Below are 57,671 nucleotides of genomic sequence, written 5' to 3'. Positions count from 1 at the left end.
TCTATATGGGTATTTTTTAAGATCGAATGGAAAAGTAGTTTTACCTTTTTCATTCGATTTTTTATTACTCAATGTATAATAGAACAAAAGCGTTTCTTTTAAAGGAGTGATAAGATGGCTCGAAAAATTGCGCCGCTTAATGGAACTACTCATGCAAAGCCTATGAATAATATGGCGATACTTTGCGTGAGGTTTTTAACATTTTAATCGCCTTAAGTATCTAGTCACTTTATTCATGTGTGCTTTGCCCTTCACTTTGCAAGTTAAAAAAGTAAAGGAGCGAAAGTGGATGCGTTACGTAAATGCACATGAAGTTTTACCGGAGGAGCTATTAATGGAAATCCAAAAGTACGTTCAAGGAGATTTGATTTATATTCCAAAGACACAAAAAGAACGTATTCAATGGGGTGCCTTATCTGGTGAAAGACAAAGACTGCAAAAGAGAAATGAGCAAATAAAAAGGCACTATCAAAATGGCGTTACTCTTGGACAGTTAGCGGAGCAATACCATTTGTCTATTGAAACCATTAAAAAGATAATATATAAGAAGTAAAAGAGCTGGTGCAATGCCAGCTTTTTTTAGTGTATAGTTTAATTTTAAAAATACTTGGCAATTGCTGTTTTCCTTTCACTTCTGTACCCTAGAAATTAAGGAGTGGATAAAATGTATTTTATGACACCAGAACAGTTTCAATTTGTTAAAAAACAAGCAAAAAAAATCTTGAACACATATACAACATCAAATGATCAGAAAGTCATCCAAGCTATTCAAGCTCTTGTTCAGGAAGAAATTGACGATAAACTCACTTTCGGCGAAATTGAGCAGCAGATAGTGCTGCAGCCAATTTTTCATATTCAATCAAAAGAACAGCTGGAGTTATTTCTAAAGGACATTAAACAGTATGTCGAACCGTTTCAACAGCCAACAGAAGCAGAGTTGAAAAAGTTATTTCCTAAGGATAAAAAATTAAAGCTTCCAAAACTTGAATTGTTTGATTGGCAAGAAACCTCCTATTTAAGTTGGTTTGATGCGGGGACAAATCGAAAATACATTGTGTATAGAGAAGATGGTGCTTTAAAAGGTGTGCGCGGTACATTTAGCAATTCCGCCAAGGTTGGAATCTGCACCGTATGTAATCAACATGCTAAGGTCGGGATGTTGTTAGTATCAAAAAAAGGATTGGATATGGGGACTTATACAAAAAGAGGAAACTATATTTGTGATGATAGTGGAGCATGTAATGAAGCTTTATCCGATTTAGAAAAGTTCACAAATTTCGTTAATAACTTAAAATAAATAAAAAAAATCGAGGTGCGCTAATTATCGCAGTCTCGATTTTTTGCTTAGTTGTTAAAATAATCATATGTGTTTTTAGCTAGTAAAAGAACTGTCACGACGATAAATAATATACGGACGTAGCCACTGCCGCGTTTAATCGCAAATTTTGAGCCGCATATGGCCCCAATTATTTGGGCGACCCCCATAATAATTCCATAGGCAAAATTAATTTGACCTAAAAATAAGAACATCACTAATGCCCCAATATTACTGGCGAAATTTAAAAACTTCGAATTTCCTGCCGCTTTCAAGAAATCAAAGCCAATCATTAAAAAGGCGAAAATCAGGAACGAACCCGTGCCTGGGCCTAGAAAACCATCATAAAACCCAATAGCGGAAACCAGAAGGATAAATCCAATGTATTTCTTTGTAGTTAGTTTTTTATAGGTTGAAATACTGCCCCAATCTTTTTTAAAGACTGTATAAACGGCTACAGCTGCCAACATCACGAGCATTAATGGTTTTAATAGGTTCGGATCCATTAAATGGACGACCCATGCTCCCAGCATCGATGCAATAAAGACAAAGGGAAAAATTTTAGCAATCGACTTAAAATCGATATTGCCTGAACGGTAAAAAGTAATGGTGCTCGTTAGCGAACCCATTGTCCCTGCAAGTTTATTTGTTGCAACTGCTGCCGAGGGGCTCAAGCCGGTAAACATTAAGGCCGGTAAAGAAATTAACCCGCCTCCCCCAACAACAGAATCAATAAATGCAGCTAAAAATCCAAAAAGAAATAAAATAATAATAAGAGAAGGATCTAAATCGAAAAACATATGTATTAACTACCTTTCATCGAACTTTTAATGATCTATATCATCTGTTTTAAATAATATTAGACTAGGGAAATCCATCTAAAGGCATCGTCCCCCCATGAAAATCTTATAGTATTCAACATGTATAGACTTTTATAGATTTATAATATTGTCATACACATATTAGTCCTAAAATAGATGGTTTACAAGATGTTTGGGAAATTAACCCATGACCTTTGCTTTGAATGAAGTTCAAAGCAAAGGTTTTTTTAAAAGAAAATGAAAATAATTACCAATATTAGTGAACATCTAATACTGTGTGACATATACTGTATTATACACAGTATAGAATTAGGAGGTGACGAATTGAGCAATTTACTGGATTCATTAAGTACTGAACTTAGAAGAGGTACATTGACTTTAGCTGTACTAAGTCAATTACAAACACAACAATATGGTTATTCATTAGTTCAATCGCTGGAAAAATCAGGGATAATAATTGAACAAAGTACGTTATATCCACTTCTTCGCAGACTAGAGAAGCAAGAACTGGTGAAAAGTATTTGGGATACGACAGAATCCAGACCGAGGAAATATTACCTTTTAACTGAATTTGGCCTTGAAGTTTATGAAAAGCTTAAGGAAGAATGGGTCAAAAACTCAAAAGAGCTTTATAAATTATTGGAAGGGGATGATCGGGATGAATTTAATTGAAGTATATATATATGAGGTTACACGAAGGTTACCGGTTAAAAATCGTGAAGATATTGGTCTTGAATTAAAATCGACAATTGAAGATATGCTCCCTGATAAATATACAGAGGAAGACGTGGAAAATGTACTTTTGGAGTTAGGAAATCCGGCGGTTTTGGCAAGTGGCTATAATGAAAGGCCGATGCACCTAATTGGCCCGAAATATTTTGATATCTATATTTCATTATTGAAGATGATTGTTCCTATAGCTGCAGTTATCGCTTTTATTGTTGTTTTAACAGAGTATATTGTGGGGTTTGACAATGGAGATACAGTTCTTAATGTAGGCCTTATGGTATTGGGAGAAGGAATATGGAGTATAATCAATGTGTTTATACAGGTATTCTTTTGGCTGACTTTAACTTTTGCGATTCTTGAACGAGCTGATCACAGTAAAGATGATTACCCACGTACAATGAGCCTTAATAAATGGACACCGGAAGATTTGAAGAATATACCATCCATTCCAAAGGAGAGAGTGGTTTCAAAAGGGTATGTCTTTGGCAGTTTGCTTTGGACGTCCATCTGGGGAACAATATATTTTAATGCAGATCACTTGGCTGGTGTATATGGAAATTTCGGAAATGGACTTGAGTTTATTATGCCGGCATTAAATCAAGATGTCTTGAACTCATTTTGGCCGGTGATTATTCTTGTCCTCGGGTTGGAGGTTTCCTTTGCTTTATTTCTCTTTATAAAAAATCAATGGACAAAGAGAGCGGCAATCCTCAATACGGTTCGTGAAATAGTGGGGATCATAGTATTAGTTTTCCTAATTACTCATTCTAACTTCTTCAACCCGGAATTCCTATTGTATATGAGCACTAACCTTGAATTTACTGCAGAGCAAATTAAGAATTTCATGATTGGAATCACATTGGTTTTGTACCCAGTATCCTCAATTATCAATTGTATTGATGGTTTCCGAAGAGCGAATCGTTAACAAAAGAGGCATCTTAAATGGATGCCTCTTTTGTTAATTGATGCAATTTACCAGATATTTATTAAAATGAATGAGGTATAATTTACCTTTCTGTATGAAATAGATGATTTTCTATATTCCTTTCTTCCTATTTCATCTCTACCTTATTAATAAATTTAACATTAATATTACAAATATTAATTATGCTATTAAAAGTATTTCCTCTGAAAAACATATAACAATATAAATAGTCTAAGGTAAAATCCGCGATAATAAATAATAGGTAATTAGAATATCATTCGGCAACAAAATCAATTATTTGTTAGTGTTTTGGAGAATGTATCCCCCAGAATTAATAGTTCCTTTCAAATAGTTTTAATGAATGAAAACTATTAAGCATTAAAGTTTAATAGTTTTTTAAACTATACTAAAATATTAAATTATCTAAATCTTCCTAGAAAAATGAATTTTTTGTTTATTTCGTAAATATTTTTTGCTATGATGAGAATTGTTACTCCTATTATCAGAAAATAGGGAAAAAACAAAAAGAGGGGGATTTGCATTGAAAAAGCGCAATTTATTTTTGATGCTAATGTTACTAGCTTTAACTCTAGTACTTGCAGCATGTAACTTCGGTGGGGAAGAAGAACCTGCATCTGAAGAAGGATCAACAGAAGGCACAACAGAAGAAACTACTGAAGGTGGTACAAAGGAACTTAATTTAGTTGTTACATCAGAACCACCATCAATGCATCCGCAATTAGCGACTGATAGTACTTCAAGTGCAGTGTTAAAACAAATTTATGAAGGTTTAACATCTTATAAAGATGGTGAAGTAGTTAACGCTGCAGCAGAAAAAGTAGATGTTAGTGAAGATGGTTTAACTTATACATTCACTTTACGTGATGCGAAATGGTCAAATGGAGATGCAGTAACTGCTGAAGACTTCGCATATGCTTGGACTTTTGCACTTACTCCAGAAAACGCATCTGAATATGCTTCAATCCTTTATCCAATTAAAGGGGCACAAGCTTTTAACTTAGGTGAAGGTACAGTAGAAGATTTAGGAATTAAAGTGGTAGACGAAAAAACTTTAGAAGTTACTTTAGAAAACCCAACGCCTTATTTCTTAGAATTAACAGCGTTCAAAACTTATTTCCCTGTTCATAAAGCAACAGCAGAAGCTAACGAAACTTGGTATGCAGAAGCTGGGGAAACATATATCACTAACGGACCATTCACATTATCTGATTGGCAGCATAGCGGTTCTATGACATTAGAGAAAAATGCAAACTACTGGGATGCTGACAATGTAGCAATCGATAAAGTAAATATCGGTATGGTTGAATCTGAAACTACTGCTGCAACAATGTTCGATGCAGGTGAAATCGATTTCTTAGGTGCTCCATTCCAAACGGTAGCTTTAGATGTAATTGATCGCTACAAAGAAGAAGGCATCTTGAATATTTCCGATTACTCAGCTATCTACATGTACAAATTCAACACTACTGATGAAATTATGGGTAATGCCAACATTCGTAAAGCATTAACTCTTGCAATCGACCGTCAAGGTTTAATCGACAATATTACTAAAGGGGAACAATCTCCTGCATTAGGAATGGTTCCAACAGCAGTTAAAGGATTCGAAGAAGATGCTGGTTATATGAAAGACAATGATGTTGAAGAAGCGAAAAAAGCGCTTGAGTTAGGTTTACAAGAACTTGGTTTAAGTGATCCAAGTGAATTAGAGATTAAATTATCATTCAACACAAGTGAAGCACACGCTGCTATCGCTCAATTCATCCAAGAAGGATGGCGTACAAGTTTAGGTATCGAAGTAACTTTAGATAACTCTGAGTGGCAAGTATACCTAGATAAATTAACTAACCTAGATTACCAAGTTGGTCGTTTAGGATGGATTGCTGACTATAATGATGCTTATACGTTCTTGGAACAGTATGATTCTGCAGATAATGGCAACAACGATACTGGTTGGGAAAATGCTGATTACACAGCATTATTAAAGCAATCAAATACTGAAACAGATCCAGAGAAACGTATTGAATTACTAAAACAGGCAGAAGCAATCTTAATGACTGAATACCCTGTTGCACCAATTTACTACTACACAAACCTTTCTGTTAAGAAAGATTATGTAGAAAATATGGAGTTGGATCAACTAGGTAATGTCTACCTTAAATATGTAGATATTAACAAATAAACCATATAGAAAAAATTACTAACTGACTAAGGCTGCTTACGATCGAATAATCGATTTAAGCAGCCTTTTCTAGTGGTTGATGTATGGTTAAAAATCACTCACAAAAAAGGAGGTTTTAAAGTGCTGCGGTACATTTTCAAACGGTTGGTTTATATACTGCTTGCGTTATTTATTATTATAACAGCTACATTCTTTTTAATGAAACTAGCACCCGGTAGTCCATTTGCTAGTGAACGTGATTTTCCACCGCAAATAGAAGAACAATTGAATGCAAAATATGGATTGGACAATCCTTGGTATATTCAATATAAGGATTACTTAGTAGATACAGTTTCCTTTGATTTCGGAGAATCCATGAAATATAAAGGGCGCTCAACGAATGATATTATTTCTGAAAGTTTCCCTATTTCATTAACGCTGGGTATTGAAGCGATGATTTTATCAGTAGGATTGGGGATATTCCTTGGGGTTGTAGCAGCCCTCTATCATAATAAGTTTCCTGATTACCTGGCCTCCACGATAGCCGTACTAGGAATCTCTGTTCCTTCCTTTATCTTGGCGGGCCTAATGCAGTATTTCTTAGCCTTCAAACTAGATCTCTTCCCGGTAAGTGGTTGGAAAGGGTTTAATTATAGTATATTGCCAGCTCTTGCGATTGCTATTACGCATGCAGGTTTTATTGCGAAGCTGACAAGATCGAGTATGCTTGAACAAGCCAATAGTGATTATGTAAAAATGGCCCGTTCCAAGGGACTTGGAAAGTGGACGGTCGTAATACGCCACACTTTAAGAAATGCACTTATGCCCGTTATTACGTATTTAGGTCCTCTTACGGCAGGAGTAGTGACAGGGAGTTTTATTATTGAGCAAATCTTTGCCATTCCAGGGCTGGGAAGACATTTTGTAACCAGTATCACAAACCGTGACTATACAGTAATTATGGGAACAACTGTGTTCTATTCAATTATTCTTTTATTTGCAGTACTCGTAGTTGATATTTTATATAGTGTAATTGATCCGCGAATAAAACTGAAAGGAGCGAAAAAATAATGGCCAAACAAGATTTGCAGTTTGAGAAACTATCGCCTGAGAAGTTTAAAATTGTCGGAGTAAAACAAGATGAATCAGAAAAACTTGCAGATAGATCTTTATCATTTTGGAAAGAAGTATTCCTTCGCTTTTCACAAAATAAACTTGCTATCTTTGGGATAATTGCATTAGTAATTATTACATTATTAGCTATTTTCGTTCCTGTTTTTTCACCTTACAGTTATCGGGAGCAATTAGGTGTCTACAACGCGCCACCATCGGCAAGCCATTGGTTTGGTACGGATGATTTGGGGCGTGACGTTTTCGTTCGTGTTTGGCAAGGGGCACGTATCTCGTTATTTATTGGGATAACTGCCGCTGTTATTGATTTGATAATCGGCGTTTTGTGGGGAAGTATTTCTGGCCTAGCAGGAGGAAGATTGGACAACATCATGATGCGTATTGCCGACGTTTTATCAGCAGTCCCGTATTTACTTGTTGTTATTATTTTACTTGTAGTGCTAGAACCGGGATTACTGCCCATGATTATCGCTTTGTCCATAACGGGATGGATTAATATGGCCCGAATCGTACGAGGAGAAGTGCTGTCGATCAAGAATCAAGAGTACGTGTTGGCGGCTCGTACACTTGGCGCAAGTACGTGGCATTTGATTGAAAGACATTTAGTACCCAATGCTTTAGGTGCAATATTAGTAACAATGACTTTAACAATTCCATCAGCAATTTTCACGGAATCATTTTTAAGTTATTTAGGATTAGGTGTTCCTGCACCAACGGCGAGTTGGGGGACAATGGCCTCTGAGGGAAATAAAGCATTAACTTCTGCGCCGTGGCGTCTTTTCTTCCCTGCATTTTTTATTTCATTAACGATTTTTGCATTTAATGCAGTAGGTGACGGGTTGCGGGATGCATTAGATCCGAAATTACGAAAATAGAGGAAGGTGAAAAAATGAAAAAGAAACTGTTGGAAGTGAACGAATTAAAGATTAATTTTAAAACTTATGCAGGAGTTGTACAAGCGGTAAGAGGTGTTAGTTTCGAATTGTATGAAGGGGAAACCTTGGCGATTGTGGGTGAGTCAGGTTCTGGAAAAAGTGTTACGAGTAATGCAATTATGAAACTGATTCCACAACCGCCTGGACTTTATGCAGGCGGGGAGATTAAATTTGAAGGCCGAGATCTGATACCGTTGACTGAAAAACAGATGTCAAAGGTTCGTGGAAATGATATCGCGATGATTTTCCAAGATCCGATGACCGCTTTAAACCCAACGATGCGTGTAGGTCGTCAAATTACTGAAGTTGTTTTAAAACATCAAAAAATTACTGCTGCCGAAGCAAAAGAACGGGCAATCAAATTGTTGGATCTGGTTGGAATCCCAATGCCGGAAAAGCGTTTTAAACAATTTCCGCACGAATTTAGTGGTGGTATGCGTCAAAGGGTTGTAATTGCGATTGCGCTAGCCGCCGACCCAAAACTATTAATCGCAGATGAACCGACAACTGCACTGGACGTTACCATTCAGGCGCAAATTTTAGAATTAATGAAAGATATACAGAAAAAACGTGGCACATCTATTATTTTCATCACACATGATTTAGGTGTTGTTGCCAATGTAGCAGACCGTGTAGCTGTTATGTATGCAGGGCAGATTGTAGAATACGGCACTGTAAATGATATCTTCTATAATCCGAAGCATCCTTATACATGGGGATTGTTAGGGTCAATGCCTGATTTAAAGAATAACGTCAAGGAAGAATTGCGAACAATTCCAGGATCACCGCCAGATTTAATACATCCACCAAAGGGTGACGCATTTGCACCTCGTAATGAGTATGCGATGGCAATCGATTATGAACAAGAACCGCCATTGTTTCGGATTTCGGAAACACATTTTGCGAAAACGTGGTTATTGCACCCGAATGCCCCCCAAATTCAAATACCCGAATCGATATCTCGCAGAATCGAGGGTTATTTAAAGGAGGCGCAAGGAAATGGCTAATAAATTACTTGAAGTCAAAAATTTAAAACAATACTTTGGGACAGCCAATCATCCGATAAAAGCGGTCGATGGAATTAGCTTCGATATATATGAAGGAGAAACGCTAGGACTAGTTGGTGAATCGGGGTGTGGAAAATCCACTACTGGTCGTTCCATCATACGATTATATGATATTACGGACGGAGAGGTCTTGTTCAAGGGGAAGGATATTCACGCGAGTAAATCCAAAAAAGAATTAAAGGAATTTAATCGTGAAATGCAAATGATTTTTCAAGATCCTTATGCTTCATTAAATCCTCGTATGACAGCTGGTGAAATTATTGGTGAAGGCTTTGATATTCATGGCTTATATAAGAATAAGATGGAAAGACGCGAGAGAATCTCTGAATTATTGGAAGCAGTCGGTTTAAATCGTGAACATGCGAACCGATATGCTCATGAATTTTCGGGTGGCCAGCGTCAACGGATTGGTATAGCGCGTGCTCTAAGCTTGGATCCAAGTTTTATAATCGCTGATGAGCCAATATCGGCACTGGACGTATCGATTCAGGCACAAGTAGTAAACTTATTAAAGAAACTACAAAGAGAACGAAATTTAACCTATTTATTTATTGCCCATGATTTATCGATGGTGAAATATATAAGCGATCGGATCGCTGTTATGTATAGAGGGAAAGTGGTGGAGCTAGGGAAGTCAGATGAAATTTATAATAATCCACTTCACCCTTATACAAAATCTTTGCTTTCTGCAGTACCACTTCCTGACCCACTGACAGAAAGAGTACGAGAGCGAATTCCATATTCGCATGAGGAAACAGACGAATTAGGTAAACTACATGAAGTGTTGCCGGCACATTTTGTTTATGGAACAGAGAGTCAAATAAAAAAATGGATAAATTGATCAGGATGATAATTCATTCCAGTTTCATGGATGAATTATCATCTTTTTTTAGGTAAACTATTATGAGAAAATTGAAGTTGAAATAATGAAGGTGAAAGACAATTAATAATATTTAGAAAATTTAGTAATATGAATATTTCGAGGATTCGTTATATTCAGAAAATAATAATAACTATTGATAGGATAATTTTCAGTAGCATAAAATACAAAAAAATGAAATAAAGCAGAAAAACCAGTGTTTTATTGATAGATTAAATAATTTATTAGAAAAATAAAATTTTTGTTTATTTCGTTAAAACTTTTTGTTAATATAGTAAATGTTAGCTCTGATATTTCTGAAAAATGAATATACCAAGCTGAGTTTTCTGAAAAATGGGAAATATATTACAAAATTTAGATAGGGGGATCCTCATGAAGAAAAATAATTTTCTACTTCTTTCATTGTTATTAGCACTATCAGTAGTGTTAGCAGCTTGTAACTTTGGAGGATCAGAAGAAAAAGATAGCAGTTCATCTGATAATGGGACAGGCGCTAAAGAACTTAACTTGGTTATCGCATCTGAACCACCATCATTACATCCACAATTAGCAACAGATAGTACTTCGAATGCAATTTTACAAAACGTTTTCGAAGGTTTAACAACTGTTAAGGATGGAGAAATCGTAAATGCGGCAGCAGACGATGTAAAAGTTAGTGAAGATTTATTAACTTATACATTTACTTTAAAAGATGCAAAATGGTCAAACGGTGACGCTGTTACTGCTGAAGACTTTGCATATGCTTGGAAATTTGCATTAAATCCAGAAAATGCATCTGAGTATGCTTCAATTCTTTACCCAATCAAAGGCGCTCAAGCTTTTAACTTAGGTGAGGGTACTGAAGAAGATTTAGGAATTAAAGTGGTTGACGAAAAAACTCTAGAAGTTACTTTAGAAAACCCAACACCTTATTTCCTGGAATTAACAGCATTCAAAACTTACTACCCAATTCACAAAGCAACTGCAGAAGCTAACGACACTTGGTATGCAGAAGCTGGTGATACTTATATTACAAACGGTCCTTTCACATTAGCTGATTGGCAGCATTCAGGTTCTATTACTTTAGAGAAAAACGAGTCTTACTGGGATGCAGAAAATGTTGCTTTAAATAAAGTAAACATCTCAATGGTAGAAAACGAAGCAACGGCATCTACAATGTTTGATGCTGGTGAAATCGACTTCTTAGGATCTCCATTCCAAACTGTAGGTTTAGATGTAATTGATCGTTATAAAGAAGAAGGTATTTTAAACATTGCAGATTATGCATCAATTTACATCTATAAATTCAACACAACGGGTGAATTTACTTCAAATGCTAACATCCGTAAAGCGTTAACATTAGCGATTGACCGTCAAGGTTTAATTGATAACGTATTAAAAGGGGAGCAATCTCCAGCTTTAGGTATGGTTCCATCAGCTGTTCCTGGATTTGAAGAAGATCGCGGATACTTCAAAGATAATGATATCGAAGAAGCAAAAGCTGCTTTAGAAGCAGGTATGAAAGAACTTGGCATTTCTGATCCAAGTGAAATTACAGTTGGCCTTTCAATTAATACAAGTGAAGCACACTCAGCAATCGCTCAATTTATTCAAGAAGGATGGCACTCAAACTTAGGTATTGATGTTACGATTGATAATTCTGAATGGCAAGTATATTTAGACAAGCTTACAAACTTGGACTTTGATGTTGCTCGTATGGGTTGGATTGGTGACTATAATGATGCGTATACATTCTTAGAATCATATGATTCAGCCGAAAACGGCAACAATGATACTGGTTGGGAAAACCCACAATATGCAGAGTTATTAAAACAATCTATATCTGAAACTGATGCAGATGCTCGTATTGATATTATGAAGCAAGCTGAAGCAATTGCAATGACGGAATTCCCGATTGCACCAATTTACTATTACACAAATCTATCTGTTAAAAAAGACTATGTTGAAAACATGCAAACAGATGCTTTGGGTAATATCTATCTAAAATATGTAGACATTAACAAATAATATATTTTTTTAAAAAGTTACTATTTACTTTATTTGTAATGGTACTTAGGCTGCTTATTTCGGTTTAGTGAAGTCAAGCAGCCTTTTGTACCGTTATTTTTTTCTAAAAATCTAAAGGAGGGGACAATAATGCTCAAATATATTTTAAAAAGATTAGGTTATATCTTGATTGCACTTTATTTAATCGTAACTGCTACATTTTTCTTGATGCAATTAGCACCAGGGAGTCCTTTCGCAAGTGAACGAGACTTCCCACCACAAATTGAAGCGCAGTTAAATGCAAAATATGGATTAGATAATCCTTGGTATATTCAATATAAGGATTATTTAATCGATACTGTGACATTTGATTTCGGGGAATCCATGAAATACAAAGGTCGCTCAACGAATGATATGATTACGGAGAGTTTCCCTATCTCACTAACATTAGGTATTGAAGCTATGTTATTATCAGTTGGTTTTGGTATTTTATTAGGGGTTATTGCAGCACTATATCACAATAAGTTCCCGGATTACCTTTCGTCTACAATCGCGGTATTAGGTATTTCTGTACCGTCGTTCATATTAGCCGGTTTAATGCAGTATTTCTTGGCATTTAAATTGGACTTATTCCCTGTAAGTGGCTGGAAAGGATTCATTTATAGTATTCTGCCGGCATTTGCAATCGCTATCACACACATGGGATTCATTGCAAAACTAACACGTTCTAGTATGTTAGAACAAAGTAGCAGTGATTATGTTAAAATGGCACGCGCTAAAGGGCTAGGCAAGTGGACAACAGTATTCAAACATACGTTAAGAAACGCTTTACTTCCTGTAGTTACATACTTAGGACCATTAACAGCTGGGGTTGTAACAGGTAGTTTCATTATTGAACAAATCTTTGCGATTCCTGGTTTAGGTAAACACTTCGTGACAAGTATTACAAACCGTGACTACACGGTTATTATGGGTACTACAGTATTCTACTCAATTATCTTACTATTCGCAGTATTAATAGTAGATATCCTATACAGTGTAATTGATCCACGAATTAAATTGAAAGGAGCGAAAAAATAATGTCACAAAACAATTTACAGTTGGATAAGATTTCAAAAGACAAGTTTAAAATTGTTGGTAGTCGTCAAGATGAGAACGAAAAATTGGCTGCAAAATCCGTATCGTTTTGGAAAGAAGTTATTCTTCGCTTCTCTCAAAATAAATTGGCAATATTCGGAGTGATCGCTTTAATTATCGTAACTCTGTTAGCAATATTTGTTCCTGTCTTCAGCCCATATAGCTATCGTGAACAATTGGGTATATACAATGCTGCACCTTCGGCAGCCCACTGGTTTGGTACAGACGATTTAGGTCGCGATATTTTCGTTCGTGTGTGGCAAGGGGCGCGTATTTCATTATTTATCGGGATTACAGCCGCGGTAATTGACTTAATTATCGGAGTTTTCTGGGGAAGTATCTCAGGACTTGCAGGTGGACGGTTAGATAATATTATGATGCGTATTGCGGATATTTTATCAGCTGTTCCTTATCTTTTAGTAGTAATCATTCTACTAGTTGTTTTAGAGCCAGGTTTATTACCTATGATTATTGCGTTATCGATTACAGGTTGGGTTAACATGGCCCGTATCGTACGTGGTGAAGTATTATCCATTAAAAATCAAGAGTACGTATTAGCAGCAAGAACGTTAGGAGCAACTACTGGACATTTAATTATGCGTCACATTGTTCCGAATGCATTAGGGGCTATTTTAGTTACAATGACTTTAACAATTCCGTCAGCTATTTTCACAGAATCGTTCCTAAGTTATTTAGGTTTAGGGGTACCAGCACCAACAGCAAGTTGGGGTACAATGGCTTCAGAAGGAAATAAAGCATTAACCTCGGCGCCATGGCGTTTAATCTTCCCAGCGTTCTTTATTTCTTTAACAATCTTCGCATTTAATGCTGTAGGAGACGGCTTGCGAGATGCACTAGATCCAAAATTACGTAAATAGAAGTAGGTGAGAAAAATGAGTAAAAAATTGCTAGAAGTTAATGACTTAAGAATTAACTTCAAAACATATGCAGGAATTGTCCAAGCCGTTCGTGGAGTTAGCTTTGAGCTATATGAAGGGGAGACGCTAGCAATCGTTGGTGAATCTGGTTCAGGCAAAAGTGTAACGAGTAACTCAATTATGAAATTGATCCCACAACCACCTGGTATTTATGCGGGTGGAGAAATTCTATTTGATGGTCGTGACCTTGTACCTTTAAGTGACAAGGAAATGGCAAAAGTTCGCGGAAATGATATCGCAATGATTTTCCAAGATCCTATGACAGCTTTAAACCCAACAATGCGTGTTGGTCGACAAATCACTGAGGTTATTTTGAAGCATAATAAACAAGTTTCAAAAGCTGAAGCAAAAGAACGTGCGATCAAATTATTAGATCTTGTTGGGATTCCGATGCCAGAAAAACGTTTCCGACAGTTCCCGCATGAATTTAGTGGTGGGATGCGTCAACGTGTAGTAATCGCCATTGCATTAGCGGCAGATCCAAAATTATTAATTGCGGACGAACCAACAACAGCACTTGACGTAACGATTCAAGCACAAATTTTAGAGCTAATGAAAGATATTCAAAAGAAAAGCAATACATCAATTATCTTCATTACACATGATTTAGGTGTAGTAGCAAACGTTGCTGACCGTGTTGCGGTTATGTATGCTGGACAAATAGTAGAGTATGGAACAGTAAATGATATCTTCTATAACCCAAGACATCCGTATACATGGGGACTATTGGGATCAATGCCGGATCTAAAGAATAATGTTAAAGAAGAATTGCGTACGATTCCAGGCTCTCCACCGGATTTAATCCACCCACCAAAGGGAGATGCTTTTGCAGCACGTAACGAATTTGCCATGGCAATCGATTATGAACAAGAACCACCGATGTTCAAAATTTCTGATACTCATTATGCAAAAACGTGGTTATTGCACCCTGATGCACCAGAAGTTCCGATTCCAGATGCAGTTCAACAGAGAATTGATGGTTATTTAAAGGAGGCTGAAGAAAATGGCAAATAAGTTACTTGAAGTAAAAAACTTAAAACAACATTTCGGCTCTTCTTCTAATCCTATTAAAGCAGTAGATGGAATAACTTTTGATGTATACGAAGGGGAAACTCTTGGATTAGTAGGTGAATCTGGTTGTGGAAAATCTACAACGGGTCGTTCGATTATTCGCCTATACGATATCACGGATGGACAGATCATCTTTAAGGGTAAAGATATTCACGCTAGTAAATCACGTCAGGAGTTAAAGGAATTTAATCGTGAAATGCAAATGATTTTCCAGGATCCATATGCATCATTAAATCCTCGTATGACTGCTGGTGAGATTATAGGTGAAGGCTTTGATATCCATGGTCTATACAAGAATAAAAAAGAACGTCGCGATCATATCGGAAACTTGCTTGAAGCAGTTGGTTTAAACCGTGAGCATGCCAATCGTTATGCCCATGAATTTTCAGGTGGTCAACGCCAACGTATCGGGATTGCGCGTGCGTTAAGTCTAAACCCTAGCTTTATCATTGCCGATGAGCCAATTTCAGCACTAGACGTATCAATTCAAGCACAGGTAGTTAACTTATTGAAAAAACTACAAAAAGAACGTAACTTAACGTATTTATTCATCGCCCATGATTTATCGATGGTAAAATACATTAGTGACCGAATTGCGGTTATGTACCGTGGGCGAATTGTTGAACTTGGTGAAGCAAATGAAATTTACAACAACCCAATTCATCCATATACAAAATCATTACTTTCAGCTGTACCACTTCCAGATCCGCTGACTGAAAGAAAACGTACAAGAATTCAGTACAATCATGAAGAAACAACTGAAGAAATCAAAGTACATGAAGTATTACCAAACCATTTTGTTTATGGCTCAGACAGTCAAATCAAAAATTGGACAAAGTAACTTTGTGAGTATGATTTTGGTTAGGCAATTAATCATGAATTATAAGAAAGACATTCTCAAATTGAGGATGTCTTTTTTGTTTTAAAAATTCCCATTAGTTGAGTAAATGAAGGTAAGTATAAAGAAAGAAAAACTTATATAGAACCCGCAGCCTACTGTGTAAGCTGCGTAATAATTCCGGAAAGCTTAGGAGCTGCAACTTTTGTGGCTGGGCCTTACACAAAGCACGCCCACCAAGCTTACACTTTTTTTATTATCTTTATTAGTATCATGTATATAATATAAAATTTTTTCGATTAACAAGCATTTTGACATTTTAGAGTTGTTAGAATATACTGATAGTAATAATGTGAAAAAGAGGTGAAGTATTATGACAAATGTATATGCGATTGTAAACAAGCGATTTGGTTTGTCTTATTTCACTCACCTCAAAGAACGGTATTAACTGCTTTCCTTAATTTATAAAATTAAGGTGTATTTAATTTATCCTTTGAATGTGTTGAAACCTTTGACTGCCAAATCGCGGTTCATAGGTTTTTTATTTTGCAAAAAATTTTAAGGTAACAACACATTTATCGGAGGAATTTAAATTGAATATAAAATTATTAGGATTTACTCGATTTTTTGAGGACCAATTAAGTGTACTTTTGAAAGAGAAAAAATATGAGAACTGTGTACCTGCTCGCGTCAGTCTTGAGCATAAACATGCTTATCGGGTGATTTCTGAACAAGGCGAATGGCTAGCATCTGTATCAGGTCTTTACGCATACGAAGCATTTGACCGTTCGGAATATCCAGCAGTAGGTGACTGGGTGCTTATTGAAAAAATGAATGGTGAAAATCGAGCAATCATTCATAAACTTTTCAATAGGAAATCTCAGTTCTCTCGTAAAATAGCAGGTCGAGAAATTGAAGAACAACTTGTCGCCACAAATGTAGATTTTGTTTTACTCGTAATGAGTTTAAATGCAGATTTCAATATTCGTCGACTAGAGCGTTATTTAGTAGCTGCGTGGGATTCTGGAGCAACGCCTATCGTTGTGTTGACTAAGGCGGATTTGTGTGAGGATATCGATAGATACTTAAAAGAAGCGCAGACAGTTGCAATGGGCGTAGATATTTTTGTAACGAGCTCTTATACCGGAGAGGGAATTGAACAGATTCGTCCACTTTTTAGGGAAGGAGTCACTGGAGCTTTACTTGGTTCGTCGGGTGCGGGCAAGTCGACATTAACTAATGCATTATATGGAGACGACAAGATGGAAGTATCGGAAGTAAGAGAAGATGATGCAAAAGGAAGACATACGACTACTCATCGTGAGCTTGTGTTGTTACCGGGAGGGGGTTGTTTAATCGACACACCTGGAATGAGAGAGCTGCAGCTATGGGATCAAGGGGATAGTCTGTCTTCCAGCTTTCAGGATATTGAGGAATTAGCCTCTACTTGTCGTTACCGTGACTGTACACACAAAAGTGAACCAGGATGTTCCGTTAACTCGGCTATTGATAATGGCGACCTTGAGTACTCGAGATTACAAAGCTATTTTAAACTACAAAAAGAACTGGCATTTATAGAGAGGAAAACAAACACTCAGGCAAAGCTTGCAGAACAACGCAAATGGAAGCAAATTTCAAAAGGACAAAAGAAAAAGTATAAATAATTGCGCTTCTATTAGGAACCTATCTAATAACGATGCAGTCAATATATAGTATAGTAATGTAAGCCAACGATTCGTATCGTTGGCTTGTTTTATGGGAAAAATAGTACTTCTTTTATTTCTGATTTAGATTCTAAGAACACTCACTAAATTAAAAGGATTAGAATTCTGATTAAAACCCTTTAAGTTTTTCGTGAATGATTAAAAGAAAAATTGAATAGGGTGTAATAATAGAGTAGCATTAGACTAGAGAAGCTAAGTGTTAGATTCATCACAATATATATTTATACATAAGGAGAGAATGAATGGAAACCTGGATTACAACGATAATGGAGGATTTTGGATACTTAGGGGTATTTTTATTGATCATGCTAGAAAATTTATTCCCTCCAATCCCTTCAGAAGTGATTTTAACCTTTGGCGGGTTTATGACGACTTCTACAGATTTAACGGTGACAGGTGTTATTATTGCCTCTACGATTGGATCAGTAGCGGGTGCGATAATTCTTTATGGAATTGGTGCAATTGTAGGCATTAAAAGAATTGAGCGCTTTGTTGATAAATGGGGTAAAATTTTAAGATTAACAAGTCGTGATATTCATAAGGCAAATGTATGGTTCGAGAAATATGATGTTTGGACTGTATTCTTTTGTCGCTTTATTCCGTTGATTCGTAGTTTAATTTCGTTGCCGGCTGGTCTTGCCAAAATGAACTTTTGGATTTTTTTAGTCCTAACAACTTTTGGTACGTTGATTTGGAATATGGTACTTGTAAATTTAGGAGCAGCATTAGGGAATTCGTGGGAAACAGTTGTTCATTATATGGACATCTACTCAAACTTCGCCTATGCATCGTTAGTCTTAATCTTTATAGTTGTTGTCATTAAGTTCTATAGAAAAAAGATGAGAAGTTAAAGTAAGAGGATTCCCTGAACAAGCAGGGAATCCTCTTTTTTCTTTACGCTAATTTTTCGACCTTATCTTTAGGCAAGAAGAATGCGACGATGAGCAGTATCGGTAAGATAGAGACAATTTTTATCGTTGTATCGATGCCGATTGTATCGAGTAAAAAACCAATAACTACGGCGCCAATCGCTCCCATTCCAAATGCAAATCCTGTTGTGAGTCCCGCCATCGTTCCAATCTTGCTTGGAACCAGTTCCTGGGCATAAACAACCGTAACAGAGAAACTAATCATTATTAATGTTCCGATGATGATTAAGAAAATTAGAACCAACCAAATTGGCATATATGGAAGCAGGAGGCAGAAAGGAAGAGGCCCTACTACTGAAAGGAGAATGACGTTCTTTCTTCCGATTCGATCAGACAGTGAGCCCCCGAAAAATGTACCTAGTACACCAAAAGCCATAAAGGTGAAAATAAATACTTGTCCCGTTCTTAAAGTCAAATCATAGTGATCCATTAAATAGAACACATAGAAATTTGTAATATTGGTTGTATAAAAGGAGCGGGCAAAAATAATAGTAAGTAATAGGCCTAACGCGATGCCTACTTGTTTTTTTGTAAGTGGGGGTAAAGAAGAAATAAGTACCTTTTTCTTGTTCTTCTCTAACTTTTCAGCTTGTAATTGTTGTACATACCATCTGGATATTTTAAGTAAGATGGCGATACCAATCGACGTTAAAAGTAAAATAATCGCCGCTCCATGCTGACCATATACATCTAAAATAAATGCACTAATTAATGGAGCTAATGCTTGTCCAGAATTTCCTCCGACTTGATAAATCGATTGAGCAAGTCCTCTTTTATTCCCTGAAGACATAAATGATACCTTTGATCCCTCAGGGTGGAAGATAGCTGACCCGAACCCTAAAAATAAAACGGCGACTATGATAACCCAATAGGATTCCGCTAATACAAGCATAAGTAATCCTACAAAGGAACTCATCATACCGACAGGTAATGCGTATGGCATAGGTTTCTTATCGCTAATGAAGCCCACAACCGGTTGGAGTGTAGAGGAAAACATATTTAAAACAAATGAAATAATTCCAAGCGCAGTAAAAGATAAACCTAGATCGCGCTCTAAAAGAGGGAACATAGCTGGTACGACGGATTGCATCGTATCATTGATTAAATGAGCTACTCCAATCGCAATCATAACGGGATAAATCGGATTGTTAGGCGAAGCGTTATTATCTTTCATATTAAAAATTCACACCTTTGTTAGAAACTCGTAATTACAATTATACCCTTCTCTATAGAATTTCAAAGGGCAATTTGAGGATTTGCAGCTTATAGTTTAACGAAAACTTAAGTAATTATTTACCTATTCTTAAATTATTTGGGATAAGAATATGTTACAATATAAGTCACTTATAGGGAAAAGGATGTAGTATAATGAGTCACCCTGAACAAATTAAGGTGCAAAATTGGAAGAAAAGTATAATTCTATTTTTAAGTAGTCAGACCATATCTTTGTTTGGCTCTGCTCTCGTGCAATATGCCATCATGTGGTATATTACATTAACTACCCAGTCTGGAATCATGATGACCATTTCGATTATTTGTGGATTTGTCCCAACCTTTTTCCTTTCACCATTTGCGGGGGTTTGGGCAGATCGATACAATCGGAAACTTTTAATCATATTTGCTGACTCTATGATTGCAATCACCACCCTCATCTTAGCAATATTATTTTTAAATGGTTATGATTCAATGTGGTTGCTGTTTGTTATGTCTGCTATTCGTGCAATCGGAACCGGTATTCAAACACCGGCTGTTGGGGCAATCCTGCCTCAAATTGTACCCGGGGATAAGTTGACTAAGGTAAATGGTGCGAACGGAAGTATTCAAGCCCTTGTTATGCTATTAGCTCCAATCGCAAGTGCAGGGCTTCTATCACTGACATCGATTGAAGTCATTTTCTTTATTGATGTTATTACGGCTGCGATAGCAGTATTGACACTACTGCTGTTTTTAAAGGTTCCACTTCATGAAAAAGCAAAAGAAGCGCATACAAAGGGCTACTTCAGTGACTTTAAAGAAGGCTTATCTTATATAAATAACCATGCCTTTTTAAAGAAATTCTTTACCTTTTTTGCTATGTTCCTCATTTTAGCAGCACCAGCATCCTTTTTAACACCTTTACAAGTAACAAGAAGTTTTGGCGCAAATGAGTGGTATTTATCTGCCATAGAAATTGCATTTTCAATTGGCATGATGGCCGGAGGAATACTAATCGCGTCATGGGGTGGATTTAGAAACAGAACACACACGATGTCTATATCGGCCTTTGGATTCGGTCTAGGAACGGTTTTACTTGGTATAGTACCCGTTTTTTGGATCTATCTAATCGTCATGGCACTTGTTGGAATCGTCATGCCAATGTTCAATACACCAGCTACTGTATTACTGCAAGAAAAAGTTGAACCAGATTACTTAGGTAGAGTGTTTGGAGTCTTAACAATGATTTCTACTTCCGTTATGCCATTAGGAATGATCATTTTTGGACCGCTTGCAGATATTGTTGCCATTGAATGGCTATTAATCGGAACGGGAATTTTACTATTTATGCTCGGTTTTGTCTTACTAGGAAATAAAGTATTGATTGAAGCAGGAAAACCATTATGAAATAAATAAAAAGAAGATTTTGGACTTGAGCCAAAATCTTCTTTTTTAAGTATTAATAAGCTAAGCCGAATAAGGCTTTGATATGTGTTAAATAACGAATATGACTTGCTTCTTTCATTAATGACGCTGGAAGACCTTTTAAAGGGATGTTGTTGCTTCCAACAGTAGCTACACCGTCTTTGCGTCCAAGACTAGCAAGTGTACCAGAGTTGACAGGGCTAAATACTTCAAGTTTTTGACCTTCAAGTGTTGCGTAGAGGTTAAACCCTGCAGTTTCCCCCATTTGCCATGCTACTTGAGCAGTAGGTGCAAATAATGGGCGACCACCATCAGCAGGAAGTGCAACAGAAGCATCTCCAACGACAAATACTTCTGGGTGAGACTTAGAACGTAAATATTCGTCAATAACCGCTTTGCCGCGGTCACATTCAAGTCCTGATTCTTGAACTAAAGGAAGTGCAGCTACTCCACCAGTCCAGATGAATGTGTTTGATTCGATTGTAGAGCCGTCTTTTAAAGAAATTTTGTTTCCTTCTACACCTGTAACAGGAAGCCCAGTTAAGAATTCGACTCCACGTTTCGTTAAGCTATCTGTAGCGCGTGCAATTAGGTCGTCAGGAAGAACAGGTAAGATTTTAGGACCAGCTTCAACAAGTTTGATGCTTAATTCTTTGAAGTCAATGCCGTATTTATTAGCAATTTTAGGGAAGTTGTCCACGATTTCGCCAACTAGTTCAACACCAGTTAAACCGCCTCCACCAATAACGATCGTTGCATCTGCAGGATTTTTTGACTTTGCATAAGCAGCAATTTTACTTTCGATGTGATGATTGATACGATTCGCATCTTCAACGGATTTCAAGACCATACTATTTTCTTCAAGGCCTGGAATGCCGAAGAAACCAGTTTGACTACCAAGAGCTACTACAAGATTGTCATATTCCATTACAGATCCATCAACCATATGAACTTCTTTATTATCTACCGAGAATGACTTCACTTCATTTACAACTATGTTTATATCTTTATCTTTAAATAGTTTTGTTAAAGGGAAAGAAATTGCACGTTCTGTAGTAGTACCACCTGCAAGTCGGTGTAATTCAGTAATCAGTTGGTGAGTCGGATATTTATTCACCACTGTTACATTCGCTTCTTCTTTACTTACATATTTACGCAATGTTAGAGCAGTTAATAAACCACCATAACCTGCACCTAAGATGACGATTTCTTTTGCCATGATAAATCCTCCGTCCATACTAGTTAAATATAAGAAAACTATTCTTGAGTTTTACGTTCTGCTTGGATTTCTAAAAATGCATTTGCGAAGCGGAAGAGCTTTTGTGCTTCAGGATCTTTTAATAACTTTAATAGGCCGAATAAGCCAATTGATTCGTTAGTAGCTTCAGCGCGGTCTTTTGCCTCAATTGCAGTGGCAGCTAAACCTTTAACTGAACCAATAACCGGTTCTGACATCTCTTTAAGAGCACTCACAGTATCGCTTTTTAATACTTCATCCGTTGCAACTAATTGAGCTAGATCATAAGTTTTTGTTAATAGTGTTACAACTTCAGCTAGCTTTGGTAATTGTTCTACTAAAGTAGTTAGTGATTCTTGAACTTCAGGTTTTAATAATTGGTCAAGTAAATCTGTTCTTCCCGTAAGTAAGCTTTGCTGTGCTTGAGTCAATTCTTCTGACATATCCAATTCTCCTTTACATTTTGCCTCTAGTGCATTTTACTTTGAAAAAGTTTGAAGAAAATTTCACATACAGTCTTATAAATCAAATTGAAATTTAGCCAAATCTTTCATGATAGTGAAATCAATACATTATCAATAATAAACTAAATATTCTCGTAATCCTATAGTTCTTTGTTAAAAATCTAAATGTTAGTAATATGGTAGAAAATTTTTAATAAAAGAATAAATTTTTAATAGATGGGGAAGAAACCATCTAATTTTAAATGGTTCAAATTTATAAAGCTTAGTGCTTTACAACATGAATTATACGACTTAATTCTAGTAATTTCTAATAATAATTTAAGAATTGTTATTAAAAAATAAATCAACGTGTAGACAAAGTCGATATTCAACTTGTCTACACGTTTTTGGGGTGATTTTTAAACTAAAGCAAAATGAATGTTAATGCTGCTGGTCGTTTGGAAGTACCGTAGTTTCTTTCTTTCTAAACTGTTTACTATAATTTGTAGCTTCCATTAATGCTCTTTCTTCAGCAGGAATTCGGACAGCTAACATCGCAAAGTTTAGTAATGTAAAGCATATTGCCGTGAAAAAGGCTTGAAACAATAGCGGGAGCAGTAATATTTCAATACAAACTACAAGATAGTTTGGATGTCGAATCAAATGATAGGGCCCTTTTTTTACAACATTGGCTCCAGGTAAAATAATAATTTTTGTATTCCAAAATGCACCTAAGGACGCAAGGCACCATACCCTTAAACCCTGCACTAGCAGGAAGAAGATAAATAGCCATAAAAACAAAGGTGACAACGTCCGTTCGAGCAGCAATACTTCAGTAATTAAGCTAATAAAAAAACTAACATGAAGTGCAATCATAAAAGGGTAGTGTGAAGCACCAACTTCATAGGCTCCGGCAGCTAGCATTCTTTTTTCATTTCTTCTTGCAATAATCACCTCAATGATTCGCTGCAAAATAACAATAGATACAAACAATATAAAGAACATCGTTAATCCCTCCACTCAAGTAATATTGCCTCTCCGCTAAAACCAGGACCGAGGGCTAGTAATAGACCAAAAGAACCGGATTTTGATTCTCTTAGCATAAATTGCTCAAGCACATAATGGACAGTTGGAGATGACATATTGCCATGATGTTGCAATACCTCTCTTGAGATAGTGGTATGCTGTTCATTCATATCCAATGTTTCCTCATAGGCGGCTAAAACTTTCTTGCCTCCAGGGTGGGCCACTAAATAATCGATTTGTTCCTTCGAAAGATTTTGCTCTTCTAAAAAGTCAGTTATAAATGGTCCCAACCATTTGCTGATAATGGAAGGGATGTCCCTTGAGAAAATTACATGAAGACCATCATTTTTCAAGTCCCAACCCATCACGCCTTCAGAATCGGGCATCCACTTAGATGCGGTATTTATTATATAAGGCATTGGCATTTTATTTTTAATTGTTGCGTGATCACCACAAACCAAAAGACAGGAAACGCCATCTGCAAAGAGGGAGGCACCTACTAAATTACTTTTTGAAAAGTCATTTGGTTGAAAGGTTAAACTGCAAAGCTCAACACAAACAACGAGCACCTTTGCTTCAGGATGTGCTAGACAGTAATCGAATGCTCGACTAATTCCCGCAGCGCCACCAGCACATCCGAGTCCCCAAATAGGTATACGCTTCATTCGATCTGAAAATTCAAGTTTGTTCATTATTCGTGCGTCAATGCTTGGGGTGGAAATCCCTGTACTAGATACAAAAATAATCACATCAATATCTTTAGGCGATAGGGGCTGCTCTAAAAAGAGTGTATTTGATAGACAAGCCTCTATGACGTTAACACCATATTCAACAGCCAAGTTAATATACAAATTGTTTCGTTCTTCAAAGCTATGCTGTTCTTTGTGCCACTCTAGAGGAACACAAAAATTCCGTTGTTTAATTTCGCCGTTTTCAAATACTTTTAATAGACGTTCAAGCTGAGAGATATTATTGGTGAAAAGTTCCTTCGTTAGCTGTTCAATATTACTTTGCTCTAATTTATGTGGAGGATTATATGTACTAATTGATGCAATTTTTGGCATAATAAAAAACCCCTTTTAGAATTAGTTTCCCCTTGTGAGTATGAAGTATGCACAAATGGAAGTAGTTTCTAATGGGGAATTATAAAAGGAGTTTGAAAAGGCTATGTCAAACTCCTGATAATCTATTGTTCTGAAGCTTTCCGATGCTCATTTAGTGATAAGGTTTTTAAAAGTAACTCTAAGTATAATAAAAAATAATCGATGCAGTCTTTTACAAGATCCGAGTAAGCAAAGAAATCCGATGTTTTCTGATAATTTAAGTAGTCATTTTTTAATACCTCGAGCAGCTTTTTAGAGAATAGGTGAATATTTGTGGAATGAAACTGCTCCAGACAGGCAATGACATTACAAAAAAGTATGATATCCTCGGAATCTGGATGCTCTAATATGGCGATATCTTTCAACAAAATTTCCAACGATTTAATATATCCAAAATAGGCGATATCGAAGTAGCCTAATAATTCACAGTTGGTGGATTGATTGTACAAGTTTTGAAATTTATTTGATGTGTTTTTAATTAATGAGCTTTCATTAAAACTGTATTTTGGAATGGAAACAAGATATTTTTCACTTAAGGTAGCCTCGATACGATCATCATTCAATATAAAATAATCTTTTTTACATGAAGGGCAAGTTAAAGAAATGACACTTAATTTAAAGCTATTATTTTCAAATGAATACGTATTTTCCGTCGTGGGATGAATTTCCAAATTGCAATGTGGGCATTTATTTATAACTATGTATTCGCGATTCTCATGATCATATTGTATTTTCTTTAGCTTTTTTTCATGTTTTTGCATAATATGAAATTGCTCCTTTTTGAGGCGTTAAGTGTCTTTGGAAACTTGGTCATAGATAGTATGAACAATATGTGTGTAATTTTGCATGAAATATAGAGCAACTAAAATATAGCTACGAAGAAATGCTTGAAATGAATTTCTTAATGATAAATTATTAATGACATCTCAATATAAACAAATGGAAAATTAGGTGAGAGTGATTGCGCGGAGAATTCAAAAATCTAACTTATAAAGAAACGCGTTTCATCAAAAGAATGAAACGCATTGTAAACTCAAAATCGTTTGAAACGCGTTTACTCAATATAAGTGTTTCAACAAGCCATTGAAGGCCATTTTTAATCAGTATCTTTATCTTATAAGCACTTTCATAAGAATTGTTTTGCTAAATTTAAAAAACTAATCTAGTTTTGCTTATCTACATAAACTAAAATCGCATCTCTTAAAAATTCAGTACCACCTGCAATTGCTTTATCATAGTAGGCTTTAAATCGTTCGTCGGCTATATACATTTCAGCAAGACCTTTATGGGCTTCTTTTGAGTAGGAAGGCCATGAGTAGGTTAACCACTCTTTATGTTTTGCAGCAAGGTGTTGAGCTATTTCTAAACTTGGGTCACCTGTTTCCACAGCTTTTTGCAGCAGTTCGAAAATTTCGTTTCCTAGATTCTCCATTGCCTCATAATCTTCTTTTGACATACCTCGAAGCTTTGCATTGGATTCATCAACTGTTTTGTCACCATATTTTTCTCGAATTTCTTTCCCGTATTGCTGTTCATTGCCAGCAATTAAGTTCTCTTTGAAAGCCTTAAATTTTTCTTCATTACTCATCATGATTTCCCCTTTCTGGTGAGCAATTGTTTTATCAATTGTCTCGATTAATTTATCTAGGCGGGTACGTTTTTGGACAAGCTCATTATAATGTTGCATAAGCACATTTAATTGGTCGAAATTAGGTGCATCCATTATTTGAATAATTGTTTCCAGATCTACCTCTAATTCTCGAAAAAATAAAATTTGTTGTAATCGGTCGACTTCTTTCTGGCCATAGATACGGTAACCGGAACTATTAATTCTAGATGGTTTTAACAGGTCAATTTCATCGTAATAGCGTAATGTTCTGCTGCTTACACCCGCTAATTTTGCTAACTTGCTAATTGTGTATTCCATCGTAATCCCTCCTGATGAATTCATCTTAAAGGTTGACGCAACGTGAATGTCAACAGCAAACATAATAATTTTTTATATGAAAATTAATAGCGTGAGGTGAAGACATGCTTTAATATAATCATGGTAAAGAATGAGATGTGTTTATAAAATAACTTTATCGTTTGAAAGGTAGTAAGAATGATGGAAAATAAGAAGGTTCAAGTAAAGCAGCCGAAGTACCAAAAAATTGCGGCTGATATAGCATCGAGAATTGTTGAAAAAAAATACTTGGTTGGTGAAAAAATCTATGCAAGATCTTCATTAGCAAGCCAGTATGGTGTATCTTCTGAAACAGCAAGGAGGGCCATTGCAGTTCTGCAGGATCTTGAAATTGTAGAAGCAACCAAGGGTAGCGGAGTCATGATTAAATCCTATGAAAAAGCTGCACAGTTTGTCCATCAGTTTTTAGAGGTGCAATCCGTATATCAAGTGCAATTAGAAATGCTTGAAAGCATTAAAAGACAAAAGAACGAGTTGGACGTATTACAAGAAACAACGGAACGTCTTGTTAGTCGTACGGAAAGATTTAAATCCGTAAATCCTTTTGTACCTTTTCAAGTTGAGATTAATGAAGATACACCATATATTTCACAATCAATTGGCACGATTAATTTTTGGCAAAATACCATGGCAACAATTGTAGGAATTCGACGAGGAGTAGAACTAATTATTTCCCCAGGACCATATGCTACCTTTGAACAAGGGGACGTTATCTATTTCATTGGAAATGATGAATGTATAGAGAGAGTTCAGAAATTTTTATATCCAAAATGATTAGGGCTAAGATACCGAATAATAACCGGTATCTATAGCCTTTTTTATTTGCAAATAGGCGTATTTCTTTTACTAGGTTCATAGATTGTAAAGTTGACATAAGTAACAACCTTTTGTTAATATGAAGTTGTTGCTTGGTTGTAAACTAATAAAATACAGATTTGAGAATAATAGGAAAGGGGAACTGTATGACGAAAATTAAAGTAGAAAACGTAACGAAAATTTTCGGCAAGCATATAAATAATGCTCTTAAGCTTGTCGAACAGAAAAAAAGTAAAACAGAGATCCTTAAACAAACAGGTGCTACAATCGGTGTTTATGATGCAAGCTTTTCTGTAGAAGAGGGTGAAATCTTTGTTATTATGGGTCTGTCAGGTAGTGGTAAATCCACATTAGTACGTCTACTAAATCATCTCATCGAACCTACCAGCGGAAGTATTTACATAGACGGTGAAAACATCTCCCAAATGAATAAACAACAGCTCAGAACAATACGTCGTGAAAAAATGAGCATGGTGTTTCAAAACTTCGGTTTATTTCCACAGCGAACAGTCCTTGCTAATACCGAATACGGTTTAGAAGTACGCGGAGTCCCAAAAGAAGAACGAACAAAAAAAGCGGAAGCAGCTTTAGAAAACGCGGGGTTATTACCATACAAAGATCAACTGCCAAGCCAACTTTCAGGTGGGATGCAACAACGTGTTGGTTTAGCGCGTGCGTTAGCAAATGACCCGGATATCTTATTAATGGATGAGGCTTTCTCTGCACTTGACCCATTAATTAGAAAAGATATGCAGGATGAATTATTAGATTTACAACAAAAAGTAAGAAAGACCATTATATTCATTACCCATGATCTAAATGAAGCATTGCGTATTGGCGACCGTATTGCATTGATGAAAGATGGGAAAATCATTCAAATTGGTACAGGAGAAGAGATTCTTACAAATCCTGCAAACGATTATGTTAGAACATTCCTTGAGGATGTAGACCGTTCGAAGGTTTTAACTGTTGAAAATGCAATGATACGACCAATCTCTGTCAATGTTGAAATCGATGGACCAAAAGTAGCGTTGAAACGGATGCGTGAAGAAGAGGTCAGTGTTTTAGTTGCAGTTGACAAAAATAGAGAGTTTAAAGGTTATATCACTGCCGATGACGCATTAGAAGCAGCTAAGCGTGGCGAAAAAAGTGTGGATAGTATTTTAAAAACGGATATGGGTTCGGTATCACCTGATATGCTAATCCAGGATGTATTAGGCATCATTTCAGAATCATCAATTCCGTTGGCGGTTGTGAAAGAAAATAAATTAGTTGGTGTATTGATTAAAGGTGTAGTCATCCAATCTCTTGCTTCGGATACTGAGGAGGTGACCGCAAATGAGTAAAATATTAAATTCTATTCCAAGTATACCAGTGGCGGAAACAGTCGAAACAATAATGGACTGGTTAACAAGCAATTTATCGGCATTATTTAGCTTTGTTCAAAATGGCGGTAAAAATGCCATGGACTTTATCACGGAAATGCTAGTTGCAATACCGCCAGTTGTTTTTATTTTAGTTATTGCTCTTATTGCGTTTATTGCTACGAAAAGAAAGTTTGGTTTAGCTATTTTTTCTATCATTGGCCTGTTATTTATATATAACCAAGGCTTATGGGAAGAGTTAATGAACACAATAACGCTTGTTATTTTTTCAAGTATCATCGCGATTATAATAGGTATCCCATTAGGTATCTTAATGTCGAAAAGTAAATTTGCAGAAAATATTATTAAACCAATACTGGACTTCATGCAAACAATGCCAGGGTTTGTTTATTTAATACCAGCTGTTGCCTTCTTTGGTATCGGTGTTGTACCAGGTGTATTTGCATCTGTCATCTTCGCTTTACCGCCAACAGTTCGTTTTGCCAACCTAGGTATTCGACAAGTACCAAGGGAATTGGTAGAAGCGGCAGATTCGTACGGAAGTACTGGATGGCAAAAATTGATTAAGGTTGAATTACCGTTAGCGAAATCAACGATAATGGCAGGTATTAACCAAACAGTATTGTTATCTCTATCAATGGTCGTGATTGCTTCGATGATCGGCGCACCTGGTTTAGGTAGAGAAGTGTTATCTGCTTTACAACGTGCTCAAGTAGGAAATGGGTTTGTTGCAGGTCTTAGCCTTGTAATATTTGCCATTATTGTTGACCGATTAACGCAAAGTTTTAATAAAAAGAAGTAATAGAAAGGGAGATTTGATGGATTTCAAAAAAATAAAAATGATGGGCTTAGCTCTAGGGGTTGGAGCTATGCTCGCTGCATGCAGCGGCTCAGATGAAGGGGAAGACGCAACACAATCAACAGGAGATTCAAATGATAATGCAACATCAGATGAATCAAAAGAAATTAACCTAGCTTACGTAGAATGGGATACTGAAGTTGCTTCTACACATGTTGTTGGAAAAGTGTTAGAAGACTTAGGTTATGACGTAAATTTAACACCATTAGATAACGCGATTATGTGGGAAGCTGTATCATCAGGTGAAGCTGATGCGATGGTTGCGGGCTGGTTGCCAAATACACATGCTTCTCAATATGCAGAATACAAAGACAGCGTAGTGGAATTAGGCGAAAACCTAACGGGCGCTAAGATTGGGTTAGTTGTTCCTGCTTATATGGAAGTGGACTCAATTGAGGACCTATCAGACGAAGCTGACATGACGATAACAGGTATTGAGCCTGGAGCAGGTGTTATGGCTTCAACTGAAAAAGCTTTAGCAGAGTATGAAAATCTAAGTGATTGGGAATTATTACCTTCATCTTCAGGTGCGATGACGGTTGCATTAGGCCAAGCAATTGAAAAGGAAGAAGAGGTAATTGTTACAGGATGGTCTCCTCACTGGAAGTTCTCATCTTATGATTTGAAATACTTAGAGGATCCTAAAGGTGTATTTGGTGGGGAAGAGACAATCAATACATTTGCTCGTGAAGGACTAGAAGAAGAAATGCCTGAAGCTTTCAAAGTTCTTGATGCGTTTAATTGGACGACAGAGGATATTGAAGCAGTAATGCTAGATATTAATGGTGGTACTGATCCAAAAGAAGCTGCTGCAAAATGGGTTAATGAAAATACAGATAAAGTAGCCCAGTGGACTGAAGGCGTAGAGTAAAATCCTAGAACAGCTTTAGTATTATTTTCATAACTGAAACAAAAGGGGTTATCTTCACAATAGATAACCCCTTAAATTTAAAGGGGATGAATTAATGGTAAAATTAAAATCTATAGGGATTACTTTAGGGTTATCTGTTTCTTTGCTATTATCCGGCTGTGGTGATGAGGAAGGGAATCAGGATAGTGGGAATACAACAGGAGAGTCTGCCAGTTTAGGGGAACAGTTAGATTATACGATTACAGGTATTGAACCAGGTGCAGGATTAACTGGTCTTTCTCACAACGCTATAGAGGAATATGAAAACTTAGAAGGTTGGGAACTTCTAGAAAGTTCAACAGCAGGTATGTTAGGTGTATTAGATGGAGCTATTAAAAACGAAGAGCCAATTGTTATAACGGGCTGGACTCCACACTGGATGTTTTCTGCATATGATTTGAAAATTCTCGAAGATCCCAAAGGCATATTAGGCGGTAGTGAAAACATAAATACAATAGTAAGAAAAGGCTTGGAAGAGGATATGCCAAATGCATATAAAATTCTGGACCGCTTCTACTGGGAAGCGGAAGATATGGAAGCCGTGATGTATGATGCGCAAGAAGTCTCATTTGAAGAAGCAGCACTAAATTGGATTGAAGCGAATCCAGATAAAGTGGAACAATGGACTGAAGGCGTGGAGAAAGTAAAAGGGAAAGAAATTGAGTTGGTTTCAACACCATGGGATACAGAACGAGCTTCCGGCAATGTGATGAAGGCGGTATTAGAGCAACAAGGATTCACCGTAACATTGACGCCAGTCGATCCTGCCATTATGTTCGAAGCAATCGCTAGTGGCGAAGGAGATGCAACCGTAGCTCCATGGTTGCCTACAACACACAATTCTTTCTATGAAAAGCATGCAGATGACCTAGTTGATTTGGGTGAAAATTTAAAAGGAACACAAAATGGATTTGTTGTTCCAGCATATATGGAAATTGATTCAATCGAAGATTTGCAACCTAAAAAGTAAAATAGGCAATTAAGGAGAATTCCATCGTGGGATTCTCCTTTTTAAAAAGATAAGAAAGTATAAATTTTCGAAGTTTGAATAGTGTCTAGCTAAAGGCGCCATCAGCTCGAGGTCCTAAGTCAATCGCTTCGGAAGGCAAAGAGCACCTTCTGTCAGCACTCGACTTAGGATTGTCGCTGTAAGCGGGCGCCTTGCGCTTTTCTAAGTTAAATCTATATAACGATTATCCATACAAACAAACTAAGTGCCACAGAAGTTAACAGTAGAGTGAAAATAGGCTTTAAAGCATCTCTATTGAATTTCTTTAAATCTACAGACATACCTACTGCCGCCATTGCTACAGTTAATAAAAACGTAGCGATTGAAGCAACATAACTTTGAAATGACAGTGACATGATTCCATTTTCCAAGAAAATTGTGCCAATGATAGAGAGAGCGACAAAACCTAATACGAAGTATGGAAAGGATACTTTTTTCTTTGATTCTTTATTTGTAAATGACAGAATCATTACAATCAAAATGGTTACAGGAAAAAGCAATAGTACACGGCTTAATTTACTTAGTATTGCGGGTGTTAGAGACTCGTTGCCAAAGGAAGAACCGGCAAGAAGTGCTTGAGCGATTTCGTGAAGACTAAAACCAACCCATTGACCATAGATTTCCGGCGTCATATGGGTTATAGAGGCGATGAGGGGGGCAACCAAAGCGAATAGTGTTCCTAAACATGATATCATTCCAATTGCCATTGCTGTATCTTCTTCATCTGAATCAAGAATAGAGGATACGGCTCCTATTGCTGCAGCACCACAAATTCCAGTACCTGAAGCAAGTAAAAGCAAAAGTCTATTGTCGACGCCTAGCATCCTGCCAATCAAAAAAGTCATAAAAAGAGTGAATAGAATAACAAGGGATGCACGGAAAAGAAGGGGAAAACCTTCATCGACAATCATTTTAATGTTCAAACGAATTCCGTAAAGGATGATGGCAATACGCAAAATGATTTTAGATGAGAATTGAATACCACTTCGCAAGCTTTCAGGATATTGAAAAACATTTCGATAAATGACAGCAATTAAAATCGCAATAGCCAAGGGACCTATTAATGATAAAATCGGTAATAAGCTCAAGCTATAGGCCAATACCGTAATAAAAAACATCAATAAAAGCCCTTTATAAAATTCAACTGTTTTGTACATTGTCATCTATAAAACTGGCCTCACTTTCAACTACTTGCCTATATGCAGTGATTATGAATGCGATTTTGTATAATGATTAATCTGAAAACCTCGTTTCAATCGAAAACAATATTATTTTTAGGTGAATATCAAAGTTAGGTGATGAATTTGAATAGCATTCATCACCTACTGTTATTTATCTATAGTGTCGTATCCGATTACTGTCCAAATACCAGATTGATCCTGTTTAATAAGTCTTTTCAAGTAAACGAGTTTAATGATTGTATCATTATCATTTACCTGTACAACAGCTGAATCCTTTGTACTGTGTAAAAGCTTTACGTTTCCTTCTTGTATGGGATATTCTCCTTTTATACCTCCAGGCGAAAGTTGTAAACTCACAAAAACTTGTGTTGTCATAAGCGGATCTAGTCTCCATGGAGAGTGTCCCTCGTCCACACTTTTTTGAGCGTCCTCTTCTTTCTTTAAATCATACGGTACCTCTACTTGTGGATTGATATCGTATTCTTTCGCTTGAACCGGAAAGATAATATTGTTATAAATATCAACACTTTCAAGCTCAACAATCAATTGATTCGATTCAAGAAATGCTGGAATTGCATTTTCTTCTATAATGTCCACAGTAAAAACCTCCGTCTTTATTAGGTATGTTAAGACATTACCGTTATTATTTACAAAAGTTTATTTTTTACACTAAAAAGGATAAAAAAATCAATTTGCCAAATGATGTTGTTTACAGTTTATCAATCAATACTATGTGTTTTGCCTAAGATTGATATTTGTTAAGTATGTTGAAAATTATTAATTTAATTCCAAAATACTTATTATTTTTCTGAAAAAATTAAAAAAGCGTTAAAAACAAAAAGAGAAGCTCGGATAAAAGGGAGCTTCTCCTTCGTTTATTTAATCAACCATTCTCTTTTTATAAAGTACGATGGTGAAAAACCAAATGAGGATGGACCAAACAAGAATTACAATAATGGGAACTAATAGATCAGTGGCTGAAAAGCCGTATTCGAGTGATTCTGCTAACAATACAATCTGTGCACTAGGCAACCATTCCGCTATTTGTAAAATCGGATATCTCTCAGAAAGTTGTAAAGCAAATGGACCGAATGAGAAAACTAACATGATAGGTAAAATTATTACAGATGCTTCTAAGATTGTTTTTGTGAAAAGTGCACATAAAGTTCCTAGTCCGATATAAAATACCGCAGAAAGGAAAAGGACAATCCCTATAATCAACCAATTAGCAGGGTTATAACCAACCAGATAAATGGAAAGTAATACTGTAATTGCTGATATGGAGAATACTAGCAAACTTTTACCAAGTAAAATATCAAATAAAGTTGCTGGTGATAACATTAGACTACGAAGTGTGTTTCTTTCTTTTTCCTCTGCAATCAAACAGCATTGTACAAAGCTGGTAACCGCCACAAATGCCAGATTGATTGGTAAAAAATACCCCTGCATACTATCTACACCTGTTTGATTGTAGAAAAAGGCCATAATAAGTGGTAATAGTACCATGGTCGACACTGCATAATTTCGGGAAAATTCTTTATAATCCTTCATGAAAATTGCTTGAATTCGTGTTAAGTTCATATTAAATCACTCCCTGTCATTTGCATGAAAATATCACCTAATGTTGGTTCGTTCGTATAAATACGAGATAGAAGGCCTTGATTCATCCAGTCATATACTTTTTTGGCTTCTTCCTTGCTGTTTTCGATGCAATGTTCACTGCCGTCTATTAATTGCACAGTAATCGTATCATCACTAAATTGTTTCTTTAAGTCTTGTGGTGAACCCAGGGCGCGAATTTTACCTTTGTGTAAGAAGGCAACACGATCACAAAGAGTTTCGGCTTCACTCATATCATGAGTCGTTAAAAAAATAGTCGTCCCCATTTCATTTAGCTTGCGTAAGCCACTATAAATATGTTGAGTATTCACTGGGTCCAATGCAGAAGTGGGTTCATCCAAAAATAATAATTCGGGCTTATGCATAATTGAACGAGCTAAAGTGACACGTTGAATCATTCCTTTAGATAACTTGCTCACTTTTTTCTTTCGCTCTTTATAAAGGTTTACAAAGTCCAGTGCCTCTTTAACTGAGCTTGTTGGTAAGTTATAAAGCTTACTATAAAGTAGAAGATTTTCTTCAACAGATAATCTAGAATATAGGCCGCTATTATCCGTTAGAATTCCAAATCGCGCTCGGTTCGTAGTTTTCTTCATTTCCTCAGCGTCTTGTCCTAATACAAATGCGCTACCACCAGATCTTGTTAATTGAGCGGTAAGAATTTTAATTGTAGTTGTCTTCCCCGATCCACTAGGTCCTAAAAATCCAAAGATTTCTCCTTTTTTAATATTGAATGAAACATCCTGTAGGGCTTCCTCTTTTTGGAAACTCTTTTGTAAATGTTGTACGTCAATTACAATCATCATCTTTCATTCCTCCAGCTTCGTTATTTACACAACTAAGCATAAATACTGAAAACAAATTCGGCATTAAATTTCTGATGAAAGGAGTTATTTTTTGATAGTTGGCGTCAATAAACGCTTAAATGGAACAGCGTAATTTCCCAGGAAATTGGTCAAATTCCAATAATTCGCTTTAATTCGACTAATTTATTTTTCGATAAAGGTACTACCGTTTCTTTAGTATTATGAAGGGAGAGGCTGTAGCTATTTCGGGTCCAAGTGATAATTTCCCTGACTTTTTGTAAATTCACTATGTAAGAACGGTGACATCTGAAGAAGCCAAATGGTGTCAATTTTTGTTCAAGATTGTTCAATGTCAAAGAAGTGGGATAAGCATCTCCTCCTACATAAACTGACACTTGTCCTTCAATACTTTCAATATAATCAATTTCTGGAGGATTAAATAAAATAATTTTCTCATTTTGTTTCGTTGGAATCTTTTCAAAACGAAAAGGAGATAGTTCACTTTTCTCCACAGCAACTAATTCTTCTTCTTTGACATCTAATACATGCAAGCCAGAAGAGTCAAGACGGAAAGCTGAATCACTGGCGAATAGAAGTTCCTCCATATTACTTGATAATAAGATAATGGTTTTTTGTTCTTTTTTTAATGACTGCATTAAGTTTAGTACAATTCTTTTAGTATGCTCGTCTAAATTTTGTAAAGGTTCTTCGATAACTTGAATGGGTTTGTCGTTCATGAAACAATGAATCAGATGTAATCTGCGTATTTCAGCACCAGTCAGGTTATTTAGTTTTACTTTTCTTTTATCAGTAAACTCGAGAAGGCTTAAAAAGTCTCCATTCTTTGGTGAAGGGCTGTATAAGCCTTTTAAAAAGTTGATATATTCATTAACAGTTAAACGATTATAAAATCCATTATCTCTATGCTCTGTATGTATAAGGGGATTTGAAACAAATTGTTTTGTCAAATAACTTAATTTTGCTACATCTGAGTAAATCCCAATGATGGTTCCTCTTTCAATTTGCATTTCAATACTTGGAGAGATGATATTTCCATCTATAGCAAAGGCGTCTATTGTTATGGCAAGGTGTGAGTTCATAATAAATCCTCTCTAGTTTATTCTTCTAAAATTAATACTATTATAATAATTATACACAAATGGAAATGGAAGGAAAAATGAGCGGAACAAAACAAAAAGAGGGTGGGACAAAACCTGAAAACACTATTTTCCTCGAGCAGGAAAATAGTGTTTTTTGATGTAGTGAAAATTGATTTCCGCCTGATGGGACCCGCATCCACGGGCACGGCTCGGCACGAGCGTCTCTCCCTCATGCTATTTCCCCAAGTAGCATTGCTCCTGTCGCTTTGCTTTTGATGCAGAAAAGATTTGCTCTGAAGCGAAAGGCATAGCCGACCCTACACCCTACACTTCTTCAATTTAGAAAGATTTAATTTCCCGCGGTTTTCTTGAAATTTTACACTATGATCCAATCTCTTTGTTTCGTTATTTAATCGGAATCCATATTTCTGAGTAGTAATCAGCATTTGAGGGATTATCATTTGTGTAAACTTCCAATTCTGCTGTACCTGCAGGTTTGTATGGATTAGAAGGGAACCATTCAGAGTAGATTTTCTTCCATGTATCCTGCATAGCGTTTGGCATCGCACCGTGTACTTCAAAGATTACCCATTTTGAGGCAGGGATTTCATAAGAATTCATCCCATTTGGAACATTGCCTTTATGTGCAGCAGCAATCCAATAGTCCATTTGCGCAGTTTGTTTTTCATTGTCGTTGACAACACAGACGCCAAGAATACCTTGGACATCTCCATTGTTTAAATCAATAAGTTGATCATTGGTGCCATCAACATGAACGTCGTTCCAAAATTGCGGTATTCCTCTTAAGTTATCGCCATTTTTGTAATTATACGTTCTCTTAACACCAACAATCTGAAAAGCTTCTTTTTCCAAAATTTTGTAATTCATGGGTATTGCTCCTTCCAATTTAATTTTAATGACGAGGCGATTATAAGATTGTAGGGGACCCAAATTTTTTCGTGCTTCTTTTGGGGAGAGATTATGTTGTTTTCGAAACGCTTTTGCAAATGATTCGGGCGTTTCATACCCATACTTATAAGCAATATCGATAATTTTATCGTTCGTATTGACTAAATCCTGGGCAGCCAAGGTTAATCGTCTTCTGCGAATATAATCACCTATTGTACTATCCGTTAAAATAGAAAAAGTTCTTTGAAAATGAAATGCTGATGAATGGCTTGCTTTGGCTATTTGTTCAACTGATAGATCACTATCCAATAAATGCATTTCAATATAATCAATTGCTTTTTGAATCGAGTCCACCCAACTCATTTAAATCACCTCTATAGATATAATAAATAATTGATTGTTTGATATCTGGTCTTGTTCTGCTTTCCTTGGACAGTTTTAATTGACTAAATCATACTTTTTATCACATGTTCAATCTTTAAGAACTTTGATAAAATGAACTTACGATTAAGTAAATAGGAGGAAACGTTGTGACAATGCTTGTCCTTACCTTCATCATATTCATGGGGATACTGTTTGCGATTAGTGTTTATATCTATGAAAACAGTCAGTTTAGCCAGATTACCGGCCATTCTTTTACGTCTGTATGGACAAATAAAAAAGTCGGATTTTTGTATAAATTATCTCAAAAGTTAAATAAAGTAAATGGCAAATATAAGTTATTATTTAATATTGCTTTACCTGAAAGTGAAAGAATAATCGATTATTTACTCCTTCATCAATCTGGCATATATATCATTAATCCAAAGGGCCATAGCGGATGGATATATGGGAGTGAGCAAGATTTTCAATGGGGGCAAGTTCTGGAAAATACTCAAATGAATACATTTAAAAATCCGATTATTGAGAATAAGTTAAAGATGGATGGTGTGAAAAAGTACATACCAGAAGTCGACAAGGACCTATTTCAATCGCTGGTTATTTTTAGTAATAATTGCTCGTTTAAGAAAATTGAAGTACATTCACCTGATGTAGATGTAATTAAAATCAATGAGTTAAAAACCTTTTGGAAGGATAGAATAGAGCACTCCTTATCAAAGGAGCAAATGATGGCGATCTATTCTAAGCTAGAGCCTCACGTTATTAAAAAAAGTTCAAAAGAAAAAGTGGGGCTAAAGGATGCGGCTTCAAAGTAAACAAAAAAAGGATTGTCTCTAATGAGATGGTCTTTTTTTGTATTAAGGGAATTAATTTTGCTTTGGGATAATAGGGTTTACTGGATAAGACTTACTTATATTCTGTGTGAGCGATCTAAGTACAAAAGAGGTTCGATTCACCTCCTTCTAAAAGAGTGAATTTTCTATGAATATATTAAACTACCATGTACAATATAGAAAAAGAATTTAGGGTGGAGAAATGAGGACAATTCATTATAGTTGGATTGCACTAGCTATCACATTCTCAGCCATTATTGTGGCTGGGATTATACGTTCATCTTCAGGCGTATTTCTAAATCCGTTTGAAATGGAGTTTGGCTGGGGAAGACCAACAATCTCCTTTGCTTTTGCAGTGTGTTTGTTTTTATATGGTTTTTCTGGACCGTTTATGGCTGCATTTGTTGAAGTTTTTGGATTGAAGAGAATGATGCTTTATTCAATGGCAATTTTATCAATTGGTCTTGGGCTTACTTTTGTGATGAAAAGTGAATGGCAACTAATCTTGATCTGGGGTGTTATGTTAGGAATAGGCTCAGGTTTGTTTTTAACTGTGCTAAGTACCCAGGTTGCGAATCGCTGGTTTGTAAAAAGAAGAGGACTTGCGGTTGGGATATTAACTGCCGCCACAGCTACAGGGCAATTAATATTGCTTCCTGTATTAGCAACCTTTGTGGAAAATTACTCATGGCGTTGGGCAATAGCGTTAATATTCATTTTAAGTGTATTAATGTTAATCGTTATCGCAATATTTATGAAAAGTTGGCCAAAAGATATCGGACTTACTCCATAAGGCCAGGGAGAAGAACCGGTAGAATTAGTGCTGTCGCCAAAAAGTCGCAATCCATTTAAAATGGCCATTGCATCATTACTAGAAGGGTTAAAAGTAAAAGAGTTTTGGCTATTGGCTGGAAGTTTCTTTATATGTGGTTTATCAACAAGCGGTTTAATCGGAACCCATTTTATTTCCTATTGTATAAGCTTTGGCATTCCCATGGTTACAGCTGCTGCCATGTTATCTTTTATGGGGGTGTTTGACTTAATTGGTACGACAATATCAGGTTGGTTATCAGACCGTTACGATAATCGCTGGTTATTATTTTGGTATTACACATTACGTGGGATATCTCTTCTTTTCTTACCGTTTGCACTAGCCCAAGGGTCCTATACATGGCTTGTAATATTCTCGGTTTTTTATGGACTGGACTGGATTGCTACTGTACCTCCAACAATTGGCTTAACCAGGCAAAAATTTGGTCTTGAAAAGAGTGCTATGATGTATGGCTGGATTATGGCAAGTCATCAGGTGGGAGCTGGGGTTGCTGCATATACAGGCGGTATAGTTTTCAACATCTTTGGTTCATATATGTGGGCCTTCCTATTAGCAGGCGGATTTTGTCTATTGGCAAGCTTATTTGTTATCTTAATAAAAAAACATAATTCTAGTGAATTTGTTTAGTTTTTCAATCTTTATAATAGATGATATGATACTTACAGCATAAAAAAAGGAGCATAAGTGTGGGAAAAGTATCCAAAAGAGTTGCTAGTATTTTATATATGAAAGAACATGAAACACTTTTTTCCTGTCCTCTATGTAAAGAAAGCATGAATGTTACGGATGATGGCCATGTAATATGTGCCAATCATCATTCATTTGATATTGCGAAACAAGGCTATGTAAACTTCATGATCAAACCTTCTACTTCAATGTATAGTAAAAGTCTATTTGAGTCGCGTCAGGAGATAATAAATAGTGGTTTATATAATCAACTGCAGCAAACAATTGCAAAGCATATTGGAGAAGAAGCGCAAGTAATATTAGATACAGGTTGTGGAGAAGGCTCTCATTTAGAGAGAATTTGTGATTTGTTGAAGCAAGATGTGGTTGCAGTAGGAATTGATATTTCTAAAGAAGGTATTCAATCTGCTGCAAAATTTTACGAGCAAAAGATATGGTGTGTGGGAGATTTAGCGAATAGTCCGTACATGGAACAATCAATTGATTGTATATTAAATATTTTATCGCCTGCCAATTATGAAGAATTCAGTAGGTTGTTAAAGCCAAATGGAAAGGTCATAAAAGTTGTCCCTCAATCAGACTATCTAAAGGAAATACGTAAACAAGCATTTGCAAATTCCGAAAAAGAGAGTTATTCAAACAATCAAACCGTACAGCGGTTTAAAGAACATTTCACGAATGTAGTACAGGAACGTATTACGTACACTCTGCCTCTAAGTACAGAGCTGGTACCAAAACTTCTTGAAATGACACCTCTGGGCTGGCACCTACAAGAAGACATTGCATTAACTGAAATTACAATTGATCTCGATGTATTAGTTGGAGAGGTCTCGAGATAATTAATGGGAAACTGGAAATAAACGCAAATAGCGTAATAAAACAAAAAGTATAAAAAGGTAGGAATATAACAGTGCTATATGATTTTGCTGCAAGATTAGTTGGAGTGTTTTTAAAGTTTAATGGTTCTAAGGCGAAAATCTTTGGTAAGGAACATTTACCAAAAGAAGGCGGGTTTGTTATTGCGTGTACACATAATGGATATGTAGATATATTGAATTTAGGTGTATCCTTGCTGCCAAGACATATTCACTTTATGGCGAAAAAACAATTGTTTGACATGAAAGTGCTTGGTCCGCTGGTATCAAATTTAAATGCATTCCCTGTGGATCGAGAAAATCCAGGACCTAGTGTTATTAAAATTCCTAGACAGCTTATTAAAGAAGGGAAAATTGTAGGCATCTTCCCAAGCGGCACCCGTTCTCAGGAGAATATGGAGTTAAAGCAAGGGGCTATCACGATTGCCCAACTTTCAAAGGGACAAATTGTTCCGGCAGCTTATATTGGCCCAAGAAACGTGGGGGAAGTGATGAAGCGACAAAAAGGGTATTTAATCTTTGGAGAGCCCTTTATCGTTGGAGCTGGTAAAGAAGCGCGTGATGAAGCAGCCCAGCATTTAGAAAAGGAATTGCAGCGTCTTACAGAAGAGCTGGAATCAAAATATAAGTAATAAAACGAACACTTTCCCAATGTTGGAAAGTGTTTTTTAAAAGGGGAAATAGAATGGAAATTGTTGACATAAAAGAAAATATACTGAGAAAAATTTGGAGGGCTAAAAATGATACGTGTTCTTTTCGTTTGTCTAGGGAATATTTGTCGCTCACCTATGGCTGAAGCAGTAATGCGTGACTTAGTGGAAAAACTGGGCTTAAGTAGTTCAATTAAAGTAGATTCTGCAGCTACCAGTTCATGGCATATTGGGGAACCGCCACATAAGGGGACACAGAAAAAGCTAAAAGAATTTGGAATTTCAACTAGTGGTATGAAAGGCCGCCAGCTTTCTTTTAATGATTTCGAAGCATTTGATTATATTGTAGGGATGGATGGCAGCAATGTACAGGACATACGTGAAATGCTACGCCAGCCGAATCACCCCAAAATTTTCAGGTTTTTGGACTTAACACCACATCGAAAGGATGTGCCAGATCCATATTATACTGGAGATTTTCAAGAAACGTATGGCTTAGTAGTAGAAGGCTGTGAGGCATTGCTCAATAAAATTCATGCAGATATAAAGTAAAACTCTTGCATGGCTACCACTTTCATAAAATATTCTCTTCACCATTTTTGTACTGTTCTTCATAAAACGGGGTATTACTAAGGCAAAGGTACATTTTTGGGGGGAGAACCATGGAAACAAAGGGCAGAAGAAAGAGTAGTAATGTTGAAGATCGTCGTGGAATGAGTAAGGGAGCGATAGGTGGCGGTATTGGAGGTTTTGGGATTATTATTGTCATTATTTTTACGCTGCTGAATGGTGGAGATGCCGGGGATGTATTGAACCAAGTTAACCAAGGGCAAATACAAAATGGTGGTACTACCGAATATACTCCTACTGCTGAAGAAGAAGAGCTGGCGGAATTTGTATCGGTTGTGCTGGCTGATACAGAAGATGTATGGCGACAGTTATTTGAGGGACAAGGGTTAACCTATGAAAACCCATCCCTCGTATTATTTACAGATAGTGTACAGTCCGGATGTGGAGTTGCAGGTGCTGCTGTTGGTCCTTTTTACTGTCCGGCGGATCAGAAATTATATATCGATTTAAGCTTTTATCAGGAGCTTAAGAATAAGTTCGGTGCCCCTGGTGATTTTGCAATGGCTTATGTTGTTGCACATGAAGTAGGTCACCATGTACAAACATTATTGGGCACTTCCCAGAAAGTGCATGCGTTAAATGGAAAAGTGAGCCAAGAAGAATACAATGCGCAAACTGTAAAACTTGAATTACAGGCAGATTATTATGCAGGCGTATGGGCTAATCATGTGCAAGATTTAGGCTATTTAGAAACGGGAGATATCAACGAAGCATTGACTGCAGCGAATGCAATCGGGGATGATACCTTGCAATTGGAAGCGCAAGGATATATTGTTCCTGAAAGCTTTACACATGGTACGAGCGAACAACGAGTGAGATGGTTTAAAAAAGGATTTGAAAGCGGCACGATAAAGGGTGGAGATACATTTAACGCAGCTGCATTGTAATACGTTTAGAAAAGTTTATTTCACTACGAACCATCTTTCATCTTTTTCTTTAATAATAGAATAGTGTATAATATTACAGTCTCATTTACTTTAAGGGTTAATAAAAACCTTCATCAAATATATTTAACATTACGGAAAAGAGAGTGAAATTAATGGGTCGTAAATGGAATAACATTAAAGATAAGAAAGCCGAGAAAGACAAAAATACGAGTCGTATTTACGCTAAATTCGGTACTGAAATTTATGTAGCTGCGAAAAAAGGCGAACCAGATCCAGAGTCGAATTCAGCATTAAAGTTTGTATTGGAACGTGCTAAAACATACAATGTACCAAAGCATATTATCGATAAAGCAATCGACAAAGCAAAAGGTGCTGGCGGAGAAGACTATGACGAATTACGTTATGAAGGATTCGGCGTAGGTGGAACGATGGTTATTGTTGATGCCTTAACAAACAATGTAAACCGTACTGCTTCCGATGTTCGTGCTGCTTTCGGTAAAAACGGGGGAAACATGGGAGTATCAGGTTCAGTTACTTATATGTTCGACTCAACTGCCGTATTTGGTATTGAAGGAAAAACAGCTGATGAAGTGTTGGAGATTCTTCTGGAAGCTGATGTTGATGCACGTGATGTGTTTGAAGAAGAAGACAATGTCATCGTTTACGCTGAACCAGATCAATTCCATGCAGCTCAAGAAGCATTTAAAGCAGCTGGAATTACTGAGTTTACAGTTGCTGAATTAACAATGCTTCCTCAAACAGAAGTAGCATTATCCGAAGACGATGCAGCGAAATTCGAAAAAATGATCGATGCTTTAGAAGATTTGGAAGATGTTCAACGCGTTTATCACAACGCTGATTTAGACGAATAATTTTACTGAAGATAATACTCCCAGTAGCGTTTTTATTGCTACTGGGATTTTTTAATATAAAAGTCCAAAATAGATCGAAAATCTCGTCTCGATAATAGTAGAATATAGGCTAATAATCTATTTATAATTTGCCATTTTGTGTCGATATATAGAGGAAGTGATTTAAAGCAGTAAAGTATTAGAGAGTTAAAGGAGTGTGCATAATTGAAGAAAGAAAAAAAGCTCTCAAGGCAAATACTTTCCATTATTGTAGTTATATTCATTTTTCTATTAGGACTATATGTATTTACGATGAGCTATAATTCAAAGGAATCTGTTAAAGCAACAATTGGAGAGCGAACTATTGAAATTGCAGAGAATATGCTAAATTTCATAGAAGTAGAGGAGTATAAAGAACTAGCACAGAACCCGGCAGAAAATAATCTCTATTGGGAATTAAGAGAACAACTAAATGAACTACGCGAAATGAATGGCGTGTTATATGCTTATACATATGCAGTGCCCAAAGAAGGAGAAGATGTTACATTTTTAGTAGATGGTATGCCGGCAGATGATACTGAAAATGCGGGTGCAATAGGGGATACATCTGGCTCTACAACATATGAGCATCTTCAAAAGGTACTGAAAGAGGGTTCCTTTTATTCGGATTTACTAAGCAGTGATTATGGTGAATACATTTCAGGAACAATCCCTATGAAGGATGCAAATGGTGAGGTCGTTGCTTTTTTAGGAGTGGATATCGATGCTTCCTATGTCGATGAAGTAAGTGCATCGGTTGCAAAGGATATTGTACCGAAAGTAAGTCTGATATTCTTGCTTATTGTGTTAATGGGACTGTATATAACATACCGTTATGTAAATAGATCTTTAAAACCTTTAAATGTGTTAAAAGAGGCTTCTGAGCAACTAGCTGATGGCGATTTAAAAGGAGTAAATGAAACGCTTTCTTCATTAAAGTTAAAGAATAATAATGAGATTGCTATTTTCTCACAAACATTCTCGCAAGCCTTTAATAATTTGTCAAAATCATTAAAAAACCTGCATACGAAATCCACTAACTTAGAAAAAGCAGTTGCTGATATAGAACTTACGGCTACTCAAGTTGCAAAATCAAACAATATAATCGCGTCTAGTATCGTTGAAATTGCATCAAGCAGTGATCAACAGGAAGCAAGTAATAATGAAGTGAATCAAGCGATGAATGAAATGTCTATAGGCATTCAGCGTTTATCGGACTCAACATCGGATATGGCCGAAGCTTCAACCGAGATGACAAATTTAGTAGAAACAAGTGTCGACCATGCAAAACATGTAGTTTCACAAATACAAAATGTCGAAGCATCTGTGATACATACGGAAGGGTATGTACGTGAGATGAGTGATAAATTCAAATCGATTAAAGAAATGGTGTCGGTTATTACAAGTATTGCCGATCAAACAAATCTATTAGCATTAAATGCAGCGATTGAAGCGGCGCGTGCAGGAGAAGCAGGTAAGGGCTTTGCTGTAGTAGCAGATGAAGTTCGTAAGCTAGCCGAAATGTCCAGAAGCTCCGCGGATGAAATTCAGTCTTATCTAGAAAACTTCTTACTAATTAGTGAAAAAGCTTTAGTTGAGATGGATAATAGCACGGAAGAAGTAAAAGCAGGCAATCAATCAGTGATAGAAATTGGCGACAAATTAAATCAAATTTTAACTGTTGTAGTCGATGTAAACACTAAAATACAGAATGATTCAGCGGTAATTGAACAAATGTCTGCAAGCTCTGAAGAAATTCTAGCTTCAACAGAGGAAATGCGCAAGCTGGTCGTTAATACAACAAGCCAAACAAAGGAAGTAGCAGGCTCTTCAGATATTCAAGTAGAGATGGTTCATAAACTTGAAGAAGTAGTTCAACTGCTTGATTCAACTTCAAAAGAGATGATTCAGGAAATAAGCAAATTTAGATTCTGATAAAATAGGCATATTCATCTGTGATTGATGGATGTGCTTATTTCTATTGTAAGAATTAAAGCACAGTGCAACTATATTACGTGAAGTACAGCTAACTATAATCAATAATAAATAATAAATTATAAACAATTATCAGAATAGTTGAACTTTTGGTAGATATAGTTAATAATAGAATAGTAAACTTCGAAATGCTAAATATTGGAGAGGTGTGTAATGGAATGGTAACTTTTAAAGACTATGAATATAAAAGACCGAATTTGGATGAATTAAAGGATAAAATAAGAGCGTTAATTGAACAATTTAAAAATGCGGATTCAGTTGAAACACAAAGTGAAGTGATTGAAAAGATAAATGGATATCGAAATGACTTTTCAACACAGGCTAACCTTGTATATATTCGTGCTTCAATAGATACGAATGACGAGTTCTACCAAAAGGAAAGAGATGTTTTAGATGAAATAGAGCCGCAATTTGAAGAGCTTCTATTTGAGTATTATACAGAACTTGTTAAAACACCTCACAGAGGTCATTTAGAAGAAAAATGGGGAACACAGCTATTTGCCTTAGCAGAAAATCAAATTAAAGGTTTCTCTCCTGAAATTATTGAGTTAATGCAACAAGAAAACAAACTTGTCTCTGAATATAACAAACTAGTAGCATCAGCCCAAATAGAATTTGATGGAAAAACATTGACACTTGCTCAGCTTACTCCATATGGTGAATCTACTGATCGCAATGTTCGCAAACAAGCAATGGAAGCCCGTTTTAACTTCTTTAATGAGAACGGCGAAAAATTTGACGATATTTATGATCAACTAGTAAAGCTACGCGACAAAATTGCTACAACATTAGGATACAAAAATTACGTTGAACTAGGGTACGTCAATATGAATCGTATCGATTATAATGCGGAGATGGTATCCAATTTTAGAGAACAAGTGCAAAAGTTGATTGTACCTCTTGCTACGAAATTATATGAACGCCAAGCGAAACGCATTGGTATTGATGATTTTAAATATTATGATGAGGGACTAAACTTCTTAACAGGAAATGCCAAGCCACAAGGTAGTCCGGATTGGATCGTGTCGAACGGTAAAAAAATGTACGAAGAGCTTTCGACTGAAACGGGAGAGTTTTTCAATTATATGATTGATCGCGAATTAATGGATTTAGAAGCGAAGAAAGGAAAAGAAAGCGGTGGTTATTGTACTTTCATAGATAATTATGATTCGCCATTTATCTTCTCAAACTTTAATGGCACTTCCGGTGACATTGATGTACTAACACATGAGGCTGGACATGCCTTCCAAGTTTATTCAAGCCGCAATATCGGGATACCTGAATATTTATGGCCAACATACGAGTCTGCCGAGATTCACTCAATGAGCATGGAATTTTTCACGTGGCCATGGATGGAACTATTCTTTAAGGAAGAAACAGAGAAATATAAATTCTCGCACTTAGCAAGTGGATTATTATTCTTGCCTTACGGAGTTGCGGTAGATGAGTTCCAGCATGTTGTCTATGAAAATCCAGCGATGACACCAGCTCAGCGCAAACAAGCATGGAAAGAAATCGAAAATAAATATTTGCCGCATCGTGATTATGATGGCTATGAATATTTAGAAGCGGGTGGCTTCTGGCAACGCCAGGGTCATATTTATGCAAGCCCATTCTACTACATCGATTACACTCTGGCTCAAGTGTGTGCATTCCAATTCTGGAAACGCTCAAGAGAAGACTTTGAATCTGCATGGAAGGACTATCTTCACCTTTGTCAGCTAGGTGGGTCTATGTCCTTCACTAAGCTAGTCAAAGAAGCCGGGTTAATTTCACCATTTGATGATGGCTGTGTAGAATCAGTTATTGATGCAATTGAAGAATATTTAAACTCTGTTGATGATGCGAGTCTATAAGAGAAAAACTCCCGGAATTTAATTTCCGGGAGTTTTTTTATCTGGTAAGATATAATTGGTTGAATAGGAAATGATTATCAATGAAACAATATGGAAAGAGGTGATTGTTAGTGACGAAAAAAGTGTGGTTCCAAGTAGGAATTGGCATGATTATTGCACTTTTAATAATAAAATATGTGGTTGAAATTCATTGGATTTTTAATCCATTCTATATCATCATCAAAACGATTTTTATCCCATTATTATTAGGTGGAGTGCTTTATTATATATCTGAACCCTTGCAGAGACTTATGGAAAAGAAGGGTGCACCCAGATGGGGAAGCATACTAACGATTGTCCTTTTGCTAGCGGGTATCGTGACAGGAATTCTATTGATGATTGGGAACCCAATCTCTGAACAGGTGAATAATCTAGTGGAAAATGCCCCGAATATTGAAAATAGTATTATGGAGGCGGCCGACTTTGTTTTAGATAATCGGGATAATCTTCCACCCCAAGTTGAGACATTTGTGAATTCCGTTTCAAGCTCCATTCAAGATATCGCGATGTCAGGCAGTAAATACATTGTAAGCTTTGTCAGTGGAACGGTGGCCGCGACCTTTACATTAATTTTAGTGCCATTCTTCTTTATATACATGCTGAAAGATCATGAAAAATTCGCGCCAAATATTTATAATATTTTTGCTGGCGAAAGAAGAACTTGGGTAAAAGAGACCCTGGCAGATATTGATAATGTTTTAAGAAATTATGTACAAGGTCAAGTGCTGATCAGTTTAATCCTTGCAACGATGATGTTTATTGGGTACCTGATTATTGACCTGGATTACGCATTGTTGCTTGCAATTTTCGCTTTCTTTATGAATATGATTCCTTTTATCGGGCCATGGATTTCTTTAGCTCCAGCACTTATCATCGCGGTTATCCAAGATCCAATCTTAGTCGTATGGGTTGCTGTTATTACATTAGTTGCTCAACAATTGGAAAGTAACTTAATCACTCCGAATATTATGGGGAAATCATTGGATGTCCACCCATTAACGGTGATCACGATTGTATTGGCGGCAGGAAATATTGGCGGCTTCTTATTTATCATAATTTCGATTCCAACTTATGCTGTTATAAAAGCAGTCGTAAAAAATATTTACGAAGAACGGAAAAAGATTAAAGAGGCAGCAACAAAAACAGTTTAAAAAGTTTAAAGCATTTTACAGTATACCTATAAAGGTGTACTGTATTTCATTTTAGTGTATTGTAAAAAAGAAATTATAAATATCTACACAAGAGGATAAAAGGAGCTCATTATGTTATCATTTGAACAAAAACAGGCAATTATTGAATCGTTTCCAGAGCTAACGAAAAAAGAGATTTCCATGAAACGTGTAAACTATCATTTTGAAGAAAGTTTATACGAAAAAACGATTGTAGTTGAAAAATTACATCCAAATGGAAATGGTTTTGTATATGTAGGAGATTTATTGAAATATGATAAATTGGCAAGTGATAAAGGATTAGTCAATATACGGGATTTTGAAGAACACGCATTACGTGATATCATTCGGGACGCCATTGATTTTTTATCGGAAGACTTGGACATACCGGTTGTTGAAAAATGGACTTCCCGAGAGGGCCTAACATTAGAGTTAAGACACCATCAGCGAGATTGGAATATATATTATCAAGATAATTTAGAAGAAACTTTTGGAACACGTGAGGATGCAGTCGAGTATTTGCTTGATGAAGGATTTAAGCTGAAAAAATAAAGGAGTACCGTTTATGAATGGGAAAAAAGTAGCCGTATACTTTGTAGGATTTATAATCTTGGTTTGCATAGTGATCGTAACAATAATGCAAATATTTTTTGCAACATATGAACCTAAACCGACTAATGGGGAAGTTCAAACCTCAATCGTCATACCTGAAGAAGCCAATATGAACCTGTTATAAATAATAAAAAACCAAACGAGCATTTTTCGTTTGGTTTTTTGTTATTTAAAAAAACAGATTTAAAGCGAAGAAAATGATTGCTGCCATCAGAGCAGAAATTGGCATTGTGATTAGCCATGTAAGCACAATTTTACGGGCCACGCCCCATTTAACCCCTTTAACACGTTGAGCAGAACCTACACCCATAATGGCTGAAGAAATTACATGTGTTGTTGACACAGGTAAATGAATGACAGTTGCTCCGAAAATAATGGATGCAGATGCTAAGTCTGCTGCAACACCGTTTACTGGTCGAATCTTCATAATTTTTCCACCAACAGTTTTGATGATTTTATAACCACCAATTGAAGTTCCAAGCCCCATAGCGATCGCACAGGCAATACGAACCCAGTCTTGTACTTCATCATCTGCTTGTAAACCTGCAGCAATCAATGCCATTGTAATGATACCCATTGCTTTTTGAGCATCATTTGTACCGTGGGTAAAGGATTGAATTGCGGCAGTGATAATTTGTACTGTTCGGAAACCTTTATTCGTTCGATAAAGGTTTAAGTTTTTAAATAGTACTTTAAATAATGACATGAAAATAAAACCAATGGCTAATGCCAGGAATGGAGAAGCAATTAAACCGATTAAAATACTGCTAAACCCACCATAATTTAAAATACTAAAACCGCCTGCAGCTATTGCAGCACCGGCAATAGAGCCAATCAATGTATGAGAAGAACTCGATGGAATACCGAAGTACCATGTAAGTAAGTTCCAAGTAATAGCAGATATTAGAGCTGCTAAAATAACGATTGTTCCAGTTGTATCATCTGTAGTCGCATTTAGTGAAAACGGGTCAACGATATCCTTGGCAATTGCCTTAGCTACACCAACGAATGTAATTGCCCCGATAAAATTCATAACAGCAGCTAATAACACAGCAACGCGCGGTGGTAATGCACGGGTAGAAACAGAAGTCGCAATTGCGTTTGCTGTATCATGGAAACCGTTAATAAAGTCGAATGCTAAAGCAAAAATTACGACTAATATTGTCAGTAATAATATAATATCCATTTTGAACTCCTGACTCTTACGCGTTACGCATAATAATTGTTTCTAATGTGTTCGCTACATCTTGGCATGAATCCGCAATCTCTTCTAACTGATCATAGATATCACGCATCTTAATTAAACGAATTGGATCCTTTTCTTTAAGGAACAACTGCTTTGTTGAGGAACGGGAAATTTCATCGCATTCACGTTCGTAATCTTTAATAAGAATAATGTGTTTACGCATTGCAATTAAGTCTTTTTTATTTAGAAGATCAGTTGCTGCAACAATTTCATCTGCACTACTTGAAATGTAATCAAAGAATTTTCTCATTGACTCATCTACTTCTATGAAGGAGAACATTTCAAAATGTGCGATACAATGTTCTGCACCGTCTAACACATCATCCATCTTATTAGCTAAAGCTAAAATATCTTCACGCTCGATTGGCGTCATGAAGGATTTATTTAGCATAACGATCAACTCATGGATTAAATGATCTCCATCAGTTTCATACTTTTTCATTTTTACGCTTATTTCTTTTAGATCAGCAACAGTTTCAATCCTGAAATCTCTAGCGTAATGTATAGCTTCTCTCATATTTTCTGCTATCTTGTGTAAAGATAAGAAAAATGGATCTGGTTTTCTTGAACTAAACATGGAATTGCCCCCTGGTATACGTGTGAATTTAATAGTAAATTAAAACCTAAATCATCATAACAAAATATCAATAAAATCTATACATAATTTAACTTGAACTAAACAAAATTTACATTGCTGTAATATAAGGGAGTTTCAAAATAACAATTTCTTACTTTTATAGTAAATGGTAGACGCTAATGAAGTAGTTCTTACTTAATATACTTGCCTATAGTTTAATTATTATGTGAAATCCATTTATAAAAATTCTTTTAGTTCATTTTCTAAAAAGGGCTTTGCCGATAAGAAATGTGTAAATGCATGGTATCGTTCCAATTGTTGTTGGGATGGTTTTTTACCAGAAAAATATGCACGGATCAAGATGTTCTTTGGTGTGTGCTCGATATCGATAAACTCTAAAATTTGCGTCTCATATCCCACTAATGTGAGTAGCTCAGCCCTAATTGAGTCCGTAGCTAGAGAAGCAAAACGTTCTTTTATTAAGCCATGTTGCGTCATAATTTCCATAGCAGGAGAATGAAGTTGACGATTTAATTCATGCTGGCAACATGGAACGCTTAAAATAACTGTTGCCCCCCATTTTACCGCTCGTGCTAATGCCATATCCGTTGCAACATCACAAGCATGTAAAGTCACCACCATATCCACTGAATTTTCATCATTGTAGTCGTTTATGTCCCCAACTAAAAATTCAAGCTGATCATAGTTTAAATCTTGAGCAATCTTGTTGCATTCCTGGATTACTTCTTTTTTTAGATCCAGCCCTGTAACACGAATATCCAATCCCTTTTCTACTTTAAGATAGTGGTATAGAGCAAAGGTTAAATAGGACTTGCCCGAACCAAAGTCGAGAATTCGGATTTGGCGATCTTTTGGTAAATGCTCAAGTGCATCATCTATAAATTCAACAAACCGGTTGATTTGTTTGAACTTATCATATTTTTGTTTTTTTACTTTGCCCTCTTCCGTTTGAACACCAAGACGAATTAAAAACGGATAAGGCGTTGTGTCGTCTAATAAGTATTGTTTTTTGCGATTGTGTGAGAGATTAACTTCCTTTGTCTCTGTTAACTTTTCAGTTTTCCATAATACTTTGTTTTTCTTGGAAAGCTGAATGTGTATATTTTGGCTTTTAAATTGTGCATGTATTTGACGGAATTGTGGTATTAATATATCGAAGGAATCAGAAAACTTTTCGAGTATAACATTTTCGTGTTTAAGAATTCGTTCATATTGATATTCAATTTGAATTTGGTAAACACCCTTTAGCTCAATGGGCTTCAATTTAACACGTTTCAAATCATCTGATTTTTGCCGTGGTTGGCTAATCGTTGCGTTAATTAGTTCCTTATTTTGTATGTGTTCTAAAAACTCTTTTTTCATTTGTTCGAAGTCCATGGGTATCAGCCTTTTCTTATAAATTGATGGCAATAGTTTAACATAGCTAATTAATGAAGTGTTAAATTCTTTCTTGAGTAGTATTTAATCATTAGAAATAAAATAATAACAGTAGTATAGAAATATTATTTTTTCAAAATTTTTAAACACCTTTTAAAGGAAATATGTTAAATTATATTCAATGAGGTAGCCTTATTCTGAAAAATGCTATTATTTACTTTATAATGTCGCTATTTCATTAAAAATATAAAATAAAGTCAAGGGGGATTAGGGATGTCCGATCACGCATTTCAATTATTAGCAATTATTATTTATATGCTTGCCATGATTATTATTGGATGGTATGCGTATAGAAGAACAAAAAACTTAAACGATTATATGCTGGGTGGGCGCGATTTAGGTCCAGCTGTAACGGCCTTAAGCGCCGGGGCTGCGGATATGTCCGGTTGGCTATTAATGGGGCTGCCTGGAGCAATCTATGCAGTAGGATTAGTGGAGGCATGGATAGCAATCGGCTTAACAGTCGGTGCATGGTTAAATTGGTACTTTGTTGCACCACGTTTACGGGTATACACACAAGTTTCCAAAGATTCCATTACGATTCCGAGTTTCTTGGATAACCGACTTCGTGATAATACTAAATTAATTCGTATTGTTTCAGGTATTGTTATTCTAGTGTTCTTCACGTTCTATGTGTCATCAGGGATGGTATCTGGTGGTAAATTCTTCGAAAGTTCATTTGGTTTTGACTATCATACTGGATTGTTAATTGTTAGTGCGGTTACAGTTGGTTATACATTATTTGGTGGATTCTTAGCCGTTAGTTACACAGACTTTTTACAAGGTTTAATCATGTTTTTAGCTTTGGTGTTAGTTCCTATTTTTGGATTGTTTTTCACTGGTGGACTTGGAGAAACAATTGACTCCATTAAAGCTGTTAATCCAGAGCAATTTAGCTTATTTGCATCAACAGCGACAGCAGCTGGGATTATTTCATCTGTAGCTTGGGGACTTGGGTATTTCGGGCAACCTCATATCATCGTTCGATTCATGGCGATTAAATCGGTAAAAGAGACTAAACAAGCTCGCCGTATCGGAATTGGTTGGATGATTTTAAGTTTATTAGGAGCAACTTGTACTGCACTTGTAGGATTAGCTTATTTCCAACAAAATGGAGGAACAATTGATGATCCGGAAACAATCTTTATTGTTATGGGGCAAATTTTATTCCACCCATTCATTGCTGGAATTATGTTAGCGGCTATTTTAGCTGCGATTATGAGTACAATTTCGTCACAATTAATCGTAACTTCCTCTGCACTCGTAGAGGATATGTATAAAGCGTTATTCAAAAAAGATGCCTCAGATAAGCATTATGTAATGGCTGGAAGACTTGCGGTACTTGTAGTATCCGTTATAGCAGCATTCTTAGGGTGGAATCCAGACAGTTCTATTCTTGATTTAGTTGGATTTGCATGGGCTGGATTTGGTGCGGCATTTGGGCCGACTATTCTGCTTGCATTATATTGGAAAAAACTTACTAATATTGGAGCGTTAGTTGGGATGGTCGCTGGTGCTGTTGTTGCCTATGTTTGGGGACAGAGTGAAGCATTATCGGGGATGTTATACGAAATCGTACCTGGTTTCATCATTAACTTAATCTTAACAGTTATTGTAAGTCTAATTACTTATAAGAAAAATGCTGAAATTGAAAAAGAATTTGATCAAACATTAGAGTTATTGAATTCCGAAAAAGAAAAATAAAAGTAATGTCTCAAAAGTATCAACTTTTGAGACATTTTTTTATGTGGACAGTCATAAGGGATAAAACAGAATAAGTTTTGCAACGTAATTGAAATGGTAATTAAGCATATACTATATGATACGATAGAAGGGAATACACAATATAAAAGTAAAAAGGATTCAACAAACTTGAAGAAGCTACGTAAAAGCTTTAGAGGCTAACTTTAAAAAACAGACTATAAGCCGCGTTTTTAATCAGGGAGGTATCTTAGTGACAAATCTGCAAGAGGTAGAAACAATTATTGAAAAAGCAGTCTTGGTAGGCGTCAATTTGCAAAACGATCGTAATTTTGATTATTCAATGGAAGAGTTAGAAAGTTTGGCAGAGGCACTGGAAGTTGAGGTAATTGGAAGTGTTATACAAAACTTGGAAAGGGTAAATCCTTCCCATTATGTAGGAACAGGTAAAATAGTAGAAATAAAACATTTTGTAGATGAGGCTGAAGCAAACCTTGTCATCTTTAATGATGAATTATCACCTTCGCAAATTCGAAACCTTGAACATGATCTAGAGTGTAAAGTAATTGATCGTACAATGCTGATTTTAGATATTTTTGATCGCCGTGCGAATACAAGAGAAGCACAAATGCAGGTTGAGCTGGCTCAATTGCAATATATGCTGCCTCGACTAGTTGGCTTACATGCTTCATTATCTCGTCAAGGTGGAGGAACAGGTGGTGGATTCAGAAACCGTGGTGCAGGGGAAACAAAATTAGAATTAGATCGACGAAAAATCGAAGACCAAATAGCAAAACTGCGTAAAGATCTAGAGGTTGTCAAAAGCATTCGGGAAACTCAAAGGAAGAAACGTCGTAAAAATGAAGTTCCTGTAGTGTCTCTTGTGGGATATACAAACGCTGGGAAATCCACAATTATGAACCGCCTTCTTAAGCGAATAGGGCAAGAAGATAATAAACAGGTATTTGAAAAGGACATGCTATTCGCAACACTCGATACCTCCGTTCGCAATATCGAATTGCCGGATAGAAAAACATTTTTACTGACAGATACGGTTGGATTTGTTAGTAAACTTCCACATCATTTAGTAAAAGCCTTTCGTTCTACATTGGAAGAAGCAAGGGAAGCAGACCTATTATTGCATGTTGTGGATGTTTCAAATGAACAGCATCCATTTATGATGGATGTGACGAATAAAACGTTAGGTGAAGTAGATGTTGAAGGAATCCCAACGATTTATGTCTACAATAAATCGGATTTGGCAAATGTAAAGTATCCATTAGTGAGCGGGGATAATATTTGGATTTCGGCACAGGATGGCGCAGGTCTAGATGAATTGGTGGAATTAATCCGACAGCATGTCTTTTCCGACTACGTGGAGTGCGAAATGCTTATTCCATTTGACCGAGGGGATGTTGTATCATATCTGAATGCCAATGCACAAGTGAAGGGCACAGAGTATGAAGAACAAGGGACGAAATTAATTGTTGAACTAAAAGACGCAGATCTAAAAAAATATGAACAATATGTTATAAAATAGCATGAATGGGTAACGATGAATATGTCGTTGCCTCTTTTTTTTTGCCAAATACTTCTGATAGATGAGAACAGATTGTGAGATTTATGGAAAATTAAATTTTATAATTATTTCAATATATTAAAAAAATCTGGAAATCTCAATAATATAGCGAATATAGAGAAGAAAGCGAAATTTCTAACTTTTGTATAATATATTGAAAAAACTTTAATTATGCTTTAATGTAATAAAATGAAGTTTTCTGACAGTCAATCTTGCAACTTGAATTGTCGGAAAATATGAAAAAATTTAACGGAAGAGGGTATCTTTATGTATAGTAAAGACGAAATAGTCAAATCCGTTCCTCAAAAAGGTTTTTTTGGACATCCTAAAGGATTATTAACACTATTCTTTACAGAATTTTGGGAAAGATTCTCATATTACGGAATGCGTGCCATTCTTATACTTTACATGTATTACGAATTACATGAAGGTGGATTAGGATTAGATCGAGGAACAGCAAACTCAATTATGGCTCTTTATGGGTCGTTAATTTATATGTCAGGAATTATTGGTGGTTGGTTTGCTGACCGAATTTGGGGTACACGTAAAACTGTATTCTATGGTGGAATACTCATCATGATCGGGCATATTGCCTTAGCATTTCCGGGTGGACTTACAGCATTATTAATCTCGATGGCATTTATTATCATTGGTACAGGTTTATTAAAATCAAATGTATCAACCATTGTTGGAGATATGTATGCAGAGGGCGACAACCGTCGTGACTCAGGCTTCAGCATCTTCTACATGGGGATTAATATGGGTGCGTTTATATCTCCATTAATCATCGGGTTTGTCGGTGAACGATATAATTTCCATTTAGGCTTTGGTATTGCTGCTGTTGGTATGCTTATTGGATTAATTGTTTTTTATGTGACTCAAAAGAAATTTTTAGGTTTAGCTGGTCTTGAAGTTCCTAACCCACTAAAGGGTGAAGAAAAAAAGAAAACAATTCGAAATGTTGTTATTGGTATTGTTGCTGTATTGATCATTGGAGTGATTTTATACACTACCGGAAATTTAACAATGGCAATATTTAGTTTAATCATTACAACACTAGGTGTATTAATTCCGACAATTTTCTTTATCGTTATGTATCGCAGTCCTAAAACAACGAAGGATGAAAAATCTCGTGTATTAGCCTATATTCCATTATTTATTGCGGCGGTTATGTTCTGGG

General features: G+C 36.2%; 53 protein-coding genes and 1 pseudogene (1 of these 54 only partly in view). 37 read left to right on the top strand and 17 right to left on the bottom strand.

The window, feature by feature from the left end:
* Nucleotides 1–289 precede the first annotated feature (289 nt).
* Nucleotides 290–553, top strand: coding sequence for a CD3324 family protein (locus ACFQU5_RS08580; protein WP_390286778.1), 264 nt, complete (start codon nt 290–292; stop codon nt 551–553).
* 111 nt (nt 554–664) lie between these two features.
* On the top strand, nt 665–1,297 hold the full coding sequence (locus ACFQU5_RS08575; protein WP_390286776.1) for a FusB/FusC family EF-G-binding protein: 633 nt from the start codon (nt 665–667) through the stop codon (nt 1,295–1,297).
* A gap of 47 nt (nt 1,298–1,344) precedes the next feature.
* On the opposite strand, the gene ACFQU5_RS08570 is transcribed toward ACFQU5_RS08575, so the two are convergent.
* Nucleotides 1,345–2,115, bottom strand: a complete 771-nt coding sequence (locus ACFQU5_RS08570) for a TSUP family transporter (protein ID WP_390286774.1) — start codon at nt 2,113–2,115, stop codon at nt 1,345–1,347.
* 345 nt (nt 2,116–2,460) lie between these two features.
* Here ACFQU5_RS08570 and ACFQU5_RS08565 point away from each other — a divergent pair, with 345 nt between their 5' ends.
* The 14 genes from ACFQU5_RS08565 to ACFQU5_RS08500 all read left to right on the top strand — a co-directional run bounded on the left by ACFQU5_RS08565 (nt 2,461) and on the right by ACFQU5_RS08500 (nt 18,527).
* Complete coding sequence (locus ACFQU5_RS08565) at nt 2,461–2,808, top strand: PadR family transcriptional regulator (RefSeq protein ID WP_390286772.1); 348 nt, start codon at nt 2,461–2,463, stop codon at nt 2,806–2,808.
* Nucleotides 2,795–3,790, top strand: coding sequence for a hypothetical protein (locus ACFQU5_RS08560; protein WP_390286770.1), 996 nt, complete (start codon nt 2,795–2,797; stop codon nt 3,788–3,790). The genes ACFQU5_RS08565 and ACFQU5_RS08560 overlap by 14 nt, the downstream gene beginning before the upstream one ends.
* Before the next feature lie 565 nt (nt 3,791–4,355).
* Complete coding sequence (locus ACFQU5_RS08555) at nt 4,356–5,990, top strand: peptide ABC transporter substrate-binding protein (RefSeq protein ID WP_390286958.1); 1,635 nt, start codon at nt 4,356–4,358, stop codon at nt 5,988–5,990.
* A 120-nt stretch (nt 5,991–6,110) separates the two neighbouring features.
* The gene (locus tag ACFQU5_RS08550) at nt 6,111–7,040 is read left to right on the top strand and encodes an ABC transporter permease (RefSeq protein ID WP_390286768.1); all 930 of its coding nucleotides are present in this window, start codon (nt 6,111–6,113) and stop codon (nt 7,038–7,040) included.
* Nucleotides 7,040–7,975 (top strand): ABC transporter permease, encoded by a 936-nt coding sequence (locus tag ACFQU5_RS08545; RefSeq protein ID WP_390286766.1) that lies wholly within the window; start codon nt 7,040–7,042, stop codon nt 7,973–7,975. The genes ACFQU5_RS08550 and ACFQU5_RS08545 overlap by 1 nt, the downstream gene beginning before the upstream one ends.
* Nucleotides 7,976–7,989: 14 nt before the next feature.
* Nucleotides 7,990–9,042 carry an ABC transporter ATP-binding protein gene (locus tag ACFQU5_RS08540; RefSeq protein ID WP_390286764.1) on the top strand — a complete coding sequence of 351 codons (1,053 nt, stop codon included), beginning with the start codon at nt 7,990–7,992 and terminating at the stop codon, nt 9,040–9,042.
* Complete coding sequence (locus tag ACFQU5_RS08535) at nt 9,035–9,943, top strand: ABC transporter ATP-binding protein (RefSeq protein WP_390286762.1); 909 nt, start codon at nt 9,035–9,037, stop codon at nt 9,941–9,943. Before ACFQU5_RS08540 ends, ACFQU5_RS08535 begins: the two co-directional genes overlap by 8 nt.
* Nucleotides 9,944–10,354: 411 nt before the next feature.
* On the top strand, nt 10,355–11,989 hold the full coding sequence (locus ACFQU5_RS08530) for a peptide ABC transporter substrate-binding protein (protein WP_390286760.1): 1,635 nt from the start codon (nt 10,355–10,357) through the stop codon (nt 11,987–11,989).
* A 129-nt stretch (nt 11,990–12,118) separates the two neighbouring features.
* Entirely contained in the window at nt 12,119–13,048 is a 930-nt protein-coding gene (locus ACFQU5_RS08525) for an ABC transporter permease (RefSeq protein WP_390286758.1), read from the top strand.
* Nucleotides 13,048–13,983, top strand: a complete 936-nt coding sequence (locus tag ACFQU5_RS08520; protein WP_390286756.1) for an ABC transporter permease — start codon at nt 13,048–13,050, stop codon at nt 13,981–13,983. Before ACFQU5_RS08525 ends, ACFQU5_RS08520 begins: the two co-directional genes overlap by 1 nt.
* Before the next feature lie 15 nt (nt 13,984–13,998).
* Nucleotides 13,999–15,057 (top strand): ABC transporter ATP-binding protein, encoded by a 1,059-nt coding sequence (locus tag ACFQU5_RS08515; RefSeq protein ID WP_390286754.1) that lies wholly within the window; start codon nt 13,999–14,001, stop codon nt 15,055–15,057.
* Complete coding sequence (locus tag ACFQU5_RS08510) at nt 15,047–15,955, top strand: ABC transporter ATP-binding protein (RefSeq protein ID WP_390286752.1); 909 nt, start codon at nt 15,047–15,049, stop codon at nt 15,953–15,955. Before ACFQU5_RS08515 ends, ACFQU5_RS08510 begins: the two co-directional genes overlap by 11 nt.
* Nucleotides 15,956–16,545: 590 nt before the next feature.
* On the top strand, nt 16,546–17,616 hold the full coding sequence (gene rsgA, locus ACFQU5_RS08505) for a ribosome small subunit-dependent GTPase A (protein WP_390286750.1): 1,071 nt from the start codon (nt 16,546–16,548) through the stop codon (nt 17,614–17,616).
* Between the two features lie 302 nt (nt 17,617–17,918).
* The gene (locus ACFQU5_RS08500) at nt 17,919–18,527 is read left to right on the top strand and encodes a DedA family protein (RefSeq protein WP_390286748.1); all 609 of its coding nucleotides are present in this window, start codon (nt 17,919–17,921) and stop codon (nt 18,525–18,527) included.
* Between the two features lie 43 nt (nt 18,528–18,570).
* Here ACFQU5_RS08500 and ACFQU5_RS08495 read toward each other — a convergent pair whose 3' ends face one another.
* Nucleotides 18,571–19,779 (bottom strand): MFS transporter, encoded by a 1,209-nt coding sequence (locus ACFQU5_RS08495; protein WP_390286746.1) that lies wholly within the window; start codon nt 19,777–19,779, stop codon nt 18,571–18,573.
* Between the two features lie 194 nt (nt 19,780–19,973).
* Here ACFQU5_RS08495 and ACFQU5_RS08490 point away from each other — a divergent pair, with 194 nt between their 5' ends.
* Nucleotides 19,974–21,206 (top strand): MFS transporter, encoded by a 1,233-nt coding sequence (locus ACFQU5_RS08490; protein WP_390286744.1) that lies wholly within the window; start codon nt 19,974–19,976, stop codon nt 21,204–21,206.
* Nucleotides 21,207–21,258: 52 nt separating this feature from the next.
* Here ACFQU5_RS08490 and ACFQU5_RS08485 read toward each other — a convergent pair whose 3' ends face one another.
* The 6 genes from ACFQU5_RS08485 to ACFQU5_RS08460 all read right to left on the bottom strand — a co-directional run bounded on the left by ACFQU5_RS08485 (nt 21,259) and on the right by ACFQU5_RS08460 (nt 26,960).
* Nucleotides 21,259–22,443 carry an NAD(P)/FAD-dependent oxidoreductase gene (locus ACFQU5_RS08485; protein WP_390286742.1) on the bottom strand — a complete coding sequence of 395 codons (1,185 nt, stop codon included), beginning with the start codon at nt 22,441–22,443 and terminating at the stop codon, nt 21,259–21,261.
* Nucleotides 22,444–22,481: 38 nt separating this feature from the next.
* Complete coding sequence (locus ACFQU5_RS08480; protein WP_390286740.1) at nt 22,482–22,904, bottom strand: DUF1641 domain-containing protein; 423 nt, start codon at nt 22,902–22,904, stop codon at nt 22,482–22,484.
* Between the two features lie 441 nt (nt 22,905–23,345).
* Nucleotides 23,346–23,909 (bottom strand): isoprenylcysteine carboxyl methyltransferase family protein, encoded by a 564-nt coding sequence (locus tag ACFQU5_RS08475; protein ID WP_390286738.1) that lies wholly within the window; start codon nt 23,907–23,909, stop codon nt 23,346–23,348.
* Nucleotides 23,910–23,911: 2 nt separating this feature from the next.
* Nucleotides 23,912–24,994, bottom strand: coding sequence for a type III polyketide synthase (locus tag ACFQU5_RS08470; protein WP_390286736.1), 1,083 nt, complete (start codon nt 24,992–24,994; stop codon nt 23,912–23,914).
* 122 nt (nt 24,995–25,116) lie between these two features.
* Nucleotides 25,117–25,794: a hypothetical protein gene (locus tag ACFQU5_RS08465; RefSeq protein ID WP_390286734.1), complete on the bottom strand. Its 678-nt coding sequence runs from the start codon at nt 25,792–25,794 to the stop codon at nt 25,117–25,119.
* Between the two features lie 401 nt (nt 25,795–26,195).
* Nucleotides 26,196–26,960 (bottom strand): MerR family transcriptional regulator, encoded by a 765-nt coding sequence (locus tag ACFQU5_RS08460; protein WP_390286732.1) that lies wholly within the window; start codon nt 26,958–26,960, stop codon nt 26,196–26,198.
* 177 nt (nt 26,961–27,137) lie between these two features.
* Between ACFQU5_RS08460 and ACFQU5_RS08455 the strand changes: the two genes are divergently transcribed.
* The 5 genes from ACFQU5_RS08455 to ACFQU5_RS08435 all read left to right on the top strand — a co-directional run bounded on the left by ACFQU5_RS08455 (nt 27,138) and on the right by ACFQU5_RS08435 (nt 31,939).
* Entirely contained in the window at nt 27,138–27,773 is a 636-nt protein-coding gene (locus ACFQU5_RS08455) for a GntR family transcriptional regulator (protein ID WP_390286730.1), read from the top strand.
* A 188-nt stretch (nt 27,774–27,961) separates the two neighbouring features.
* Nucleotides 27,962–29,161, top strand: a complete 1,200-nt coding sequence (locus ACFQU5_RS08450) for a quaternary amine ABC transporter ATP-binding protein (RefSeq protein ID WP_390286728.1) — start codon at nt 27,962–27,964, stop codon at nt 29,159–29,161.
* Entirely contained in the window at nt 29,154–30,002 is an 849-nt protein-coding gene (locus tag ACFQU5_RS08445) for an ABC transporter permease (RefSeq protein ID WP_390286726.1), read from the top strand. The genes ACFQU5_RS08450 and ACFQU5_RS08445 overlap by 8 nt, the downstream gene beginning before the upstream one ends.
* Nucleotides 30,003–30,018: 16 nt before the next feature.
* Nucleotides 30,019–30,930, top strand: a complete 912-nt coding sequence (locus ACFQU5_RS08440; RefSeq protein WP_390286724.1) for a glycine betaine ABC transporter substrate-binding protein — start codon at nt 30,019–30,021, stop codon at nt 30,928–30,930.
* 94 nt (nt 30,931–31,024) lie between these two features.
* Nucleotides 31,025–31,939, top strand: coding sequence for a glycine betaine ABC transporter substrate-binding protein (locus ACFQU5_RS08435; RefSeq protein ID WP_390286722.1), 915 nt, complete (start codon nt 31,025–31,027; stop codon nt 31,937–31,939).
* A 212-nt stretch (nt 31,940–32,151) separates the two neighbouring features.
* Here the strand turns inward: ACFQU5_RS08435 and ACFQU5_RS08430 are convergent, their stop codons facing one another.
* From ACFQU5_RS08430 to ACFQU5_RS08405, 6 genes are all read right to left on the bottom strand, one after another.
* Nucleotides 32,152–33,141 (bottom strand): YeiH family protein, encoded by a 990-nt coding sequence (locus ACFQU5_RS08430; protein WP_390286720.1) that lies wholly within the window; start codon nt 33,139–33,141, stop codon nt 32,152–32,154.
* Between the two features lie 165 nt (nt 33,142–33,306).
* Nucleotides 33,307–33,756: a hypothetical protein gene (locus ACFQU5_RS08425; protein ID WP_390286718.1), complete on the bottom strand. Its 450-nt coding sequence runs from the start codon at nt 33,754–33,756 to the stop codon at nt 33,307–33,309.
* 282 nt (nt 33,757–34,038) lie between these two features.
* Nucleotides 34,039–34,740, bottom strand: a complete 702-nt coding sequence (locus ACFQU5_RS08420) for an ABC transporter permease (protein ID WP_390286716.1) — start codon at nt 34,738–34,740, stop codon at nt 34,039–34,041.
* Nucleotides 34,737–35,585, bottom strand: coding sequence for an ABC transporter ATP-binding protein (locus ACFQU5_RS08415; RefSeq protein ID WP_390286714.1), 849 nt, complete (start codon nt 35,583–35,585; stop codon nt 34,737–34,739). The genes ACFQU5_RS08420 and ACFQU5_RS08415 overlap by 4 nt, the downstream gene beginning before the upstream one ends.
* Before the next feature lie 149 nt (nt 35,586–35,734).
* Complete coding sequence (locus tag ACFQU5_RS08410; RefSeq protein ID WP_390286712.1) at nt 35,735–36,685, bottom strand: LytTR family transcriptional regulator DNA-binding domain-containing protein; 951 nt, start codon at nt 36,683–36,685, stop codon at nt 35,735–35,737.
* Nucleotides 36,686–37,090: 405 nt separating this feature from the next.
* Nucleotides 37,091–37,957 (bottom strand): AraC family transcriptional regulator, encoded by an 867-nt coding sequence (locus ACFQU5_RS08405; protein WP_390286710.1) that lies wholly within the window; start codon nt 37,955–37,957, stop codon nt 37,091–37,093.
* Nucleotides 37,958–38,130: 173 nt separating this feature from the next.
* Here ACFQU5_RS08405 and ACFQU5_RS08400 point away from each other — a divergent pair, with 173 nt between their 5' ends.
* The 12 genes and pseudogenes from ACFQU5_RS08400 to ACFQU5_RS08345 all read left to right on the top strand — a co-directional run bounded on the left by ACFQU5_RS08400 (nt 38,131) and on the right by ACFQU5_RS08345 (nt 50,054).
* Complete coding sequence (locus ACFQU5_RS08400) at nt 38,131–38,790, top strand: nuclease-related domain-containing protein (RefSeq protein ID WP_390286956.1); 660 nt, start codon at nt 38,131–38,133, stop codon at nt 38,788–38,790.
* Between the two features lie 220 nt (nt 38,791–39,010).
* Nucleotides 39,011–40,267: pseudogene (locus ACFQU5_RS08395) on the top strand (MFS transporter).
* 59 nt (nt 40,268–40,326) lie between these two features.
* Nucleotides 40,327–41,166, top strand: a complete 840-nt coding sequence (locus ACFQU5_RS08390) for a putative RNA methyltransferase (RefSeq protein ID WP_390286708.1) — start codon at nt 40,327–40,329, stop codon at nt 41,164–41,166.
* A 71-nt stretch (nt 41,167–41,237) separates the two neighbouring features.
* The gene (locus ACFQU5_RS08385) at nt 41,238–41,834 is read left to right on the top strand and encodes a lysophospholipid acyltransferase family protein (RefSeq protein ID WP_390286706.1); all 597 of its coding nucleotides are present in this window, start codon (nt 41,238–41,240) and stop codon (nt 41,832–41,834) included.
* A 108-nt stretch (nt 41,835–41,942) separates the two neighbouring features.
* Nucleotides 41,943–42,404: a low molecular weight protein-tyrosine-phosphatase gene (locus tag ACFQU5_RS08380; protein ID WP_390286704.1), complete on the top strand. Its 462-nt coding sequence runs from the start codon at nt 41,943–41,945 to the stop codon at nt 42,402–42,404.
* 110 nt (nt 42,405–42,514) lie between these two features.
* Nucleotides 42,515–43,369, top strand: coding sequence for a KPN_02809 family neutral zinc metallopeptidase (gene ypfJ / locus ACFQU5_RS08375; protein WP_390286702.1), 855 nt, complete (start codon nt 42,515–42,517; stop codon nt 43,367–43,369).
* A 152-nt stretch (nt 43,370–43,521) separates the two neighbouring features.
* Nucleotides 43,522–44,241: a YebC/PmpR family DNA-binding transcriptional regulator gene (locus tag ACFQU5_RS08370; RefSeq protein ID WP_390286700.1), complete on the top strand. Its 720-nt coding sequence runs from the start codon at nt 43,522–43,524 to the stop codon at nt 44,239–44,241.
* A gap of 204 nt (nt 44,242–44,445) precedes the next feature.
* Entirely contained in the window at nt 44,446–46,194 is a 1,749-nt protein-coding gene (locus tag ACFQU5_RS08365; protein WP_390286698.1) for a methyl-accepting chemotaxis protein, read from the top strand.
* Nucleotides 46,195–46,412: 218 nt separating this feature from the next.
* A complete protein-coding gene (locus ACFQU5_RS08360) occupies nt 46,413–48,110 on the top strand; it encodes a M3 family oligoendopeptidase (protein WP_390286696.1) in 1,698 nt (565 codons plus the stop codon).
* A gap of 110 nt (nt 48,111–48,220) precedes the next feature.
* A complete protein-coding gene (locus ACFQU5_RS08355) occupies nt 48,221–49,300 on the top strand; it encodes an AI-2E family transporter (RefSeq protein WP_390286694.1) in 1,080 nt (359 codons plus the stop codon).
* A 111-nt stretch (nt 49,301–49,411) separates the two neighbouring features.
* A complete protein-coding gene (locus ACFQU5_RS08350; protein WP_390286692.1) occupies nt 49,412–49,870 on the top strand; it encodes a hypothetical protein in 459 nt (152 codons plus the stop codon).
* A gap of 13 nt (nt 49,871–49,883) precedes the next feature.
* Nucleotides 49,884–50,054 carry a hypothetical protein gene (locus ACFQU5_RS08345; RefSeq protein WP_390286690.1) on the top strand — a complete coding sequence of 57 codons (171 nt, stop codon included), beginning with the start codon at nt 49,884–49,886 and terminating at the stop codon, nt 50,052–50,054.
* A 45-nt stretch (nt 50,055–50,099) separates the two neighbouring features.
* Here the strand turns inward: ACFQU5_RS08345 and ACFQU5_RS08340 are convergent, their stop codons facing one another.
* The 3 genes from ACFQU5_RS08340 to ACFQU5_RS08330 form a co-directional block, all read right to left on the bottom strand.
* Complete coding sequence (locus ACFQU5_RS08340) at nt 50,100–51,116, bottom strand: inorganic phosphate transporter (protein WP_390286688.1); 1,017 nt, start codon at nt 51,114–51,116, stop codon at nt 50,100–50,102.
* Between the two features lie 16 nt (nt 51,117–51,132).
* The gene (locus ACFQU5_RS08335) at nt 51,133–51,753 is read right to left on the bottom strand and encodes a DUF47 domain-containing protein (RefSeq protein WP_390286686.1); all 621 of its coding nucleotides are present in this window, start codon (nt 51,751–51,753) and stop codon (nt 51,133–51,135) included.
* A gap of 237 nt (nt 51,754–51,990) precedes the next feature.
* Nucleotides 51,991–53,151, bottom strand: a complete 1,161-nt coding sequence (locus ACFQU5_RS08330; RefSeq protein WP_390286684.1) for a class I SAM-dependent methyltransferase — start codon at nt 53,149–53,151, stop codon at nt 51,991–51,993.
* A gap of 273 nt (nt 53,152–53,424) precedes the next feature.
* Here ACFQU5_RS08330 and putP point away from each other — a divergent pair, with 273 nt between their 5' ends.
* From putP to ACFQU5_RS08315, 3 genes are all read left to right on the top strand, one after another.
* The gene (gene putP / locus ACFQU5_RS08325; protein WP_390286682.1) at nt 53,425–54,915 is read left to right on the top strand and encodes a sodium/proline symporter PutP; all 1,491 of its coding nucleotides are present in this window, start codon (nt 53,425–53,427) and stop codon (nt 54,913–54,915) included.
* Nucleotides 54,916–55,165: 250 nt separating this feature from the next.
* Nucleotides 55,166–56,452, top strand: coding sequence for a GTPase HflX (hflX, locus tag ACFQU5_RS08320; protein WP_390286680.1), 1,287 nt, complete (start codon nt 55,166–55,168; stop codon nt 56,450–56,452).
* Between the two features lie 306 nt (nt 56,453–56,758).
* On the top strand, nt 56,759–57,671 hold the 5' portion of the coding sequence (locus ACFQU5_RS08315; protein WP_390286678.1) for a peptide MFS transporter. It continues 575 nt past the right edge of the window; 913 of the gene's 1,488 nt are visible here — the first part of the coding sequence; the start codon lies at nt 56,759–56,761; the stop codon falls past the right edge of the window.

Origin of the sequence: Ureibacillus sp. GCM10028918 (assembly GCF_042666115.1) — a bacterium.
GTDB lineage: Bacteria > Bacillota > Bacilli > Bacillales_A > Planococcaceae > Ureibacillus.
The sequence above is the reverse complement of the archived record's forward strand: the minus strand, read 5'-3'. Positions and strand labels throughout refer to the sequence as shown.

Coding starts and splice junctions, on each gene's coding strand:
- ACFQU5_RS08580 (WP_390286778.1), top strand. CDS start 290: ATGCGTTACGTAAATGCACATGAAGTTTTACCGGAGGAGCTATTAATG.
- ACFQU5_RS08575 (WP_390286776.1), top strand. CDS start 665: ATGTATTTTATGACACCAGAACAGTTTCAATTTGTTAAAAAACAAGCA.
- ACFQU5_RS08570 (WP_390286774.1), bottom strand. CDS start 2,115: ATGTTTTTCGATTTAGATCCTTCTCTTATTATTATTTTATTTCTTTTT.
- ACFQU5_RS08560 (WP_390286770.1), top strand. CDS start 2,795: ATGAATTTAATTGAAGTATATATATATGAGGTTACACGAAGGTTACCG.
- ACFQU5_RS08555 (WP_390286958.1), top strand. CDS start 4,356: ATGCTAATGTTACTAGCTTTAACTCTAGTACTTGCAGCATGTAACTTC.
- ACFQU5_RS08545 (WP_390286766.1), top strand. CDS start 7,040: ATGGCCAAACAAGATTTGCAGTTTGAGAAACTATCGCCTGAGAAGTTT.
- ACFQU5_RS08540 (WP_390286764.1), top strand. CDS start 7,990: ATGAAAAAGAAACTGTTGGAAGTGAACGAATTAAAGATTAATTTTAAA.
- ACFQU5_RS08535 (WP_390286762.1), top strand. CDS start 9,035: ATGGCTAATAAATTACTTGAAGTCAAAAATTTAAAACAATACTTTGGG.
- ACFQU5_RS08530 (WP_390286760.1), top strand. CDS start 10,355: ATGAAGAAAAATAATTTTCTACTTCTTTCATTGTTATTAGCACTATCA.
- ACFQU5_RS08525 (WP_390286758.1), top strand. CDS start 12,119: ATGCTCAAATATATTTTAAAAAGATTAGGTTATATCTTGATTGCACTT.
- ACFQU5_RS08520 (WP_390286756.1), top strand. CDS start 13,048: ATGTCACAAAACAATTTACAGTTGGATAAGATTTCAAAAGACAAGTTT.
- ACFQU5_RS08515 (WP_390286754.1), top strand. CDS start 13,999: ATGAGTAAAAAATTGCTAGAAGTTAATGACTTAAGAATTAACTTCAAA.
- ACFQU5_RS08510 (WP_390286752.1), top strand. CDS start 15,047: ATGGCAAATAAGTTACTTGAAGTAAAAAACTTAAAACAACATTTCGGC.
- ACFQU5_RS08500 (WP_390286748.1), top strand. CDS start 17,919: ATGGAAACCTGGATTACAACGATAATGGAGGATTTTGGATACTTAGGG.
- ACFQU5_RS08495 (WP_390286746.1), bottom strand. CDS start 19,779: ATGAAAGATAATAACGCTTCGCCTAACAATCCGATTTATCCCGTTATG.
- ACFQU5_RS08490 (WP_390286744.1), top strand. CDS start 19,974: ATGAGTCACCCTGAACAAATTAAGGTGCAAAATTGGAAGAAAAGTATA.
- ACFQU5_RS08485 (WP_390286742.1), bottom strand. CDS start 22,443: ATGGCAAAAGAAATCGTCATCTTAGGTGCAGGTTATGGTGGTTTATTA.
- ACFQU5_RS08480 (WP_390286740.1), bottom strand. CDS start 22,904: ATGTCAGAAGAATTGACTCAAGCACAGCAAAGCTTACTTACGGGAAGA.
- ACFQU5_RS08475 (WP_390286738.1), bottom strand. CDS start 23,909: ATGTTCTTTATATTGTTTGTATCTATTGTTATTTTGCAGCGAATCATT.
- ACFQU5_RS08470 (WP_390286736.1), bottom strand. CDS start 24,994: ATGCCAAAAATTGCATCAATTAGTACATATAATCCTCCACATAAATTA.
- ACFQU5_RS08465 (WP_390286734.1), bottom strand. CDS start 25,794: ATGCAAAAACATGAAAAAAAGCTAAAGAAAATACAATATGATCATGAG.
- ACFQU5_RS08460 (WP_390286732.1), bottom strand. CDS start 26,960: ATGGAATACACAATTAGCAAGTTAGCAAAATTAGCGGGTGTAAGCAGC.
- ACFQU5_RS08455 (WP_390286730.1), top strand. CDS start 27,138: ATGATGGAAAATAAGAAGGTTCAAGTAAAGCAGCCGAAGTACCAAAAA.
- ACFQU5_RS08450 (WP_390286728.1), top strand. CDS start 27,962: ATGACGAAAATTAAAGTAGAAAACGTAACGAAAATTTTCGGCAAGCAT.
- ACFQU5_RS08445 (WP_390286726.1), top strand. CDS start 29,154: ATGAGTAAAATATTAAATTCTATTCCAAGTATACCAGTGGCGGAAACA.
- ACFQU5_RS08440 (WP_390286724.1), top strand. CDS start 30,019: ATGGATTTCAAAAAAATAAAAATGATGGGCTTAGCTCTAGGGGTTGGA.
- ACFQU5_RS08435 (WP_390286722.1), top strand. CDS start 31,025: ATGGTAAAATTAAAATCTATAGGGATTACTTTAGGGTTATCTGTTTCT.
- ACFQU5_RS08430 (WP_390286720.1), bottom strand. CDS start 33,141: ATGACAATGTACAAAACAGTTGAATTTTATAAAGGGCTTTTATTGATG.
- ACFQU5_RS08420 (WP_390286716.1), bottom strand. CDS start 34,740: ATGAACTTAACACGAATTCAAGCAATTTTCATGAAGGATTATAAAGAA.
- ACFQU5_RS08415 (WP_390286714.1), bottom strand. CDS start 35,585: ATGATGATTGTAATTGACGTACAACATTTACAAAAGAGTTTCCAAAAA.
- ACFQU5_RS08410 (WP_390286712.1), bottom strand. CDS start 36,685: ATGAACTCACACCTTGCCATAACAATAGACGCCTTTGCTATAGATGGA.
- ACFQU5_RS08405 (WP_390286710.1), bottom strand. CDS start 37,957: ATGAGTTGGGTGGACTCGATTCAAAAAGCAATTGATTATATTGAAATG.
- ACFQU5_RS08400 (WP_390286956.1), top strand. CDS start 38,131: ATGCTTGTCCTTACCTTCATCATATTCATGGGGATACTGTTTGCGATT.
- ACFQU5_RS08380 (WP_390286704.1), top strand. CDS start 41,943: ATGATACGTGTTCTTTTCGTTTGTCTAGGGAATATTTGTCGCTCACCT.
- ypfJ (WP_390286702.1), top strand. CDS start 42,515: ATGGAAACAAAGGGCAGAAGAAAGAGTAGTAATGTTGAAGATCGTCGT.
- ACFQU5_RS08370 (WP_390286700.1), top strand. CDS start 43,522: ATGGGTCGTAAATGGAATAACATTAAAGATAAGAAAGCCGAGAAAGAC.
- ACFQU5_RS08360 (WP_390286696.1), top strand. CDS start 46,413: ATGGTAACTTTTAAAGACTATGAATATAAAAGACCGAATTTGGATGAA.
- ACFQU5_RS08350 (WP_390286692.1), top strand. CDS start 49,412: ATGTTATCATTTGAACAAAAACAGGCAATTATTGAATCGTTTCCAGAG.
- ACFQU5_RS08345 (WP_390286690.1), top strand. CDS start 49,884: ATGAATGGGAAAAAAGTAGCCGTATACTTTGTAGGATTTATAATCTTG.
- ACFQU5_RS08340 (WP_390286688.1), bottom strand. CDS start 51,116: ATGGATATTATATTATTACTGACAATATTAGTCGTAATTTTTGCTTTA.
- ACFQU5_RS08335 (WP_390286686.1), bottom strand. CDS start 51,753: ATGTTTAGTTCAAGAAAACCAGATCCATTTTTCTTATCTTTACACAAG.
- ACFQU5_RS08330 (WP_390286684.1), bottom strand. CDS start 53,151: ATGGACTTCGAACAAATGAAAAAAGAGTTTTTAGAACACATACAAAAT.
- putP (WP_390286682.1), top strand. CDS start 53,425: ATGTCCGATCACGCATTTCAATTATTAGCAATTATTATTTATATGCTT.